We start from the raw sequence: 41,561 nt of genomic DNA, 5'->3' as shown, positions 1-41,561 counted from the left end.
ACCCCATGCCGAACTCAGAAGTGAAACGCCGTAGCGCCGATGGTAGTGTGGGGTCTCCCCATGCGAGAGTAGGACACTGCCAGGCATCAAATAAACGTTATCAGTGTGACGACTGGTAATGCGCAAGTCGCAAAGCGCGATATTGCCGGTATCGAAAGATACAACGTAAAAGAATCGGTGGAGCGGTAGTTCAGTTGGTTAGAATACCTGCCTGTCACGCAGGGGGTCGCGGGTTCGAGCCCCGTCCGTTCCGCCACTTAATTGATAAGCCCTGAGTCTCTGACTCAGGGCTTTTTCATATCTATATTTTGCGCTTTTCAGGCCGGAATTGTCCTTCTTTACCGCCTTATCTCCCGATATTGTTGCCTTTAGATCAAAAGTCTTATGCCGAACCAGGCGTTTTTGATCAATAAAAAAGTTGCCATAATCTTCCTCATACCACATTTACCCGTTAATGAGAGAAAACATTATGAGCATCCCTGCATTTGGTTTAGGTACTTTCCGCCTTCAGGATCAGGTTGTTATCGATTCTGTCAGCACCGCACTTGAGCTGGGCTACCGTACTATCGATACCGCACAGATCTATGAAAACGAAGCGGCTGTTGGCCAGGCTATCGCTGCCAGCGGCGTGAAACGTGAAGATCTGTTCATCACCACCAAGATTTGGATCGCGAACCTGGCGAAAGGCGCGCTGATCCCAAGCCTGCAAGAAAGCCTGAAAAAACTGCAAACGTCCTACGTTGATCTGACGTTGATCCACTGGCCGTCACCCCACGACGAAGTGCCGGTTGCCGAATTTATGGCTGAGCTGCTGGAAGCGAAAAAGCTGGGGCTGACCCGTCAAATTGGCGTATCTAACTTCACCATCGATTTGATGCAGCAAGCGATTGACGCGATTGGCGCCGATGAAATCGCCACCAACCAAATCGAGCTGTCACCGTTCTTGCAGAACCGCAAGGTGGTCGAATTTGCACAGCAGCACGGCATCGCCATCACCTCTTACATGACGTTGGCCTACGGCAAAGCGCTGCAGGATGAAACGATCAAAAGCATCGCTGCTCGTCACAATGCGACCCCAGCACAGGTGGTCCTGGCTTGGGCATTGAAGCTGGGTTATGCGGTGATCCCTTCCTCGACCAAGCGTGAAAACCTGGCGAGCAACCTATTGGCACAGCAACTGACGCTGACCGACGAAGATATGGCGCAGATCGCCGCACTGGAGTGCAACGGCCGTCTGGTTAGTCCGGAAGGCCTGGCGCCAAACTGGGATTAATCATTCCTCGCAGTAGTCAGCATAAGGCGTCCATCGGGGCGCCTTTTTTATCGTTTCAGGTATTCACTCACAAAATCAATAAAGCTGCGCAGACGGTTGCTGACGGCGCTGTCGCTGTAGTAAACCGCGTTGATCGGCATGGCGACCGGCAGTGTCGCTTCCACCAGAATCGGGACCAAATCTCCACGTTTGATATCTTCGTCGCTCATAAAGTCGGACAGGCAGGCGATACCGTTGCCATGCAGACAGAGATGGCGCTGGGTTTCTCCACTATTGGTGGTCAAACCGGGGGTGATTTCCAACTGGCTGCCATCTGAACAAGCCAGTGGCCAACGGTTCAAGCTGGGCAGGTCGTTGAAACCGATACAGCAGTGATGTGCAAGATCTTCTACCGTTAGCGGCGTGCCGTGCTGAGCCAGATAAGCGGGGGAGGCGAGCACATGTCGGTAGCTGGTCATCAGTTTGCGTGCTTTCAGCGTAGAATCGGTCAGCTCGCCTACGCGGATCGCGATATCCACTTTTCGCTCGATCAGATTGATAAAGTTTTCCGAAGACACCAGCGATAACGACATTTCTGGATAACGTTCGCGGAACTCGGCCACTAAAGGCGTCAGCATATGCAGCACCACCGGCGTTGCCGCATCGACGCGCAGCAGGCCTTGCGGGCGCTGGCGGCTTTCCATCAGCGCATTTTCCGCCGCGGCCATGTCGTTCAGTACCTTCTGCACCTGGCGAAAGTAATTCTCTCCTTCCTGAGTCAGGCTGATTTGGCGCGTGGTGCGGTTGAGCAACGTTACGCCCAGTTTGCTTTCCAGTTTTTTCACCGTTCGGCTGACTACGGAGTTCGCTTGTTCCAGGCGTTCGGCCGCCCGGCTGAAGCTGCCGCTTTCTACGACGGTGACAAAGGTGATCAACTCGTCAGAGTTTGCTTTCATTTTTGCTCCGATAGCAAAGTTAATTTGAAATTTTGAGCATTTTTATCATTTAAGCATAGGCCGATAATAGCCGTCATCAACTTGAATGCTATTTTGGAGTAAAAAATGCCACTCGCATTACTTGCCTTAACCATCAGCGCTTTTGCTATCGGCACGACCGAGTTCGTGATTGTCGGGTTGATCCCGACTATCGCGGAGCAGCTTAGGGTGACCGTACCGTCCGCTGGATTGCTGGTGACTATCTATGCCCTCGGCGTGGCCATTGGCGCGCCGGTGCTGACGGCCCTGACCAGCCGCATACCGCGCAAACTGCTGCTGGTTGGCCTGATGGTGCTGTTCACTCTCGGCAACCTGCTGGCCTGGCAGTCACCCAGCTATGAATCGCTGGTAGTGGCTCGGTTGTTGACCGGCCTGGCGCACGGCGTGTTCTTCTCTATCGGCTCCACTATCGCCACTAGCCTGGTGGCGAAAGAGAAGGCGGCCTCCGCCATCGCCATCATGTTTGGTGGCCTGACGGTGGCGTTGGTGACCGGCGTACCGCTGGGGACGTTCATCGGCCAGCAGTTTGGCTGGCGTGAGACCTTCCTGGCCGTTTCTCTGATTGGCGCTGTCGCCACGCTGGCCAGCGTTATTCTGGTACCGAGCAATATCAAGAACCAGGGCAGCGCCGGCGTGCGGGAACAGCTGAAAGTGCTGACTCATCCTCGTCTGCTGCTGATTTACGCGATTACCGCATTGGGATACGGCGGGGTCTTCACGACCTTTACCTTCCTTGCGCCGATGATGCAGGAACTGGCCGGCTTCTCTGCTCCGACCGTGAGCTGGATACTATTGGCTTATGGCGTCGCGGTGGCGGTGGGTAACATCTGGGGAGGCAAGCTGGCCGATCGTCATGGGGCCGTGCGTGCGCTGAGCTTTATCTTTGCCGCGCTGGCCATTTTGTTGCTGGTGTTCCAGTTTACCGCCAGCCACAGTATTGCCGCGTTGCTGACGGTGATTGTGATGGGCGTGTTCGCTTTCGGCAACGTGCCGGGGCTGCAGGTGTATGTGGTGCAGAAAGCCGCGCAATACACGCCAAATGCGGTGGATGTGGCGTCCGGTCTCAACATCGCGGCGTTCAACATCGGCATTGCGCTCGGCTCGGTGATTGGCGGCCAGACCGTTGCCTCACTGGGGCTGGCGCAGACCCCCTGGATTGGCGCGTTGATCGTGGTGGTTGCATTGTTACTGGTTAGCTTCAGCGGTCGCCTGGATAAAAAGTCTCAGCTGCAAACGGCTTAATACGTAAAACTCTTGCTGCCTGGCCCGCATTTTGCGGGCCTTTTCGCATTTTTCACCTATTACCCCTCACCTTTACACAGCTATACCGTCAGAAGATTGAAATCGCTGCAGGCGGCCCCTATAACTGAAAAGGTGATGCCCGCAAAAGCCATGCCCTCTATGCAGGGTAGGCGTATAATCAATTCATCGTTGGCGAGTGTTCATCGCCAGTTTTCATGTTAATGGGTAATAGGCGAATCGCGTGCCGAAACGAACTTATGCAATGAGGTATGTTGCAGGTCAGCCAGTTGAGCGAATCTTTCCTGGTGCCGTTAACCAGCCGTTGCCGCCAGGGGCGGCGCTGCCGACGACCGGCGCCCTGCGCGTCATGGTATGGAATATTTTCAAACAGCAGCGAGCCGACTGGCTTTCGGTGCTGAAGAACCATGGCAAAGACGCGCAGCTGGTATTGTTGCAAGAGGCGCAAACCACGCCAGAGTTGGTGAGCTACGCTACCGCCAACTATCTGGCGGCCGATCAGGTGCCGGCCTTTGTGCTGCCGCAGCACCCTTCCGGCGTGATGACGCTGGCTGCCGCTCATCCTGTTTACTGTTGCCCGCTGCGTGAGCGGGAGCCGCTGCTGCGGCTTTCCAAGTCGGCTCTGATCACCGTTTATCCGCTGTACAACGGCGAGCTGTTGATGGTGGTGAACATCCATGCGGTGAACTTTAGCCTAGGCGTCGACGTCTACAGCAAGCAGTTGGGGCCGATAGGCGAACAGATCGCCAGTCACCGGGGGCCGGTGATTATGGCAGGGGATTTCAACGCCTGGAGCCGCAAGCGCATCAATGCGCTGTATGACTTTGCCGGAGAGATGGCGCTGCGCGAGGTGAGTTTCACCGACGACCATCGCCGCAAGGCCTTCGGTCGTCCACTGGATTTCGTATTTTACCGCAATCTGGGAGTGGTGGAGGCGTCGGTGCTGGTGACCAGCGCGTCGGATCACAACCCGCTGTTGGTGGAGTTTCATCCGGAGAAAGACTCGCCGGTATGGTGAATCGCAGCTAATAAAAAAGCACCCCGAAGGGTGCTTTTTTTGTGCCGAACATTTAAGTATCCGGCGTCATCTTGTTGCCGACAAACAGGGTCAGCTTCAGACCTGGCTGCAGGTTGCCTTTGGCGAGCGTTGAATTCCAACGCATCACGTCGTTAATATCGACGCCGTGACGACGTGCGATACTGGCGAGCGAATCACCTTTACGAACCTGGTAGGTGATACTGCTGTTACTGCCAGTATTGCTGGCCACTTGCAGGGTTTGCCCAACTTTTAAGGCGCTCTTGGCGCGTAAGTTGTTCCAACTCTGCAAATCGCTGGTCTTAACGTTCAGCCGCTTGGCTATGGCCGATAAGGTGTCGCCGGAGCGCACTTTATACGAACTGCCACCGGACAAACCGCTGTTCTTCGCCAACTGCGTCGTTGGCTGAGTCACGGCGATCTGGCCATCGGCCAGCGAGTCTTTCAGCTGATCGGCATGCCCTTTGGGAACCATGATGTAATGGGGCCCGTTGGGTGCCGTAACGCCTTTTTTGTAGCCTGGGTTATACGCTTTCATCTTGGTGACTGAAAGCCCAGCCATCTCAGCCGCCTGAGTCAGCTGGATCTGCTGCCCGACATCGATACGAGCCAGCGCACGGGTTTCATCCGTTTTCGGGAGTTTCACGCCGTACTTCTTGCTGTTCTTGATGATGTCGCTCAGCGCCAGCATTTTCGGGACATAGATTGACGTTTCACGCGGAAGCGACAATGCCCAGAAATTGGTTGGCTTACCCTGGCGTTTGTTTGCCTTCACCGCTTGCATCACGCGGCCTTCACCACTGTTATAGGCGGCTACGGTCAGTAACCAGTCGCCGTTAAACATGCGGTTCAAGCGCTGCATCATGTTAAGCGCAGCGGTTGTCGAGGCGACGACATCGCGTCGACCGTCATACCACTGATTGTTTTTCAAACCATAATTGCGACCCGTTTGCGGCACGATTTGCCATAGCCCTGCGGCGTTGGCACTTGACGTGGCGTGTGGGTCAAAAGCGCTCTCCACTATGGGTAGCAGTACCAGTTCCATCGGCATATTACGTTTCTTAATCTGCCCGACTATCCAGTACATGTACGGCTCTGCCCGTAATGTTACATCGTGGAGATAGCTCTTACTTTTTAAGTACTTTCTTTTCTGATCACGGATCCGGGAATTTTCCGGAACCTCCATCTTCAGCTCGTCGCTAATGAAGTTCCACAGGTCCTGTTGCGCGGCGGGACTGTTGTTATCCAACCACCGCGCCGAGCTCGCTCGGCCATTTCCTGTGTACTCTCCTGCTTCACCATCTTGACCAGCCGAAGACAAACTCTGTGCATGCTGTTCTGGCGCCGGTGCGTCCTGCCTGGACGACTGGCAACCCACTAGCAAGACCGAGGCGAGAAATATCGCTTTAGCCTTCATGTGTGTGTCAATGTAGTTGCTTAAAAGACGAGCAATAATACTTTGCTTCGCCAAATAACACAACTAAAAGCTTAGAAGTTATCTTTCCGCAGGCGTAATTCAGAAAAAACTGAATGAAGGCTTTCCGGTGGTGAATTAAAGCCTAATTTCTTTTGTAAATCAGTGTCATGGCAACGTAAAAACAGGTTAATTTTGCGCTCTAATTGCAACGTGGTCGGCACGCTAGCTTGGCCTTTTGCCCTTAACGCTTCAACATGTTGTTGATATGTTTCAATCTCTCGATCTTCCGGCAAAATAGCCCGCGCAAACTTAAGATTTGAAAGAGTATATTCATGCGCGCAGCAAATTAAGGTGTTATCGGGAAGTTGCGCGAGTTGTTGAAATGAGTCGTACATTTGTTTTGCGGTGCCTTCAAACAGCCTGCCGCAGCCGGCGGAGAAAATGGTGTCGCCGCAGAACAGATAAGGGGCACTATAGAATGCCACATGGCCCAGCGTATGGCCGGGAACGGCGATAGTCCTGTATTGGCGGCCATCGATATCAAAGGTGTCGCCGTCGTGGACGACGTGGTTGGCGCCTTTGCCAGCGGTTTCCTGCGGCCCGTAGACCGCCAGGCCCGGGTATTGTGAGACAATCTGCGCCACGCCACCGACGTGATCGTGGTGGTGGTGGGTCAGCAGGATCGCCGACGGCGCCAGCTGCAGGCGCTGCAGCGCCTCGAGCACCGGCCGCGCTTCACCCGGATCGACGATAATGCAGCGCCCCTGCCGGTCATCCAATAACCAAATGTAATTGTCCTGGAAGGCGGGAATGCTGATAAGATTCATGGTGTACCTCTCGTTGGCAACGGCTTGAAAGAAGATAATAAATCATGAAACCAGCCCATACTCTACAAAAGCTCACCGGCCCGCAGTCCTGGGCTGAGCTGCCGTGGGGGGAGTACTATCGTGAAGCGCTCGAGCGGCAGTTGCAACCCTGGTGGCCCAAGCTGTTCGGTTTCCATCTGCTGAAGATGGGCATGCTCAGCGCCGAGTTGGCCACGGATAAATGCGCAATCTCCCACCAGGTCAACGTAGGGCTGGAGGGGGAAGGGCTGCAGGTGATCGCCGACGCCTATCAACTGCCGTTCGCCGCCAAATCGGTGGATGCCTGCCTGTTGGCGCATACGCTGTCCTACGCGGACGATCCGCATCGCATGCTGCGTGAGGTGGATAGGGTGTTGATCGACGATGGCTGGCTGGTTGTCAGCAGCTTCAATCCGTTCAGCCTGCTGGGATTGGGCAAGCTGGTGCCCGGATTGCGTCATCGTCAGCCCTATGTCAGCCGCATGTTTACCCAGATGCGGTTGTTGGATTGGCTCAGCCTGCTGAATTACGAGGTGTTGCACCAGGCGCGTTTTCACGTGCTGCCGTGGCACCGCAAGGGCGGCAAGTTTTTATGCACCCATTTGCCGGCGCTGGGCTGCATGAGCGTGATTGTGGCGCGCAAGCGCACCTTGCCGCTGACGCCCACGCCGATGAAACTGGGGGCGAGAAAGCCGTCTCTCAGCCGCGCGGTGGGCGCGACCAAGAGTTATCGCAAGCTGCCTTAGGCTTCCGGTTGGTAGCCGACGTCATCTTGCGTCGGTTTACCCGCCGCCTCGCGCGCCAGCTCGTCGCAGCGTTCGTTCTCCGGGTGGCCGGCGTGGCCCTTGACCCACTCCCATTTAACGGTGTGGCGCTGAATGGCCTGATCCAGCCGCTGCCACAGATCGACATTCTTGACCGGTTTTTTGTCGGCGGTTTTCCAACCGCGTTTCTTCCAGTTATGGATCCAGCTGGTAATGCCCTGGCGCACGTACTGGCTGTCGGTGCTGAGCGTCACGGCGCAAGGCACCGTCAGCGCTTCCAGCGCCACGATCGCCGCCATCATTTCCATGCGGTTATTGGTGGTCAGACGAAATCCTTCGCTGAAGGTTTTTTCCGTCTGCTTATAGCGCAGTATCGCGCCGTAACCACCGGGGCCAGGGTTGCCAAGGCAGGAGCCGTCGGTGAAAATTTCTACCTGTTTGAGCATCTCTGGTAGACTCTTCCTATCAGTTTTATAAAAGCCAAGTCTGACATAAACGAGCGCTGTGAGCACTGCAATATGATCTCTACAACCACCAGACAGATTGTCCTCGATACCGAAACCACCGGTATGAACAAGCTTGGGGTGCACTACGAAGGGCACCGCATTATCGAAATCGGTGCGGTGGAAGTGATTAACCGCCGCCTGACCGGGCGCAATTTCCACGTATACATCAAGCCGGATCGGCTGGTGGATCCGGAAGCGTACGGCGTACACGGCATCAGCGACGACTTCCTGGCCGACAAACCGACCTTCGATCAGGTTGCCGACGAATTCCTCGACTTTATCCGCGGCGGCGAGCTGGTGATCCATAACGCGGCGTTCGATATCGGCTTTATGGATCACGAATTCCGCATGCTGCAGCAGGGGATCCCGAAGACCGAGACCTTCTGCACCATCACCGACAGCCTGATGATGGCGCGCCGCCTGTTCCCGGGCAAGCGCAACAACCTCGATGCCTTGTGCAGCCGCTATGAGATAGACAACAGCAAGCGTACGCTGCACGGCGCATTGCTCGATGCCGAGATCCTGGCGGAAGTCTATCTGGCGATGACCGGCGGTCAGACGTCGATAGCGTTCCAAATGGAAGGCGACACCCAGCAAAACGATGCCGCGCAAGAAATACAGCGTATCGTCCGCCCGGCTACGGCGATGAAAGTGGTCTACGCCAGCGACGAAGAAATAAAGGCGCACGAGGCGCGTCTGGATCTGGTGGCGAAGAAGGGCGGCAGCTGCCTGTGGCGCGGGGCGCCGGCGGAATAACGGCGTTTTTGCACGAAAAAAACGCACCGGGCGACCCTTCGTTGAAAAACTGTGCAAACGGTTCATTTGCGGAGAAAAAGGCGTTGACGGAACCGAGAGGCGTCCGTAATATGCGCCTCGTTCCCCCGCAAGAGGGAATGGCGCGGAGCGGTAGTTCAGTTGGTTAGAATACCTGCCTGTCACGCAGGGGGTCGCGGGTTCGAGCCCCGTCCGTTCCGCCACTATTCAGAAGCCCTGAGTTAGCGATAACTCAGGGCTTCGTCGTTTCCGTTCTCGGCAAAACGCTGCGGCCCAGAGAACGGGGCCGGCAGACCGGCCCCTTATCCTCAGAACAACACCGAGTAATTCAAGCCGAAGGTGCGTCCGCGGCCTTTATAGCTGTACAGCTCAGGCGAGCCGTAGGTCGGGCTGTACAGGATCGGCGCGCGTTGGCCCCAAACGGTGGTGTACTCCTTGTCCAACAGGTTTTCCACGCTGAAGCTGACTTTCCCCACCGGCAGGGCATAGCTGCCCAGGAAATCGAGGGTGTTGTAGCCATCTATTTTGCGGCCTTGGGTGGAGTTGGCCTTGGTATAATCGCCGTCGTCCGACACGTCGAAGGTTTGCTGCGACTGCAAGCGCAGATTCCAGTCGCCCGGCGCCCAGCCGACGTAAGCGGTGACTTTCGATGGGCTGGCGGTATCGACCACCAGCTTCTTCCATTCGCCGTTGACCTTGGTTTCAGAACGGATGAAGTTGAAGTTGGTGCCGGCGCTCCAGTCGCTGTCTTCGAAGAAGTAGTCCACCGCACCTTCCAGCCCATAGATGCGCCGCTTGTCCGCATTGACGTTAATGGTCATGTCGGTTTTGTTGATGGCGATGCTCTTGTCGGACAACGAGTAGTAGGCGGCGATTTGCGTGCGCAGGTTATCGCCGGTATAGCGCCAGCCCAGCTCGTAGGCGTTGACCTTGATGCCTTCCAGCTTGGAATCGCCGACGTTGACGCTCTTCAGCAACTGGTAATGGCCGCCGTTCAACGCGTAGGTGCCGTTGCCGTAATATTTGCCCGGATCCGGGATCTCGAAGCCCTGAGAGAAGTTGAACCAGGTTTGCTGACGCTCGGTCAAGTGCGCCAACAGACCGGCGTTGAACAGCGCATTGTTGTAGTCGGTTTTCCCTCCCGGGATGGCGTCGGCGGAGGCGGCGGCGCCGGTGGCGATCGCCTGCTGCTGGTTATAGCCGACGAAGTCGTCGATCTTGTTTTCGGTGTACTGGTAACGCACGCCGCCGCTCAGGGTGAAGATGGGATTGATGTCGTAACTGGCCTGCAGGAACGACGCCAGGTTGCTGGTGGTATAGCTCGGGTAGCGGCCGGTGCCGTAAGCGTTCTCCAGCGTCATGCCGCCGGACTGTTGGGCCTTCGCCAGGTTGAAGAACTGCTGGTTGGCGTTGAAGCTTTCATGCTCGGCGTCGATGCCGTAAGTCAGCGTCAGCGCGTCGACAGGTTTGCTGTTTAACGTCAGTTTGCCGCCGTAAAAATCGGTTTTTTGCTGCGAAGCGCCAATGCTGCTGACGTAATAGTTCGGCGCTTTGCCCGCCAGCGTTGGGAAGGGGTAGAAGGTCAACGTTTCGTCGCGGTAGTAGACCTGCGCCACCAGATCCTGGCCGAGGAAATCGGTGTTGGAATATTGCAGGTTGATCAGGTGGCGCTCGGTGCCGGGGATGCGATCGGAGTTTAAGTTACCGCTGTTGTACGCCTTGGCGTTGCCGGTCACCGCCGCGAAGTTTTCCCCCAGAAACAGGCCGTGATCGCCGTCGGACTGGCTTTTGTAGTATTGGGTGGTCAGCTGCAGCTGTTGATGATCGTCGATGTTGAGGGTGCCGGTGCCCATCACATCGAGGCGATTGGAATACTGCAGGCCGGTTTGAGTATTGTCGATCAGCACCTCGTTGCCTTTGCCGTCGTACCAGCCGCCGTAACGCTGGTAAGAAACGGACAGCCGCCCCGAGGCGTTGTCGTTGCCGCCGCTGACCGCCGCCGCCACGTTCTCGTCGTGATCGTTATGGCCGCCGAAGCCGGTTTTGCCGCCGACCTGCAATTCGACCTGCTGCTCTTTCTGTCCTTTCTTGGTCACGATATTGATCAGGCCGCCGGTGCTGCCGCCGCCGTACAGCGCGGTCGCGCCGGAAATCACCTCAATATGGTCGATATTGAACGGGTCGATCGAATCCAACTGGCGGCTGTCGCTGCGCGACGAGTTCAGGCGTACGCCGTCGATCATCACCATCATCGAACGGCCGCGCATATTCATGCCATAGTTGGTGCGGCCCTGGCCGCTGACGTCCATGCCGGGGATCAGCTGAGCCAACATGTCCTTGATCTCTTTGCCGCCCTGGACCTGCTGTTCGATCTCCTGACTTTCGATCACCCATGTCGTCTGCGCCATTTCCGCCGCGCTGCGGTGCGAACGGCTGGCGGAGACGACCACCTGCTCTTCGCTGCCGTTTTTCTGATCTTCTGCCCAGGCCGCCGGCGCAAGCAACGCCAGCAGACATGGGTTTAATACCCAAAGAGGTTTGCGTTTCATCGTTATTTCCCAGGTGATATTGTCGTTACGTTGTTTTTTGAGAATGCTTCTTTTATCAATAACGTTTCTTGTTATCAATAAAATCATGATATGATTTTTTGCTATGCATTAACGTAATTAATTAGTTTTATTAACATTTATCCGCTGCGCGATCGCGCGGCCACGCCGCCAACACGGCAGCCGATCGGTCATACGTAAAAGCGACAGCCGTTGCCGGAGAGTCGAGAACATGTCCGCCAGCTACAGAATTTTTGATATCACCCTGAAAAGCAAAACGCTGATTTCGCCCTCGCTGCTGCGCTGCGTGTTTGAAGGTGCGGATGTTCATCGCATGAAGCTGGAAGCGCCTGACCAGCGCATCAAACTGCTGTTCCCGGCGGCGGACGGCAAGATCACGCCGTTGGCCAACGGCCCGGACTGGTACGGCGATTACATGGCGCTCCCCAAAGAACAGCGTCCGGTAATGCGCACCTATACGCTGCGTGCGCTGCGCCGCGAGCAGAATCAGATGGACGTCGAGTTCGTGCTGCATGGCGTGAACGGCCCGGCTTCAGCCTGGGCGACCCATGCCGAACCCGGAGACACGATTCAAACGGTCGCCCCCAACGGTGACTTCGACGGCGACAGCGGCGGTTACGAATGGGCGCCGCCGGCGCAGTTGCAACAGGCGTTGCTGATCGCCGATGAGACGGCGGTGCCGGCGGCGATGGCGATTCTGGAACAGCTGGCGCAGCAGGCCAATCCGCCGCGGGTGCAGGCGTTTTTCGAGGTGCCGGTGGCGGCGGATTGCCTGGATTTGGCGCATTTCCCGTTCGCCGACGTTTATTGGCTGCCGCGCGACGTCGGCCGCCAGCTGGCGCACGGCACGCTGCTGGTGGAAGCGGTGCGCCAGCGGGTGGATATCCCCGCATCGGCCTGTGCGCAAGCGCAGTCCCTGGCGGAAAGCAGCCTGAGCGATGAGGTGTTGTGGGAGCGGGCGGCCGGCAGCAACGCTTTCTATGTCTGGGTAGCGGCCGAGTCTTCCGCGGTGAAAACGCTGCGGCGTTACCTGATTGGCGAACGCGATCTGGATCGCTCCACCGTTAACTTCATGGCCTATTGGTGCTGAGTCGGCCGCCGCCGTGCGCCTTCATCATGGGCTCTACCGCCTGGAGGCCTAAGGCGCGTCGAGCAGGCTGACGTGCGCCGCTACGATGCGCCAGCCACAGGGCAGCTTGACCCAGGTTTGCATTTGCCGCCCCCTGCGGTTGCTGCCCGGCCGATGAAATTCCGTGCTGGCCACCGCCATATCTTCACCAAAAGTCGTGATTTGGGTGTTTTCCAACAGCCGCTCCAGTCCGTTGGCCGGGCGCCGTTGACGAAAATCGCGGATTTCGTCGATACCGTAGAGGCTTTCGGTGGCGCCATAGCGCACCGTGCGCGCGTCGTGCCAGAACAACTCGTCCAGCACATCGATGTCATTGCTGATTAACGCCTGCTCATAGCGGTAAAAGGCGGCGTTGACCTCCGCCAGCACCGCCGGCCGATCGATATGTTCACTGTTCATTGATTACTCCTGTTTGCAGACGCAAGTGGCGATGCCGGCGCATTCCAGCGCATAGGCGGCGCGCAGCGCCAAATCTTCGCGCCACGGCGGGGCGATCAGTTGCAGGCCGATCGGCAGACCGGATGCGCTTTTCAAAGGAACCGTCACGACCGGCAGGCCAAGGAAGGAAATCGGCTGCGTCAGCATGCCCATACTGGCGCGGATCGGCAGATCGACGCCGTTGATGCGCATCGTTTCCTGGCCGATCGGCGTGGCGCTGCACGGCGTCGCCGGGGCGATCAAAATGTCCCAGTGCTTGAACAGCGGCGCGGCTTGCCGGCGAAACGCGTGACGAAAGCGCTGTGCCTGCAAATACCAGGTGGCGGGGAGCATGGCGCCGGCCAGCAGTCGTTCTCGCGACAGTGGCTCGAAGCGTTCGGGTTGGCTGCGCAACTGCGGCAGATAGCGATGGCCGCCCTCTGAGGCGCTGAGGATAAAGGCCGCCGATCGGGCCAGCTCGGCCTGCGGCAGCTCGACTTCGGCGCTGGCTGCCAGCGCTTGCGCCACCTGGTTGACTGCGGCTTTGGCGTCATCATTGCACCATTGCAGGAAATAGCCGCCTAACACGGCGCAGCGCAGGTTCTGGCTGCCCTGTGCCAGCAACGCTTCGGTGCGGGAAATCGGCCGATCGCTCTGGAACGGATCCTCGGCGTCGATGCCCTGCATCGCGTCATACACCGTCGCGAGATCGTGCACCCGGCGGGCGAACGGGCCGATGTGATCCAGGCTGTCGACAAACGGCTGGCTGCCGCTGCGCGAAAGACGGCCGAAGGTCGGTTTCAGACCATAAATGCCGCACAGCGAGGCGGGCACGCGTATTGAGCCATTGGTGTCGCTGCCGAGCGAAAAGGTCACCAGGCCGGCTGCCACCGCTGCGGCCGAGCCGCCCGAAGAGCCGCCGGCGATGCGCCCGAGGTCATGTGGGTTTCGGGTAGCGCCGTAATGGCTGTTCTCGGTGGTGAAACCGTAGGCGTAGGCGTCCATGTTCAACATGCCGCAAAGCAACGCGCCTTGATCCGCCAGCCGGGAGACGCCCCAGGCGTCGCGGCCGGCCGGTGGCCGATCGCTGAACAGGCGGGCGCCGGCCAGCGTGTTTTCACCGGCGACGTCGAACAGATTTTTTACCGCATAGGGAATGCCGGCCAAAGCGGGCAGCGTTTGCCCAAGCGCGCGCGAACGGTCAAGGCGATCGGCTTCTTTTTGCATGCGTTCCCGGGTGATGTGCGTAAAGGCGTTCAGCGCGGGATTCTGACGGTCGATGTGATCGAGCGTATGCCGGACGATCTCGCGCGCCGAGAGCGCGCCGCGTTCAAGGGCCGTACGGATCTCGGCGAGCGACAGGGCGCTTAAGGGATTCATGGGCGATATACCCCCGCGATTTCCTGGCGCGGATCCAGCGGGAAGGCCATCAGCGGTTCGGCCAGCGCGGCGATGCGTTCGATCTGTTTCAACAGTTCCCGGCGGCGGACATCGTCCAGTTCCACGGCCAGCACGGTTTCCATCTGGTGGATATAGGCCGCCCAATCGGCGGCGTGTTGATTGTTCATAAGCGATCCCGATAAATAAGAGAGTCAGAAGCCGGCGGCGCTGCCGTTGCTTCGCGGATCGAAAGCGCCTTCGAACATGCCGTTGGTGTGGCGTACGACGGCGCCGGCATGGCCGACCGTTTCGCTGAACGCCGGCAGCAGTTCAACGGCGTGGCCGCGCTGTCGCAGATAGTCGAGGGTCGCCGCGTTAAAGCGCCCCTCAAGCTTCAACGAGTCCGAACTTTCGCCCCAGGTTCGCCCCAGCAGCCAGCGCGGCGCGCTGATCGCCTGTTGCAGCGGCAGCCCTTGCACCACGTGCCGCACGAACAACGCCGCTTGAGTCTGCGGCTGGCCGTCACCGCCCATCGAGCCGTAGATCAGCGTGCGTCCGTCATACAGCCGGGCGGCGGCCGGGTTCAGCGTATGGAACGGCTGCTTGCCCGGCGCCAGCGCCAGCAGATGATCGGCGTCCAGGCTGAAAGAGGCGCCGCGGTTTTGCCACAGGACGCCGCTGTTCGGCAGTACCATGCCGCTGCCGAATTCGTGGTAGATGCTCTGAATGAAGGAGACCGCCAGCCCGCTGCTGTCCATCACCCCCATCCAGACCGTATCGCCGGGTCCTTTGCCCTGGCCCCAGTCGGCCGCTTTTTGGCCGTCGATGCGCCCGGCCAGCCTATCCAAATGGTCGGCCGCCAGCAGCGCCTGCGGATCCTGCGTCATGTGGCGCGGATCGGTGATGAAACGGTCGCGCAGATCGAACGCCAGCTTGGTGGCCTCGACCACGGCGTGCACCACGGCGCCTTCGCTCTGTCCGACCAGCGGCAGACGGTCGGTCAGCCCGAGGATGGCAAGCGACACCAGCCCTTGGGTCGGGGGAGCCAGATTGAATATTTCACCTTTTTGGTGTTCCAGGCGCAGCGGAGGACGGCGGCATGGCCGATAACTCGCCAGATCATGAGCGGTGAGCGGCATGCCCAACATCGCCATGTCCGCCGCCATGCTCTCAGCCAGCGGCCCGCGATAAAAACTGTCGAGCCCGTCCTCACTCAGTGCGATCAGCGTATCGGCCAGCTGCGGTTGGCAGAATCGTTGGCCGGCAAGCGGGATCTTTCCCTGCGGCAGGTAAATGCGGGCGAAGGGGGCGAACTCCTCCAGCTCGTGGCGTTTGCTGCGCGTCGCCGCCTCTTGGGAGGCGGTGACCGGAATGCCGTCGGCGGCGTAGCGTATGGCGTCGGCGAGCAACCGCGACAGCGGCAGCGGCGTTTCGCCCAGTTCGGCCGAATAGGCCAACGCCTCCTGCCAGCCGCCGACGGTGCCGGCCACGGTCAACGCCGCTTTTGGGCCGCGCTGCGGGATGCGGCTTTCTCCGGCGTACAGCGCCGGCGTCGCCAGCGAGCCGGCGGCGCCGCTGGCGTCGATGGTCAGCGGCTCGCCCTGCGGCGGCACGATCAGCCAGAAACCGTCACCGCCGATGCCGTTCATGTGCGGATAGACCACGGCGATGGTCGCGGCGGCGGCCACCATCGCCTCAATGGCGTTGCCGCCTTCGCGCAGCACCGCCAGCGCGCTTTCGCTGGCGAGATGGTGTGGCGTGACCGCCATGCCCTGTGGCGCGGTATTGCTGTTAATCATGTTTGTGCCCTTGTCTGAGGTGAGCGTTCGGGTAACAGAAGCAAGAGGCGTTCCACTTTTAATCAGGACGATTAATTGCTTGTCAGAGAGGGGCCGGGGCGTGCTATGTTCCGGTGAAACAAAAGTTACAGCGAGAGTGATGATGCAGCCCTTCGATGAACGCCTGCGCAACGAATATCCACAATTGGCGCCGCAGGAACAGCGCGTCGCCGACTTTATCCTCGATCATTTCGATGACCTGATCAGTTACAACAGCGCCGAGCTGGCGCGCTTGAGCGGGGTTTCTAAAGCCACGGTCAGCAGGCTGTTCAAGCGGTTGGGGTATCGCAGCTACAAGGACATGCGCGCTGAGCTGCGCACCCTGCGCCAGAGCGGCATGCCGGTGACCGACGAGAGGCATGCGGTGCAGGGTAATACGCTGCTGGCGCGGCATTACAAGCAGGAAATGGCTAACCTCTCGCACTGGGTGAGCCATCTCGATGTGGAGCAATTCGGTGCGGTGATCGCTGCGCTGGCGCGGGCGCGGCGGGTCGCGCTGCTGGGGTTTCGCAACAGCTATCCGATAGCCATGCATCTGCGTCAGCAGCTGATGCAGGTGCGGGAGCGGGTGCTGCTGATGCCGCAGCCCGGCCAGACGCTGGCGGAGGAGCTGGTCGAGCTCGCGCCGCAGGATATGGCGGTGGTGGTGGCGTTTCGGCGCCGGCCGCGTCAGCTCAAGGCGATACTGACACAGCTGCAAACTCGCCGGGTGCCGACGCTGTTGATCTGCGAACCGCAGGCGCAGTCGCTGATCCCGCTGGCGGACTGGCATTTGGCCGCTTCGCTGGACAGCGTCTCCGCCTTCGACAGCTATTCAGCCGCCATGAGCTTATGTAACCTGCTCAGTAACGCCCTGCTGCATGAGATGTTGGAGCAGGGGCGATCGCGTATTCATCATATTGCCGGTCTGTATCAGGATTTGGACGAACTGGAACCGCGCTAACCGGCGCTTTTTTGGTGCTGATGCACATTTTCGGTGCATCTCTGGCCTGCCTGCTTTCCCTTTCTCCGTCGCCGGCCCGCTGAGGTCGGCAGGTTTTTTCTCGTTAATTAGCGCCAGTTAAGGCATGGGTTCGAAATATTTTCGATTGGCACATTAGTTGCAGAGTCTGTGGTGTAAGAATCTTTTGTTTCATCTTTTCACCATCGGGGATACGCTATGAACATCAAAAAAACGCTGTGGACGGTTTTCACTGGGATCGCCTTGCTGGCGCAGGCCGCGCCGACCATGGCGGATCAATTGCAAGAGATCCGGCAGCGCGGCGTCCTGCGCGTGGCGGTGCCGCAGGATTTCCCGCCATTCGGCTCGGTGGGCACCGATCTGCAGCCCCAGGGTTATGACATCGATATGGCGCGTTATCTGGCCGATAAGATGAAACTTAAGTTGCAGTTGGTGCCGGTCACCAGCGCCAACCGGGTGCCTTATCTGCAGACCAATAAAGTGGATCTGGTGATCTCCAGCCTGGGCAAAAATCCGGAGCGTGAAAAGACCATCGCCTTCAGCCGCGCCTATGCGCCGTTCTTCCTGGGGGTCTTTGGTCCTAAAGACGGCGCGTTGGCGGACATGGCGCAGCTCGATGGCAAGACCGTCGGCGTCACGCGCGGTGCGGTGGAGGATATGGTGCTGAGCGACGGCGCGCCTAAAGGGGCGCAGATCAAGCGTTATGAGGATAACAACACGACGCTGTCGGCCTATCTCTCCGGGCAGGTGCAGTACATCGCCACCGGTAACATGGTGGTGAGCGCCCTGGCGCGCCAGAATCCGGGCAAGGCGCCGGCCGCCAAGTTCATGTTGAAAGATTCGCCGTGCTTCGTGGGGTTGCGCCAGGGAGAACCGGCCTTGAAAGCGGCGGTGGATGCGCTGATTGGACAGGCGCTGGCGGACAAGACGCTGAATGGCCTATCGGAGAAATGGTTGAAGGCGCCGCTGCCCGATGGTTTTGGCGCATAACGGGAGCGGCGGATGACCTATCAGCTGAATTTCTCCGCGCTCTGGCCCTACATGCCTGAGCTGTTAGCGGGGTTACTGACGACGATGGCGCTGACGGCGCTGGCGACGTTGATGGGGGTTGCGCTGGGCATTTGCGGCGCGGCGATCCGCAGCGGCCGGGCCGGCGCGCTGAGCCGCCTTTGGGGCGTTTACGTCGAAGTGGTGCGCAACACGCCGTTCGTCGTGCAGTTGTTCTTCATCGTGTTCGGCCTGCCGAGCCTGGGCTGGAAACTGACGGCCGGGCAGGCGGCGCTGCTGGCGATGGTGATCAACCTTGGCGCCTACAGCACCGAAATTATTCGCGCCGGCATTCAGGTCACGCCGAAGGGGCAGTGGGAAGCGGGACGCGTGTTGGGCCTCAGCCGCAGCCAGACCTTTTTACGCATCGTACTGCCGCCGTCGCTGCAGCGTATTTATCCGGCGTTGGTGAGCCAGTGCATCATCGTGATGCTGGGATCTTCGGTGGTGTCGCAGGTCTCGTTCGAAGAGCTGACCTTCGCCGCCAACCTGATCCAGTCGCGCACCTTCCTCAGCTTTGAAGTCTATCTGGTGACGGCGCTGCTTTATCTGTTGTTGTCGCTGTTGATGCGTCAACTGTTGCTGGCCGCCGGGCGGCGTTTTTTAGGGAGCCGGAACTGATGCTGACGTTTACCGATTGGGACATCGTGCGCAATCTGCTGTTGGCGGCTCGCTGGACGCTGCTGCTGTCGTTGACGGCGTTCTTCGGCGGCACGCTGGTGGCGCTGCCGCTGGTGTTGATGCGCCTGAGCAAGCGCCGCTGGGCAATGCGTTTTGTCCGCGTTTACGCTGAACTGTTTCAGGGCACGCCGCTGCTGATGCAGCTGTTTTTGGCGTTTTTCGGTCTGGCGCTGTTCGGCGTCGACGTCAGCCCATGGACCGCGGCCGCGCTGGCGCTGACGCTATTCACCAGTGCTTTTCTGGTGGATATCTGGTCCGGCAGCATCGCCGCCTTGCCGAAAGGTCAGTGGGAGGCAGCCCGTTGTCTCGGGCTGAGTTTCACGCAGACGCTGATGCGCGTCATCACGCCGCAGGCGGTGCGTATCGCCATTGCGCCGACCGTCGGTTTCTCGGTTCAGGTGATCAAGGGCACCGCCTTGGCGTCGATCATTGGCTTCGTCGAGCTGACCAAGGCCGGCACCATGCTGAACAATGTGACTTATCAGCCCTTCAAGGTGTTTGGTCTGGTCGCATTGGGCTATTTCCTGATGTGCTATCCCTTGTCGCGTTACAGCCATTATCTGGAGAAGAAATGCCATGCCGATCATCACCATTAATCAGGTTCAAAAATATTACGGTCAGAATCATGTGTTGAAGGGCGTGGATCTGGATATCGACATGGGGCAGGTGGTCTCGATCATCGGCCGCAGCGGGTCTGGTAAAAGCACGCTATTGCGCTGCATCAACGGGCTGGAGGGGTATCAGGAAGGGAGCATCAAACTGGGCGGCATGACCATCACCGATCGCGATTCGCAGGCGCGTGAAATCAGCCGCTCGATTGGCATGGTGTTTCAGAACTTCAACCTGTTCCCGCATATGACGGCGCTGGAAAACGTGATGCTGGCGCCGCGCCGGGTGCTGAAAAAAAGTGCTGCCGAGTGCCGCGAGTTGGCCGAACAGATGCTGAACAAGGTGGGGTTGGGTGAGCGCATGCATTACGCGCCGGCCAACCTTTCCGGCGGGCAACAGCAGCGGGTGGCGATCGCCCGGGCGCTGGCGATGAAACCGAAGGTGTTGCTGTGCGATGAGATCACCTCGGCGCTGGATCCCGAGCTGGTGGGTGAAGTCCTGAAGGTGCTGGAACAGTTGGCGCGAGAGGGCATGACGCTGATTCTGGTCACTCATGAAATGAGCTTCGCCCGCGAGGTGGGCGACCGGGTGGTATTTATGCACCAGGGCAAGGTGTGGGAGCAGGGAAATAGCCGCACGCTGTTCGCCAATCCGCAAACGCAGGAATTGAAACAGTTTATCGCTTCTGTGCGCGGGTTGTCAGAAGCCTGATTTCGGCAAATAAAATGACAAGTTATTAAGCTGGTAAGGAAATAACATGCTAACTACTCCGCAGTTCGAACAGATTAACCCGCCGGCGCGCCTGCTGATGGGGCCGGGGCCGATCAACGCCGATCCGCGCGTGCTGCGCGCCATGTCGAGCCAACTGATCGGCCAGTACGATCCGGCAATGACCGGTTACATGAATCAGGTCATGGCGCTGTATCGCGCGCTGTTCCGCACCGAAAACCGCTGGACGATGCTGGTGGACGGCACCTCGCGCGCCGGCATCGAGGCGCTGCTGGTTTCTGCCATTCGTCCGGGCGATAAGGTGCTGGTGCCGGTATTCGGCCGCTTCGGACATCTGCTGTGCGAAATTGCCCGCCGTTGTCGCGCCGAGGTACACACGATAGACGCGCCGTGGGGCGAGGTGTTCAGCGCCGATCGCATCGAAGACGCGATTAAGCGGGTGCGCCCGCGCCTGCTGCTGACGGTGCAGGGCGATACGTCCACCACCATGCTGCAGCCGCTGCATGAGCTGGGCGATATCTGCCGCCGCCACGGCGTGCTGTTCTATACCGATGCGACGGCGTCCTTTGGCGGGAACCCGCTGGAGACCGACGCCTGGGGGCTGGATGCGGTCTCCGCCGGGCTGCAGAAGTGCCTGGGCGGCCCTTCCGGCAGTTCGCCGGTCACCCTCAGCCCGCAGTTTGAAGAGATCGTGCGCCGTCGCAAATGCGTGGAGGAGGGGATCCGCACCGCCGAACATGCCGACGGCGACGACGAGATGATCTACTCCAACTATTTCGACCTCGGCATGATCATGGATTATTGGGGGCCGGAACGCCTGAATCACCATACCGAAGCCACCAGCATGTTGTTCGCGGCACGAGAATGCGCGCGGGTGATCCTCGAGGAAGGGCTGGATCAGGCCATTGCCCGCCACCGGCTGCACGGCGCGGCGATGCTGGCGGGCATCCAAGGCATGGGGCTGGCGGTGTTCGGCGATCTCGAGCACCGCATGAATAACGTGCTCGGCGTGATGATCCCGCCGCAGGTGCACGGCGAGCAGGTGCGGCAGATGATGCTGAACGATTTCGCTATCGAAATCGGCACCTCGTTCGGCCCGCTGCAGGGCAAGATCTGGCGCATCGGCACCATGGGCTACAACGCGCGCAAAGATTGCGTGCTGCAAACGCTGGCGGCGCTGGAGGCGGTGTTGAACCGGTTGGGCTTCGCCACGCAACAGGGGGAGGCCCTCCAGGCGGCCTGGAACCTGTACGATGCAGGACGGCCAGAATGACGCCGCAGGAGGCGCAGCAGGCCGCCGCGCGGGTGATGGCGCGCTGTGACGAGCTGGCGGCGATCAGCGCGGAGCCCGGTAAACTGACGCGTCTTTATCTGTCTGCGGAACATCGGCGCGCCAACGTTCTGGTGGGCGAATGGATGCGCGAGAGCGGCATGCGGGTGTGGCAAGACAGCGTCGGCAATATCTGTGGCCGTTATGAAGGGCTAACGCCCGGCGCCCCCGCGCTGCTGCTCGGTTCGCATCTGGACACGGTGCGCAACGCCGGGCGCTATGACGGCATGCTCGGCGTGCTCACGGCGCTGGAAACGGTGGCGCAATACCACCGCCAGGGGCGCCGTTTGCCGCTGGCGCTGGAGGTGATCGGCTTTGCCGACGAAGAAGGCGCTCGCTTCGGCGTGACGTTGCTGGGCAGCCGCGGCTTGACCGGCCAATGGCCTCAGGAATGGCTGGCGCAGACTGATGCGGACGGGGTGAGCATCGCGCAGGCCATGCGCGACTTTGGGCTGGAGCCGACGGCGATCGCGCAGGCGCGCCGCGCGCCGCAGGAAATCCGCGCTTATCTGGAATTGCATATCGAACAGGGCCCATGTCTGGAGGCGGCCGACCTGGCGCTGGGGGTGGTGACGGCGATCAACGGCGCGCGTCGGCTTAACTGCGTCTTTAGCGGGGAGGCGGGCCATGCCGGTACGGTGCCGATGGGGCAGCGCAAAGACGCGCTGGCGGCCGCGGCGGAATGGATAACGGCGGTTGAAACGTTGACCCTCGCCGCCGATCCGCATCTGGTGGCCACCGTCGGCTGCATCGAGAGCCTGCCGGGCGCGGCCAACGTGATCCCGGGCGAAGTGCGATTGACGCTCGACGTGCGCGGCCCGCAGGATGCGCCGCTGGCGGCGCTGTTGGCGACGTTGCTGGCGCAGGCGCAGACGATCTGCGCACGCCGCGGAGCGCGCTTCGCCAGCGAGGAGTTTTACCGCATTGACGCCACCGCCTGCGATAGCGATCTGCAGCGCCGCTGGCAGGCGGCCGTCGAGCAGGTACAGGGGCAGAGTCTGGCGCTGCCGAGCGGCGCTGGTCATGACGCCATCGCCGTGGCGGCGCAATGGCCGGTCGGCATGCTGTTCGTGCGTTGCGCCGGCGGCGTCAGCCATCATCCGGCTGAAGCGGTGCGGCAGGCTGACGTAGCGCTGGCGATCCAGGCCTATTGCCTGACGATCGCCGGCTGGGATCGCGTTTAATCAGTCAAGACGCAGAAAGCTGTCGGCATCGCGCCAGGCCGGGAAGGCGCTGCGGTAACTCTGCAGGGTTTCCAGCGACAGCTCGGCGTCCAGCCGCGCGGCTGCGCCGGGCTCGGCATCCGCCAGGATCTCGCCCTGCGGGCTGATGATCAGGCTGTCTCCGCTGTAGTTCAGGCCGTTCGGATCATCGCCCACCCGGTTGCAGCCCGCCACATACACCTGATTTTCAATCGCCCGCGCCGCCAGCAGCGTTTGCCAATGGCGGCTGCGCGGCGCCGGCCAGTTGGCGACGTACAGCGCCAGATCGTAATCCTGCTGATAGCGCGCCCAGACCGGGAAACGCAGGTCGTAGCAGATCTGCGGCAGAATGCGCCAGCCGCGCCACTCGACGATTTCGCGCCGGTTGCCGGCCTGATAGTGCAGGTGTTCGCCGGCCATGCGGAACAGATGGCGTTTATCATAGGCATGCACCTGGCCGCCCGGCTCCACCAGCAGGAAGCGATTGACCGCGCCTTCGGCGGTTTTCAGCGCCACGCTGCCGCCGATCAACGCGTGGCTTTTCACCGCCCAGCCGTGCAGCCAGTCGATCACCTGCTGTTCGGGCAGGGCGCTCTCGCCGGCATCCATGGCAAAACCGGTGGTGAACATTTCCGGCAAGACGATGAGATCGCGCCCGACGATCGGCGCCAGCAACGCGTCGAAGGCGGCCAGGTTAGCGAGGCCGTCGCGCCAGACCAGAGGTTGCTGCAACAGGGTAATTTTTAAAGTCGACATAACCGCTCCGCAGCTGCATCCAGCGTGGCGTCCTGTTTAGCGAAGCACAGCCGGATCAATTTATGGGGGAAAGGATCGGCACAGAAGACCGACAGCGGAATGGCCGCCACGCCCACGTGCTCGGTTAACCAATGGCAGAACGCCACATCGTCCAGATCGGAGATGGCGCTGTAGTCCGCCAGCAAGAAGTATGTACCGGCGCAGGGTAAAATTTCCAGTCGGCTGCTCGCCAGCGCTTGCACGAAGCGGTCGCGCTTGGCGCGGTAGAATGCCGGCAACTGTCGCCAGTGCTCCGGCTCGGCGCGCAGGCTATCCGCCAGCGCCAGCTGCGCCGGGGTGTTGACCGAGAAGGTCAGGTATTGATGCACCTTGCGCACCTCGGCGCTCAGCGCGGCGGGCGCCACGCAGTAACCCACTTTCCAGCCGGTCATGTGGAAGGTTTTACCGAAGGAGGACACCGCGATCGCCCGTTGGCGCAATTGTGGGTGGGCCAACACGCTGGCGTGCCCGCCTTTGGCGAAGCAGATGTGTTCGTAGACTTCGTCGCTGAGCACGTAGATCTCGCGCTCGGCGATGGCGTGCCACAGCTGCTGCATGTCTTCCGCCTGCCAGGCGGTGGCGGACGGGTTGTGCGGCGTATTGACGATCACCAGACGGGTGCGCGGCGACAGCGCGGCGGCGAACCGTTGCCAATCCACGGCAAATGCGGGCGGCTGCAGGGCGAGGCGTTTGAGTACGCCGCCGGCCAGCGTCACCGCCGGCGCGTAGCTGTCGTAGCTCGGATCGAAACAGACCACCTCATCGCCGGGGCGCACCAGCGCGGTGATGGCGGCGAACAGCGCTTCGGTGGCACCGGCGGTGACGGTCACTTCGCTGCCGGCATCCGGCTGCCAGCCATACAGCTCGGCGGTTTTGTCGGCGATGGCTTCGCGCAGCGCCGCCACGCCGGTCATTGGCGCATATTGGTTGGCGCCCTGGGCGACGTGCCAGGCCAGGCGTGCTTTCAGGTAGTCCGGCCCGTCAAAATCAGGGAAGCCCTGCGACAGGTTGATCGCCTGATGCTGCTGCGCCAGCGCGCTCATCTGGGTGAAGATGGTGGTGCCCAGGGCAGGCAGTTTACTGTCGGGAATCAATGCGGAAGTGCTCATAGCAGGTGAATACTCCAGGCGCTTATATTGCCGTCAATATAACACGATGCTAGTATTTGGCAATCAAGACGCTTAGATGGCTAAATGCGAAAAAGTGCTTAGCCTGTCGCGCAGCCGGCTAAGCCTCACCTGCTGACCGCTATACCGAACGGGAAACGATAACAATGACGGAGAATCCGCAACTTACCGCATTACTGGCGGCCTGCCACTGGATTGGCGACAAAGGCTGGTGTCCGGCGACCGGCGGCAACATGTCGCTGCGCCTCGACGAACGCCAGTGCCTGGTCACCGAGTCCGGCAAAGACAAAGGGAGTCTGAGCGCCGCCGATTTTCTGCGGGTGGATATCGCTGACAATCACGTGCCGAGCGGCCGTACGCCGTCGGCGGAAACCGGGCTGCATACGCTGCTCTATCGCTTGTACCCGCACTTTGGCGCGGTGTTGCATACCCATTCCGTCAACGCCACCGTGTTGTCGCGGGTGGAACGCGGCGATGCGTTGGTGCTGCAGGGGTACGAAATGCAAAAGTCGCTCGCCGGTCAGCGCAGCCACCTGGACAGCGTGGCGATCCCCATTTTCGATAACGATCAGGACATTCCCCGGCTGGCGTCGCGCGTCGCGGCCTATGCCGAGGTCACGCCGCTGCAGTACGGTTTTCTGGTGCGCGGCCACGGTCTCTATTGCTGGGGAGGTCAGGTGGCGGAAGCCCGCCGCCATCTCGAAGGGCTGGAATTCCTGTTCCAGTGTGAACTGCAACGTCGCTTGCTGGAGGCGAAATGATCCGCGCTATCGTGACCGATATTGAAGGCACCACCAGCGATATTCGCTTCGTGCATCAGGTGCTGTTTCCCTATGCCCGCGAGCGGCTGGCGGATTTTGTACGCCGTCACGCCACGGAGAGCGAAGTCGCCGCGCCGTTGGCGGCGCTGCGCGCTGAAATTGACCAGCCGCAGGCGGATCTCGATGCGCTGATCGCCGCGCTGTATCGCTTTATGGATGAAGATCGCAAATCCACCGCGCTCAAGGCGCTGCAGGGCATCATCTGGCGCAGCGGCTATCGCGAGGGCGACTTCCGCGGACATCTTTATCCGGAGGTCGCCGGGCAGTTGGCTGCCTGGCAGCGCCAGGGGCTGAAGCTTTACGTTTATTCCTCCGGTTCGGTGGAGGCGCAGAAGCTGCTGTTCGGCCACAGCGACGCCGGCGATCTGCAGCCGCTGTTCAGCGGCTATTTCGACACCCGCGTCGGCGCCAAGCGTGAAACCGCGTCGTACCGCAACATCGCGCAGGCTATCGGCATCGCGCCCGACGAACTGCTGTTCCTGTCCGATATTCACCAGGAGCTGGACGCCGCGCAGGCCGCCGGCTGGCATACCTGCCAGCTGATCCGCGATGAGGCGGACGCACAGAGCCGGCATCCGCAGGTCAGCCGTTTTGATCACATCGATTTAGGGGAGTTTGTCTCATGAGTGGATTGACCATTTTCAGTGATACAGCACCGCAGCAGCCGCTGTGGCAGAGCCGCGACGCGCAGGAAATCCAGCGCCAGCTGGCGCAGATCGGCGTGCGCTTTGAGCGTTGGCAGGCGGATCGCGAGTTGGGCGACAACCCGCAGCCGGAGGCGGTGATCGCCGCCTACCAGCATGAGATCGACCGGCTGGTGGCGGAAAAGGGCTACCAGAGTTGGGACGTGATCAGCATGCGGCCGGACCACGAGCAGCGTCAGGCGCTGCGCGAAAAATTCCTGTCCGAACACACGCACGGCGAGGATGAAGTGCGCTTTTTCGTTGAAGGGGCGGGGCTGTTTTGCCTGCATCTGGACGGCAAGATCTTCCAGATCCTGTGCGAAAAGAACGATCTGATCTCAGTGCCGGCCAACACCCGTCACTGGTTCGATATGGGCTCGGCGCCGCACTTTACCGCGATCCGGGTATTTGACAACCCGGAAGGCTGGGTGGCGCATTTCACCGGCGACACGATCGCCGATGCCTATCCGCGTCTGGACTGATCGTCAACCGGCGGGCGTTAACCCAGCGCCCGCTGGAAAATCCCCGCTTCAACCTGCTGCGGCGTGATCACGCCGCTGTCGAACACCCACCCGCTGATAAGCTTGGCCGGCGTGACGTCGAACGCCGGATTGCAGACCGGCGCATCGGCCGGCGCCCACTGGCAGGCGCCGAAACTGCCTGAAACGCCGGTGACTTCGGCCGCCGCGCGTTGCTCGATCGGGATGGCGGCGCCGTCCGGACAGTGCGGATCGTGGGTGGTATGCGGGGCAGCCACATAGAATGGAATGCTATGGTAGTGCGCCAGCACCGCCAGGCTGTAGGTGCCAATCTTGTTGGCGACGTCGCCGTTGGCGGCGATGCGATCCGCGCCGACCCACACCGCATCGACCTGGCCCTGCGCCATCAGGCTGGCGGCCATCGAATCGCAGATCAGACGATAGGGAATGCCCAGCTCGCCCAGTTCCCAGGCGGTCAGACGGCCGCCCTGCAGCAGCGGCCGGGTTTCATCAACCCATACCTGTTGCACTTTGCCCTGCTGGTGGGCGTGCAGCAGCACGCCGATGGCGGTGCCGACGCCGGCGGTGGCCAACCCGCCGGTATTGCAGTGGGTCAGCAGGCGGCTGCCGGGCTTGACCAGCCCAGCGCCGTGATCGGCGATGCGATCGCACAGCCGGCGATCTTCCTCCACCAGCCGCAGCGCTTCGTTCACCATCGCCGGCGCCCAGTCCGGCTCCGCCAGCGCCAGCTTCATGCAATCCAGATTGTTCATCAGGTTAACCGCCGTCGGGCGGGCGGCGCGTAGCGTGTGCAGCGCCTGTTCCAGCTCGGCGCGTGGCACACCGCGTTCCGCCAGCAGCGCCAACAGCAGGCTGGCGGACAGCCCGATCAGCGGCGCGCCGCGCACCCGCAGGCTGTGAATGTGCCCGACCAACTCCTCCACGCTGTCGCAGGCGCGCCACCGCTTTTCCTGCGGCAGGGCTTGCTGATCGAGGATCCAAAGGCGGTTGTCCCGCAGGGTCAAACTGGTGGTGTTAAGCGCTTGCATCGGCGGTTAATTCCTTGTTGCGAGGTTATTGCATCTGAAACGCTATTCTGCCAACATGACTTCCAGATGTATAGACGTCCAAATGCTTTTACGTCTAAATAAACAGAATCGCTGGGGGCAGCGAGAGAGAACAGAGGGGTTGGGGAATGTCGCTTTATCGTACGTTTACGGCTGCCGATGCCGTTGAATATGCCCGCCAATACGGGCAGGTGGCCGATCCGCAAGCGCTGGTGAGCGCCGACGAGATCGGCGACGGCAACCTGAACCTGGTGTTCAAGATCCGCGATCGCGAAGGCGTGAGCCGGGTGATCGTCAAACAGGCGTTGCCGTACGTGCGCTGCGTGGGCGAATCCTGGCCGCTGACGCTGGATCGGGCGCGCATCGAAGCGGAAACGCTGTTGATCCACGGCGGTTTCTGCCCGCGACATACGGTAAAAGTCCTGCACCACGATCCCGAGTTGGCGGTGATGGTGCAAGAAGATCTCTCCGACCATCGCATCTGGCGCAGCGAACTGGTGCAGGGGAACTATCATCCGCTGGCGGCCGGTCAGCTGGCGGAATACCTGGCGCAAACGCTGTTCCACACCTCCGATTTTTATCAGTCGGCGCAGCAGAAAAAAGCGGAAGTCAGCCGCTTCACCAACCCCGAACTGTGCCAGATCACCGAAGATCTGTTCTTTACCGATCCCTATATCGACCATGAGCGCAATCAGTTCGAGGCGGCGCTGTTGCCGCAGGTGCAGGCGTTGCGTGAGGATGTGCCGCTGAAGCTGGCGGTGGCCGGCCTGAAACACCGCTTTCTCAGCAAGGCGGAGGCGTTGTTGCACGGGGATATCCACAGCGGTTCAATTTTCGTGGCGGAAGGACGATTGAAAGCGATCGACGCTGAATTCGGTTTCTACGGCCCGATCGGTTTTGATGTCGGCACTGCGTTAGGCAATCTGCTGCTCAACTATTGCGGCCAGCCTGGGCTGTACGGGCCGCGCGACGCCGCCGCCGGGCGCGAGCAGCGTCTGCAGGATGTGCGCGAGCTGTGGCTGATCTTTGCCGATCGTTTCCTGGCGCTGTGCCATCAGCAAAGCCGCGATGCGGCGCTGGCGACGCCGGGTTACGCCGAGCAGTTCCTGCAGCAGGTCTGGACTGATGCGGTAGGGTACTGCGGCACAGAGCTGATTCGGCGCACTATCGGCCTGGCGCACGTCGCCGATCTGGACAGCATCGCCGACGCCGACATGCGCCTCGACTGTCAGCGTCATGCGCTGGGTTTGGGGCGCACGCTGATCGTCAATGCGCCGCAGATCGAGCATATCGACGCGCTGTTGGCGCGCATTCGTCAGCAAGGCTGAAGAGCCCGACAGTAATGAGGCAAACCCGGCTGCGGCCGGGTTTTTTTTTAATAACTTATTGGCATCAGTAACAGAATAGATAAATTGTTTTTAACTAAAAAGGTATTTTCACTCGCGTCTTATTTGTAAATTTAATTATATTTTATGACCGTTGGTTACATGTCTTTAATATTAACGCCATCCATAAGGACAGTGCTTATTTATCTGGCTTTCATGACGGTGATTAAAATAAAAAAAACGCCATTCGTTCTTTTTTTGATCGTTTTATTGTGGGGGTGGGAAGATGAAAAAAGACTTTTTATCGATAAAAACTATCACGTCGCCGTTACTTTTTTAAGAAATGGGATAACTCATGCTTGGGTTTGAATAAAGCAGCGGGTTGATTATCTCAATATTACCCCCTAGATTATTCGAGTGTCGGGCAATCGTAAATAAATAACGCAAGGTTATTAACTATAAGTAACCTTTGGCCTCACTTTGTCTGATTATTTCTATCGAGATCGGAGTGCTCCATGCAATTAACGCCAAGAGAAATCGAAAAGCTGATGGTCTATACCCTGGCTGACGTCGCATTAAAACGAAAATCCAGAGGGATAAAGCTTAATTATCCCGAGGCGGTGGCCATTATTACCACCGCGGCGCTGGAGGGCGCCCGCGAGGGAAAAACGCTGGAAGAAGTCATGAACGACACGCGGCAGGTTTTGAGCCGCGATGACGTCATGGACGGCGTGGCGGACTTGATCCCGCATGTGCAGGTCGAGGCGATATTCAGCGACGGCAGCCGCCTGGTGACGGTGCACGATCCTATTCAATAAGCGCCGATGGCCTTCCTGAATCCCATGGACGAATCTTATCAGCACAGGTATTTCGATGAAAAAGCATGACAAAGAAAAGCACGTGCCGCCAGGCGGCTATATCCTGTCCGAAAGTCCCATCACCTTCAATGAAGATCGCGAGACGGTTATTTTAACGGTGCGCAATACCGGCGACAGGCCTATTCAGGTCGGCTCACACTTTCATTTCTTCGAAGCCAACAAAGCGCTGCAGTTCGATCGCGCTGCCGCCTTTGGCAAACGGTTAAATATCACCGCCACGACGGCGATCCGTTTTGAGCCCGGCGATGAAATCGAGGTGGCGCTTATTGCCATCGGCGGCAAGCAAACGGTTTATGGTTTTAATAATCTGGTGGACGGTTGGGCGGGCGACAGCCCGGTAGCCGCCGGTGAAAGAGTAAAGAAAACTATAGATGTAAAGCGAGCTATTGAGCTGGGTTATAAAAACCGCGATCAGGCGCCCATCAAGACGGACGAGGAATAAAGCATGCCAACGATCTCCAGGCAGGAATATGCCGGGCTGTTCGGCCCGACCACCGGCGATAAAATTCGCTTGGGCGATACGCAACTGTTTATTGAAATAGAAAAAGATCTGCGCGGTTACGGTGAGGAATCGGTCTACGGCGGCGGTAAGTCGCTGCGCGACGGCATGGGCGCCGATAACCGATTAACCAGCGACAATGTGTTGGATCTGGTCATTACCAATGTGACCATTCTGGACGCCCGGCAAGGGGTGATCAAGGCGGACGTCGGCATTAAAAACGGCCTGATCGCCGGCATTGGCAAAAGCGGCAACCCGGCGATGATGAACGGCGTCACGCCCGGCATGGTGGTGGGGGTCAGCACCGACGCCATCTCGGGCGAACACCTGATCCTGACCGCCGCCGGCATCGATACGCACATTCATTTCATTTCGCCGCATCAGGCCGCACATGCGCTCTCCAACGGCGTGACGACCTTCTTCGGCGGCGGCGTCGGGCCGACCGACGGTTCCAACGGCACCACGGTGACCGCCGGGCCTTGGCATATCCACCGCATGCTGCGCGCCTTCGAGAACATGCCGGTCAACGTGGGAATGCTCGGCAAGGGGCACGCTTCGCACGCTGCGCCGCTGGTCGAACAAATCGCCGCCGGCGTGGCCGGGCTGAAGGTGCATGAGGACTGGGGCGCCACCAACTCCGCGCTGCGCCACGCGCTGCGGGTGGCCGACGACATGGATATTCAGGTGGCGGTGCATACCGACAGTCTGAACGAGGGCGGCTACGTCGAGGACACCATCGACGCCTTCGAAGGGCGCACTATCCACACCTTCCACACCGAAGGCGCCGGCGGCGGGCACTCGCCGGATATCATCAAGGTCGCCGCGCAGATGAACGTCTTGCCGAGCTCCACCAACCCCACGCTGCCGTTCGGCATCAACAGTCAGGCCGAACTGTTCGACATGATCATGGTGTGCCACAACCTCAACCCCAATGTGCCGGCCGACGTGGCGTTTTCCGAAAGCCGGGTGCGGCCGGAAACCATCGCCGCGGAAAACGTGCTGCACGACATGGGCGTGCTGTCGATGTTTTCCAGCGACTCCCAGGCGATGGGGCGGGTTGGCGAAAACTGGCTGCGGGTGATGCAGACGGCACACGCGATGAAAGCCGCGCGCGGCAAGCTGCCGGAAGATGCGGCGGAACACGATAACTTCCGCGTGCTGCGCTACGTGGCGAAGATCACCATCAACCCGGCGATCGCGCAGGGCATCAGCCACGTGCTGGGTTCGGTCGAGGTCGGCAAGATGGCCGATCTGGTGCTGTGGGAGCCGCGCTTCTTCGGTGCCAAGCCGAAGCTGGTGATCAAGGGCGGGATGATTAACTGGGCGGTGATGGGCGATCCCAACGCGTCGTTGCCGACGCCGCAGCCCACGTTCTACCGACCGATGTTCGGCGCCATGGGCAAATCGCTGCAGGAAACCTGCGTCACCTTCGTCTCCGGCGCGGCATTGCACGACGGCATCAAAGAGAAACTGGGGCTGGAGCGGCAGGTGATGGCAGTGCATAACTGCCGCGCGATCTCCAAGCAGGACATGGTGCGCAATGCGGAAACGCCGCACATCGAGGTGGATCCCGAAACCTTCGCCGTCAAGGTCAACGGCGAACACGCCACGGTGAAACCGATCGCCACCGCCGTGCTTAATCAACGCTACTTCTTCAGCTAGGAACCGCCGCTCATGATCGTGATTGAAAAGATACTCGGCAATATCAAACGGGATGCCGACTGGCGTGAGCGCTTGCAACACGCCTCGCTGGACGTGCTGGCGCTTTCGCAGTGGGAGGCGCAGAAAAGCCGGTGCCGCAAAACCACCCGCGATGGTCAGGATCTCGGCATTTCCCTCGATCGTCACCAGGTGCTGGCCGACGGCGATGTGCTGCTTTGGGACGAAGCGAACCACAGCGCGGTGGTGGTGCAGATGAACCTGCGCGATGTGATGGTAATCCATCTTGAGTCGCTGCTGGCGACCGATATGGCTACGGTGCTGAAGACCGCGTTCGAATTGGGGCATGCGCTGGGCAATCAGCACTGGAAGTCAGTCATCAAGGGCGATCGCATCTTTATTCCGCTGACGGTGGCGACCAAGGTGATGGATTCGGTGATGAAAACCCACGGCTTTCATGCGCTGCCTTATTCGTTCGTGAAGGGTGAAAGCATTTTGCCGCATCTGACCCAGCCCGAAGCGCGCCTGCTGTTCGGCGGCGCGGAGGATTCCGCCACCCATGTGCATGTTGACAGCCCATTCCTCGGTCAGCATGTGATCAAATTGAAATGAACGCTGTTCAGCTGATTCGCATCCTGCAGTTTGCCGACTCGGTGCTGCCGGTGGGGGCGTTTGCCTTTTCCAATGGCGTCGAGTCGGCGATCCAGGCCGGCATCGTGCGCGATGTCGACACGCTGAAATCGTTCACCCGCACCGCTTTGCAACAGGCGGCGGGCGGCGACGGCCGGGCGGTCGCGGCGGCCTGCCGGGCGCTGCAGGGGGGCGATCGCGAGGCGGTTATCGGGCACGACTGGGCGCTGTTCAACCGCAAGCTGAATGAAGAAGGCCGCAGCATGGTGGTGAGGATGGGAAAGAAGCTGGCGGAAATGACGGCGGCCATCTGTGATGAGCCCCAGGTGGTCTGGTGGCTTGAGCAGATCAAAACCGGCCGCGCCGCCGGCACCTATCCGGTGACGCAGGCGGTAGTGATGACGGCGCTGGGCGCGGGGCCGCGCGAGGTGGCGGTGATGCATCAGTACGGCGTGGCGATGACCATTCTCAGCGCCGCCATGCGCCTGATGCGCGTCACCCATATCGACACCCAACGCATCCTGTTTCAACTCAACCGGGACATCGACGTTTTTTGTGACGAAGCCGAACGCGGCGGCGTTGAACAAATGGCCTCTTACGCGCCGGTGACCGACGTCCTGGCCGCGCTGCACGTCGGCGCATTTACCCGACTGTTCAGCAACTAATGATAAAGGAACGAGCAGAGTGAAGAAAATTACCCGCATTGGCATCGGCGGCCCGGTAGGCTCGGGCAAGACCGCGATTATCGAAGTCATTACGCCGCGCCTGATCGAACGGGGCATCAGCCCGTTAATCATCACCAACGACATCGTCACTACCGAAGACGCCAAACAGGTCAAGCGCACGCTCAAGGGGATCCTCGACGAGGAGAAAATTCTGGGCGTGGAAACCGGCGCCTGCCCGCATACCGCGGTGCGCGAGGATCCGAGCATGAATATCGCCGCGGTGGAGGAGATGGAGGCCCGTTTCCCGGACAGCGACGTGGTGATGATCGAGAGCGGCGGCGATAACCTGACGTTGACCTTCAGCCCGGCGCTGGCGGACTTTTACATCTACGTTATCGACGTCGCCGAAGGGGAAAAGATCCCGCGCAAAAATGGCCCGGGCCTGGTTCAGGCCGACATCCTGGTGATCAACAAAATCGATTTGGCGCCGTACGTCGGCGCCAGCCTGGCGGTGATGGAACACGATACGCGCGTGGTGCGCGGCGAGCGGCCTTATATCCTCACCAACTGCAAAACTGGCGAAGGCATCGACGAACTGGTGGACATGATCATGCGTGATTTCCTGTTCACCCACGCGCCGTCGGCGGCGTTATGACGGCCGTCAGCGAAGCGGCGAGGCGCGTGGCGCAACTCGGCGCCGACGCGCCGGAGTTGGCCGCCTACCAGGACGAACCGCCGCAGATGGCCAGCGGCGGCGTGGGCAAAACCGGCTATCTGCGGCTGGGGTTCGCGCTGAACGGGCATCGTAGCGTGCTGCGGCAAATGGAGCGGCGCGTGCCATTTCTGGTGCAGCGGGCGCTGTATTGGGACGAGGCGCTGCCGCAGATGCCGTGCGTATTCGTCATCTCCACCTCGGGCTGCATCTTGCAGGGCGATCGCCTGACGCTCGAGGTGCAGGTCGCCCCCCGGGCCTGCGGGCATGTCACCACTCAATCGGCGACCAAGATCCACGCCATGGAAAATAACTACGCGGCGCAGATGCAGACGCTGACGCTCGAAGAGGGCAGCTATCTGGAGATGATGCCCGATCCGGTGATCCCTCACTGCGGCTCGCGCTTCATTACCGATACCCGCATTACGCTGCACCCCACGGCGACGCTGCTCTATGGCGAGATCCTGATGTCGGGACGCAAACACCATCAGGCGGATCGCGGTTTCAGATTCGACGTTTACTCTTCGCGCATCAGCGCCTGTCGCCCCGAGGGCAACACGCTGTTTGTCGAGCGCTATGTGCTGGAACCGCATAAACATCCGCTGAATGGGGTCGGCGTGATGGGGCCGTTCGATGTGTTCGGCAATGTGATCCTGCTGACGCCGCCCGAGCATCATCAGCGGATCCTCGATCGCATCGCGCCCCGCTATGACGAGGCTGAGGGGATCGCCAGCGGCGTCAGCCGGTTGCCCAATGAGTGCGGGCTGATCTTTAAGGCTTTGGGCAAAGAGGCGCGCCAGGTGAAGGCGGCGATTCGCGCTTTCTGGCGCGTCGCCCGGGAGGAAATCCTGGGCGTGACGCTGCCCGAGCCTTTTATCTGGCGCTAGTCTGCAGCGGGAAGCGGTCATGACGACAAAGTGGAGTTGGGCGGCGTTGTGCGCCCGCAGCCGAATAGCGGCGGTGACGGATGCGGTGCTGCGCGGCTGTTCGCAGGTGATGTTTCAAAATAACCCTTTGACCGGATTATTGTTTTTCATCGCCATTTTCGTGGGCGCCTGGGAAGAGGGGCTGCCGCAGGTGGCCTTCGGCTGCCTGCTGGGTACGGCGGCGGCGACGCTCAGCGCGGCGTGGTTGGTGGACGATCGCGCAGCGTTGCGCACCGGTCTCTATGGCTACAACGGCTGCCTGGTCGGCGCCGCGCTGCCGACTTTTTTGCTGCCCTCTGTCTGGCTGTGGATCGGCGTGATCTTCAGCAGCGCGATCTCGGTGATCGTCACCGTCGGCCTCAATCGGCTGCTGCGTACCTGGAAGATCGCGGCGCTGACCGCGCCTTTCGTGCTGACCACCTGGACGGTGCTGCTGGCCAGCTACCCGTTCAGCCATCTGCGGCATGTGCGGTTGCCGCCGGCGGCCATCCCGGCCGACGGCGCGGTGTTCAACCCGCATCCCGACCTGGCGGAGGTGTTGAGCGGTGCGTTGCACGGCGTCTCCCAGGTCTTTTTGTGCAGCAGCGTGAGCGGCGGCGTGCTGCTGTTGCTCGGGCTGGCGGTTTCGTCGCCGCACGCGATGGCGCTGGGTTTTTTCGGCGCCTTGCTGGCGGTGATCACCGCGCTGGCGATCGGCGCCGATCCGCAGGCGGTCTTCGCCGGGCTATATGCTTTCAGCGCGGTGCTGACGGCGGTGGCGCTGGGTTCCGTCTTCAACCCGCCCGGCCGGCGGGTGCTGATCTATACGCTGCTCGGCGTGATTTTCACGGTGCTGGCGCAGGGGGCTTTCAATACCTTGCTGGCTCCGCTGGGGATGCCGTCGTTGACCATGCCGTTCGTGATCGCGTCCTGGGTGTTTTTGAGCGCCAATCCGGCGGTGATCGCGGCGCGGCGCTAATCCATTGATTTCAACATAACGAGAATACGGGAGTGTGGGTATGGCGGTAATTTCCGAAGGATTGCATGGCGCGGCCCGGCGTCGGGCGGTATCCTTGCTGCTGGGGCTGGTGGCGGTCAACGTCGTTGTCTGGCTGCTGGCGCTGGCGGTGTTCAAAGACAATGCGGCGCTGATGGGTACCGCCTTGCTGGCCTACAGTTTTGGTCTGCGTCATGCGGTGGATGCCGATCACATCGCCGCGATCGACAACGTGACCCGCAAGCTGATGCAACAGGGCAAAACGCCGGTGGCGGTCGGCACCTTCTTCTCGCTCGGCCACTCGACCATCGTGGTGCTGGCCTCGGCCGCCATTGCCGCCACGGCGATGATGTTCAGCCGACAGATGGGCTGGTTTCACGAAACCGGCGGTTTGATCGGCACGCTGGTGTCCGCGCTGTTTCTGCTGACGGTGGCCTTTATCAACCTGCTGGTGCTGATCTCCGTGTGGCGCGCTTTCCGGCAGGTGAAGGCGGGCGAGCTGCCTGCGCATCAATCGCTGGATCTGTTGATGAGCGGCGGCGGTGCGCTGGCGCGCTGCTTCCGCCCGCTGTTCAGGCTGGTGAATCAGAGCTGGCACATGTACCTGGTGGGCTTCTTGTTTGGCCTGGGCTTCGACACCGCCACCGAGGTCGGGTTGCTGGGGATTTCGGCTGCCGGTGCCGGCCACGGCATGAACCTGTGGAGCATCATGCTGTTCCCGGCGCTGTTCGCCGCCGGCATGGCGCTGATCGACTCCATCGACAACTTCGTGATGATTGGCGCTTACGGCTGGGCGTTCTCCAAACCGATCCGCAAACTGTACTACAACATGACCATCACGGCGGCGTCGGTGATCATCGCGGTGTTTATCGGCGGCATCGAAGCGCTCGGACTTATCGCCGACAAGCTGGCGCTGTCCGGCCCGCTGTGGGACGCCGTGGCGCGGCTCAACGATCATCTGGGGGAGATGGGCTATTGGGTGATCGCCGTGTTCATTTTCTGCTGGCTGGTGTCGGTGGTGAATTACCGCCTGCGCGGTTATGACAAGCTGACGGTCAGCGGCTGAAAAGGCGGGTGCTCGTGGATCCTGCCTGACACCATCAGCCAACGGGCGGGGCGAACCCCGCCGTTGGGTTGCCTTACCGTTCGGATTCGTAAGCCAAAGTGGCCGCAACCTCCGAGTCTCCCAACCTGATGCGCAGTTCGCACAGCGAACCGCGGGTTAGCCAGATGAACGCGATCAGCGTCATACAGACGATCACCAGCTTAAGCACGACCCGTTTTTGCTGCATTTTTGACCTCCCTATCCTTGCCTTGCGGCGGGTAAGAGGCTAACCTGATGTTGCTTGGCATCAGAGTGGCCTCGGGTTGATAATATCGACTCGGGGCCTTTCTCTTTCTCTCCTTTGCCAAGGCTCCGGACAGAAAGATCCAGAGCACCCGCTGCGCAGTCTACCCGAACTTCCTTCCCGTGAAATCCGCCGTTGCGCCAACCTGCGGCGCGGTGCGCAGTTCGTGATGCAAGAAAAGAAAAAGGGGCGATGATGATCGCCCCTTGGATGCGTGGAGTAGGAATTGGCGTTAAGCCGCTTCGGTCTGCTGTTGGCGCTTAGACTGCGCCGCCGGCTTTTCCGGCTTGGCGGCCGCCAGCGCATCCGGCGCAAAGTCGTCCACGTTGATGGAGCGCAGGCGGCTCTCTTCGGCTTTCACCAGGATCTTCGCTTCGTCGGCGCTGATCTTGCCTTCTTCCAGCGCGCGCTCCGCCAAACGATCCAGACGGGTGAACGGCAGGTTTTTGCCGGCCGCCTTGCACAGACGTTCGTGAATCGGCTCGGCGGCCATCACGTCGGCCAGCGCCGCTTCCAGCAGGCCTATTGGGTTATGCTCGCTCGGCGTCAGGTACTGGCCGCGTCCCAGACGGCTGCGGGTGGCGGAAGGCACCTGCAGGATCTTGGCCAGCTGATGATCCAGGCGATCGGACGGAGCGGTATGCACGCGGCCGAACGGGAAGACCACGAAGCGCAGCGTGCCGGCGATAAAGCGGTTCGGGAAGTTGCGCAGCAGATCATCCAGCGCCTGTTCGGCTTTATGCAGGCTGTCTTGCACGCCCCAATGTACCAGCGGCAGATCTTCTTTCTGACGGCCTTCGTCGTCAAAGCGTTTCAGCACGGCGGAAGCCAGGTACATCTGGCTGAGGATATCCCCCAGGCGAGCGGAGATGCGCTCGCGGCGCTTCAGGCTGCCGCCCAGCACGCCCATGGAAACGTCCGACAGCAACGCCAGGTTGGCGCTCAGGCGGTTCAACTGCTGATAGTAACGACGGGTCGCGTCCTTGGTCGGCGTGGCGCTGGTGCGGCCGTTGGTCAGGCCCAGCCAGAAGCTGCGTACCTTGTTGCTGCCGACGTGGCCCAGGTGGCCGAACAGCGATTTATCGAAGGCGTTCAGATCGTTGTTCTGCGCCGCCGCCATTTCATCCAGCACATAAGGATGGCAGCGGATCGCGCCCTGACCGAAGATCATCATGGTGCGGGTCAGGATGTTCGCGCCTTCCACCGTGATGGCGATCGGTGCGCCCTGATAAGCGCGAGCCAGGAAGTTGGATTCGCCCAGCATAATGCCTTTACCGCCGGCGATGTCCATGGCGTCAACGATCGACTGCTGGCCGCGGTGCGTACAGTGGTATTTGACGATGGCCGACAGCACGGCCGGTTTCTCGCCCTGCACCAGCGCGTAGGTGATCAGCGAAGCGGCGGCGTCCATCACATAGGTGTTGCCGGCGATGCGCGCCAACGGCTCTTCGATCCCTTCCATTTTACCGATGGAGATCTTGAACTGACGGCGAATGTGCGCGTAGGCGCCGGTCGCCAGGGCGATGGATTTCAGGCTGCCGGTGGAGTTGGACGGCAGGGTGATGCCGCGACCGACCGACAGGCATTCAACCAGCATGCGCCAGCCCTGGCCGGCCATTTTCGGGCCGCCGATGATGTAATCGATCGGCACGAACACGTCGGTGCCGCGGGTCGGGCCGTTCTGGAACGGCACGTTCAGCGGGAAGTGGCGGTTGCCGATTTCCACGCCCGGCGTGCTGGTCGGGATCAGCGCACAGGTGATGCCCGGGGATTCGTTGTCGCTCAGCAGGCGGTTCGGGTCATGCAGTTTGAATGCTAAACCCAGTACGGTGGCGACCGGCGCCAGCGTGATGTAGCGCTTGTTCCAGGTCAGGCGCATGCCCAGCACCTGCTTGCCTTGCCATTCGCCCATGCACACGGTGCCCACGTCTGGAATGGCACCGGCATCGGAACCCGCTTCCGGGCTGGTCAGCGCGAAGCAAGGGATCTCGTCGCCGCGCGCCAGGCCCGGCAGATAGTGGTTTTTCTGTTCTTCGGTACCGTAATGCTGCAGCAGTTCGCCTGGGCCGAGGGAGTTCGGCACGCCGACGGTGATCGCCAGGATGCCGGAAACGCCGGCCAGTTTTTGCAGCACCATCGCCTGAGCGTATGGGGAGAATTCCAGACCGCCGTACTCTTTCTTGATGATCATCGCGAAGAAACGGTGTTCTTTCAGGTACGCCCAGAGTTCAGGCGGCAGATCGGCCAGTTCGTGAGTGATCTGGAAGTCGTTGGCCATGCGGCAGGCTTCTTCCACCGGGCCGTCGATAAACGCCTGCTCTTCTTCCGTCAGGCGCGGTTTCGGGTAGCTGTGCAGCTTGTTCCAGTCCGGCGCGCCGCGGAACAGATCGCCTTCCCACCAGGTGGTGCCCGCGTCGATCGCTTCCTTCTCGGTGGTGGACATCGGCGGCATCACCTTGCGGAAGGCGCGCAGCGCCGGCGCGGAGAGCAGAGAGCGACGCACAGAGGAAAGGTTCAGCGGCAGCAGCACGATCGCCAGCGGCAGCAACAGCCAGAAGCTCCACAGGCCGATCGCGCCCATGGCGGCGGTGTACGCCACCAGGATCAGGCTGCTGAGGGTAAGGTTCACTCGGTGGTAGAACACCACGCCGAGGAGAGCCAGTAAAACGACAATACTAAGAACCATCATAAGAAGCTCCGAAGTAGTAAGAGGTCTGACCTGTTGTGTGTATGTAATAGGTTTTAGTACAAGCCAGAATTTTTATCAATGCGTTTACAGTTTAATTACAACTCAGGTCACAAACTGACAGCACCAATCATCAAAAACCTCTCCGCTTCCTTAACCGGCGCGCTGTTTGGCTGAGAATGCTTCTCGCTGTTTCCGCGATCCGGTACACTGCGGAGCGGAAGATTTGACGATAACAAGAGGTTCCTCATGTACCACGACCTTATTCGCAGTGAACTGAACGAAGCGGCTGATACCCTGGCGAAATTTATCAATGACGACGCCAACATCGACGCCATCCAACGCGCGGCGGTGCTGCTGGCGGACTCCTTCAAAGCCGGCGGTAAAGTGATCTCCTGCGGCAACGGCGGTTCCCATTGCGACGCGATGCATTTCGCCGAAGAGCTGACCGGCCGCTACCGTGAAAACCGCCCGGGCTACCCGGCGATTGCCATCTCGGACGTGAGCCATCTGTCCTGCGTCAGCAACGACTTCGGCTATGAGTATGTGTTCTCCCGCTATGTGGAAGCGGTGGGCCGCGAAGGCGACGTGCTGCTGGGTATTTCCACCTCCGGCAACTCCGGCAACATCATCAAGGCCATCGACGCGGCGCGCGCCAAGGGGATGAAAGTGATCACCCTGACCGGCAAGGACGGCGGCAAAATGGCGGGTTCCGCCGATGTGGAAATCCGTGTGCCGCACTTCGGCTACGCCGATCGCATTCAGGAAATCCACATCAAAGCGATTCACATCTTGATTCAGCTGATCGAAAAAGAGATGGTTAAGGCTTGATAGCCTTCGGGGGGCTGCGGCTCCCCCAGGAATAAGACAGCGGGCGCCGCATGCATGCCGCGCCCGCACAGCGTATGTCAGTGTGGTTAAGGAGTGCTGGCGATGTGTGAACTGCTCGGGATGAGCGCAAACGTACCGACCGATATCTGCTTCAGCTTTACCGGCCTGGTACAGCGCGGCGGCCGCACCGGGCCGCATAAGGATGGCTGGGGCATTACCTTCTATGAAGGGAACGGCTGCCGCACATTCAAGGATCCGCAGCCGAGCTTCAACTCGCCGATCGCCCGCCTGGTGCAGGACTATCCGATCAAGTCTTGCGCGGTGGTGTCCCATATTCGCCAGGCCAACCGCGGCGAAGTGGCGCTGGAAAACACCCATCCGTTCACCCGCGAACTGTGGGGCCGCAACTGGACCTACGCGCACAACGGCCAATTGAAAGGCTATCGCCAGCTGGATACCGGCACGTTTCGCCCGGTCGGCCAGACCGACAGCGAATACGCGTTTTGCTGGCTGCTGCATCAGCTGGCGTTGAAATACCCGCGCACCCCGAGCCAGTGGCCGGCGGTGTTCCGCTATATCGGCCTGTTGGCGAGCCAGCTGCGCAAGAAAGGGGTATTTAACATGCTGTTGTCGGACGGGCGCTTCGTGATGGCCTATTGCTCCACCAACCTGTATTGGATCACGCGCCGCGCGCCGTTCGGCAAGGCGACGCTA

Annotated in this window: 42 protein-coding genes, 2 tRNA genes and 1 rRNA gene (1 of these 45 running past the window's edge); 31 read left to right on the top strand and 14 right to left on the bottom strand. The window is 60.3% G+C overall.

What is annotated here, in order from left to right; genetic code table 11:
* From rrf to dkgB, 3 genes are all read left to right on the top strand, one after another.
* A 5S ribosomal RNA gene (rrf, locus tag HWW83_RS25860) occupies window positions 1-85 on the top strand; the annotation flags it as partial.
* A 94-nt stretch (window positions 86-179) separates the two neighbouring features.
* Window positions 180-256, top strand: a tRNA-Asp gene (locus HWW83_RS16795).
* Window positions 257-469: 213 nt separating this feature from the next.
* Window positions 470-1,273: a 2,5-didehydrogluconate reductase DkgB gene (gene dkgB / locus HWW83_RS16790; protein ID WP_033650993.1), complete on the top strand. Its 804-nt coding sequence runs from the start codon at window positions 470-472 to the stop codon at window positions 1,271-1,273.
* Between the two features lie 47 nt (window positions 1,274-1,320).
* Here the strand turns inward: dkgB and yafC are convergent, their stop codons facing one another.
* On the bottom strand, window positions 1,321-2,208 hold the full coding sequence (gene yafC / locus HWW83_RS16785; protein ID WP_004930183.1) for a DNA-binding transcriptional regulator YafC: 888 nt from the start codon (window positions 2,206-2,208) through the stop codon (window positions 1,321-1,323).
* A gap of 105 nt (window positions 2,209-2,313) precedes the next feature.
* On the opposite strand from yafC, the gene HWW83_RS16780 reads away from it, so the two are divergent.
* Window positions 2,314-3,489, top strand: coding sequence for an MFS transporter (locus tag HWW83_RS16780; RefSeq protein ID WP_176589439.1), 1,176 nt, complete (start codon window positions 2,314-2,316; stop codon window positions 3,487-3,489).
* A gap of 241 nt (window positions 3,490-3,730) precedes the next feature.
* Window positions 3,731-4,525: an endonuclease/exonuclease/phosphatase family protein gene (locus HWW83_RS16775; RefSeq protein WP_025160092.1), complete on the top strand. Its 795-nt coding sequence runs from the start codon at window positions 3,731-3,733 to the stop codon at window positions 4,523-4,525.
* Between the two features lie 52 nt (window positions 4,526-4,577).
* Here the strand turns inward: HWW83_RS16775 and mltD are convergent, their stop codons facing one another.
* Complete coding sequence (gene mltD, locus HWW83_RS16770) at window positions 4,578-5,960, bottom strand: murein transglycosylase D (RefSeq protein ID WP_033650995.1); 1,383 nt, start codon at window positions 5,958-5,960, stop codon at window positions 4,578-4,580.
* Window positions 5,961-6,031: 71 nt separating this feature from the next.
* On the bottom strand, window positions 6,032-6,787 hold the full coding sequence (gene gloB / locus HWW83_RS16765; protein WP_046688269.1) for a hydroxyacylglutathione hydrolase: 756 nt from the start codon (window positions 6,785-6,787) through the stop codon (window positions 6,032-6,034).
* Between the two features lie 44 nt (window positions 6,788-6,831).
* Between gloB and HWW83_RS16760 the strand changes: the two genes are divergently transcribed.
* Window positions 6,832-7,551 (top strand): class I SAM-dependent methyltransferase, encoded by a 720-nt coding sequence (locus tag HWW83_RS16760; RefSeq protein ID WP_033641943.1) that lies wholly within the window; start codon window positions 6,832-6,834, stop codon window positions 7,549-7,551.
* Here the strand turns inward: HWW83_RS16760 and rnhA are convergent.
* Window positions 7,548-8,015 (bottom strand): ribonuclease HI, encoded by a 468-nt coding sequence (rnhA, locus tag HWW83_RS16755; protein WP_033641944.1) that lies wholly within the window; start codon window positions 8,013-8,015, stop codon window positions 7,548-7,550. The genes HWW83_RS16760 and rnhA overlap by 4 nt on opposite strands.
* Before the next feature lie 72 nt (window positions 8,016-8,087).
* Here rnhA and dnaQ point away from each other — a divergent pair, with 72 nt between their 5' ends.
* Window positions 8,088-8,831, top strand: a complete 744-nt coding sequence (gene dnaQ / locus HWW83_RS16750; protein ID WP_033641945.1) for a DNA polymerase III subunit epsilon — start codon at window positions 8,088-8,090, stop codon at window positions 8,829-8,831.
* Window positions 8,832-8,975: 144 nt separating this feature from the next.
* A tRNA-Asp gene (locus HWW83_RS16745) sits at window positions 8,976-9,052 on the top strand.
* A gap of 105 nt (window positions 9,053-9,157) precedes the next feature.
* Here HWW83_RS16745 and HWW83_RS16740 read toward each other — a convergent pair.
* Window positions 9,158-11,398 carry a TonB-dependent siderophore receptor gene (locus HWW83_RS16740; RefSeq protein WP_042785643.1) on the bottom strand — a complete coding sequence of 747 codons (2,241 nt, stop codon included), beginning with the start codon at window positions 11,396-11,398 and terminating at the stop codon, window positions 9,158-9,160.
* A 229-nt stretch (window positions 11,399-11,627) separates the two neighbouring features.
* Between HWW83_RS16740 and HWW83_RS16735 the strand changes: the two genes are divergently transcribed.
* Complete coding sequence (locus HWW83_RS16735; protein WP_060659927.1) at window positions 11,628-12,506, top strand: siderophore-interacting protein; 879 nt, start codon at window positions 11,628-11,630, stop codon at window positions 12,504-12,506.
* 48 nt (window positions 12,507-12,554) lie between these two features.
* Here the strand turns inward: HWW83_RS16735 and hpxZ are convergent, their stop codons facing one another.
* Genes hpxZ through HWW83_RS16715 form a run of 4 tightly spaced genes read right to left on the bottom strand, consistent with a single transcriptional unit; the run spans window position 12,555 to window position 16,141 of the window.
* Window positions 12,555-12,944, bottom strand: a complete 390-nt coding sequence (hpxZ, locus tag HWW83_RS16730) for an oxalurate catabolism protein HpxZ (RefSeq protein ID WP_033641948.1) — start codon at window positions 12,942-12,944, stop codon at window positions 12,555-12,557.
* Window positions 12,945-12,947: 3 nt separating this feature from the next.
* Window positions 12,948-14,342 carry an AtzE family amidohydrolase gene (locus HWW83_RS16725; protein WP_033650999.1) on the bottom strand — a complete coding sequence of 465 codons (1,395 nt, stop codon included), beginning with the start codon at window positions 14,340-14,342 and terminating at the stop codon, window positions 12,948-12,950.
* A complete protein-coding gene (gene hpxX / locus HWW83_RS16720) occupies window positions 14,339-14,530 on the bottom strand; it encodes an oxalurate catabolism protein HpxX (protein WP_033651000.1) in 192 nt (63 codons plus the stop codon). The genes HWW83_RS16725 and hpxX overlap by 4 nt, the downstream gene beginning before the upstream one ends.
* A 24-nt stretch (window positions 14,531-14,554) precedes the next feature.
* The gene (locus HWW83_RS16715; RefSeq protein ID WP_149542533.1) at window positions 14,555-16,141 is read right to left on the bottom strand and encodes a gamma-glutamyltransferase family protein; all 1,587 of its coding nucleotides are present in this window, start codon (window positions 16,139-16,141) and stop codon (window positions 14,555-14,557) included.
* Window positions 16,142-16,283: 142 nt separating this feature from the next.
* Here HWW83_RS16715 and HWW83_RS16710 point away from each other — a divergent pair, with 142 nt between their 5' ends.
* From HWW83_RS16710 to hpxK, 7 genes are all read left to right on the top strand, one after another.
* The gene (locus HWW83_RS16710; protein WP_033651179.1) at window positions 16,284-17,123 is read left to right on the top strand and encodes a MurR/RpiR family transcriptional regulator; all 840 of its coding nucleotides are present in this window, start codon (window positions 16,284-16,286) and stop codon (window positions 17,121-17,123) included.
* Window positions 17,124-17,339: 216 nt separating this feature from the next.
* Complete coding sequence (locus HWW83_RS16705; protein WP_033641952.1) at window positions 17,340-18,131, top strand: transporter substrate-binding domain-containing protein; 792 nt, start codon at window positions 17,340-17,342, stop codon at window positions 18,129-18,131.
* A gap of 12 nt (window positions 18,132-18,143) precedes the next feature.
* Complete coding sequence (locus HWW83_RS16700) at window positions 18,144-18,809, top strand: amino acid ABC transporter permease (protein WP_033634112.1); 666 nt, start codon at window positions 18,144-18,146, stop codon at window positions 18,807-18,809.
* A complete protein-coding gene (locus HWW83_RS16695; protein WP_033641953.1) occupies window positions 18,809-19,465 on the top strand; it encodes an amino acid ABC transporter permease in 657 nt (218 codons plus the stop codon). Before HWW83_RS16700 ends, HWW83_RS16695 begins: the two co-directional genes overlap by 1 nt.
* The gene (locus HWW83_RS16690; RefSeq protein ID WP_033641954.1) at window positions 19,446-20,189 is read left to right on the top strand and encodes an amino acid ABC transporter ATP-binding protein; all 744 of its coding nucleotides are present in this window, start codon (window positions 19,446-19,448) and stop codon (window positions 20,187-20,189) included. The genes HWW83_RS16695 and HWW83_RS16690 overlap by 20 nt, the downstream gene beginning before the upstream one ends.
* Before the next feature lie 46 nt (window positions 20,190-20,235).
* Window positions 20,236-21,480, top strand: coding sequence for a pyridoxal-phosphate-dependent aminotransferase family protein (locus HWW83_RS16685; RefSeq protein ID WP_033641955.1), 1,245 nt, complete (start codon window positions 20,236-20,238; stop codon window positions 21,478-21,480).
* Window positions 21,477-22,721 carry an allantoate amidohydrolase gene (hpxK, locus tag HWW83_RS16680; RefSeq protein ID WP_089196612.1) on the top strand — a complete coding sequence of 415 codons (1,245 nt, stop codon included), beginning with the start codon at window positions 21,477-21,479 and terminating at the stop codon, window positions 22,719-22,721. The genes HWW83_RS16685 and hpxK overlap by 4 nt, the downstream gene beginning before the upstream one ends.
* Here the strand turns inward: hpxK and HWW83_RS16675 are convergent, their stop codons facing one another.
* Both HWW83_RS16675 and HWW83_RS16670 read right to left on the bottom strand, forming a co-directional pair.
* Entirely contained in the window at window positions 22,722-23,495 is a 774-nt protein-coding gene (locus tag HWW83_RS16675) for an amidohydrolase (protein WP_033641957.1), read from the bottom strand.
* Window positions 23,483-24,643 carry a pyridoxal phosphate-dependent aminotransferase gene (locus tag HWW83_RS16670; RefSeq protein ID WP_033641958.1) on the bottom strand — a complete coding sequence of 387 codons (1,161 nt, stop codon included), beginning with the start codon at window positions 24,641-24,643 and terminating at the stop codon, window positions 23,483-23,485. The genes HWW83_RS16675 and HWW83_RS16670 overlap by 13 nt, the downstream gene beginning before the upstream one ends.
* Before the next feature lie 164 nt (window positions 24,644-24,807).
* On the opposite strand from HWW83_RS16670, the gene HWW83_RS16665 reads away from it, so the two are divergent.
* From HWW83_RS16665 to HWW83_RS16655, 3 genes are read left to right on the top strand one after another with little or no spacing between them, the layout of a single operon-like run.
* Complete coding sequence (locus tag HWW83_RS16665) at window positions 24,808-25,422, top strand: methylthioribulose 1-phosphate dehydratase (RefSeq protein WP_176589438.1); 615 nt, start codon at window positions 24,808-24,810, stop codon at window positions 25,420-25,422.
* A complete protein-coding gene (gene mtnC, locus HWW83_RS16660; protein WP_046688277.1) occupies window positions 25,419-26,108 on the top strand; it encodes an acireductone synthase in 690 nt (229 codons plus the stop codon). Before HWW83_RS16665 ends, mtnC begins: the two co-directional genes overlap by 4 nt.
* Window positions 26,105-26,647, top strand: coding sequence for a 1,2-dihydroxy-3-keto-5-methylthiopentene dioxygenase (locus tag HWW83_RS16655; protein WP_033641961.1), 543 nt, complete (start codon window positions 26,105-26,107; stop codon window positions 26,645-26,647). The genes mtnC and HWW83_RS16655 overlap by 4 nt, the downstream gene beginning before the upstream one ends.
* 17 nt (window positions 26,648-26,664) lie before the next feature.
* Here the strand turns inward: HWW83_RS16655 and mtnA are convergent, their stop codons facing one another.
* Window positions 26,665-27,693 (bottom strand): S-methyl-5-thioribose-1-phosphate isomerase, encoded by a 1,029-nt coding sequence (gene mtnA, locus HWW83_RS16650; RefSeq protein WP_176589437.1) that lies wholly within the window; start codon window positions 27,691-27,693, stop codon window positions 26,665-26,667.
* A gap of 146 nt (window positions 27,694-27,839) precedes the next feature.
* Between mtnA and mtnK the strand changes: the two genes are divergently transcribed.
* From mtnK to HWW83_RS16600, 10 genes are all read left to right on the top strand, one after another.
* Window positions 27,840-29,039, top strand: coding sequence for an S-methyl-5-thioribose kinase (mtnK, locus tag HWW83_RS16645; protein ID WP_176589436.1), 1,200 nt, complete (start codon window positions 27,840-27,842; stop codon window positions 29,037-29,039).
* Between the two features lie 512 nt (window positions 29,040-29,551).
* Window positions 29,552-29,854, top strand: a complete 303-nt coding sequence (locus HWW83_RS16640; protein ID WP_025160087.1) for an urease subunit gamma — start codon at window positions 29,552-29,554, stop codon at window positions 29,852-29,854.
* Between the two features lie 55 nt (window positions 29,855-29,909).
* Window positions 29,910-30,356, top strand: coding sequence for an urease subunit beta (locus tag HWW83_RS16635; protein WP_033641965.1), 447 nt, complete (start codon window positions 29,910-29,912; stop codon window positions 30,354-30,356).
* A gap of 3 nt (window positions 30,357-30,359) precedes the next feature.
* A complete protein-coding gene (locus tag HWW83_RS16630) occupies window positions 30,360-32,075 on the top strand; it encodes an urease subunit alpha (protein ID WP_176589435.1) in 1,716 nt (571 codons plus the stop codon).
* 12 nt (window positions 32,076-32,087) lie between these two features.
* Window positions 32,088-32,684, top strand: a complete 597-nt coding sequence (locus HWW83_RS16625) for an urease accessory protein UreE (protein WP_176589434.1) — start codon at window positions 32,088-32,090, stop codon at window positions 32,682-32,684.
* Window positions 32,681-33,367, top strand: a complete 687-nt coding sequence (locus HWW83_RS16620) for an urease accessory protein UreF (RefSeq protein ID WP_042783734.1) — start codon at window positions 32,681-32,683, stop codon at window positions 33,365-33,367. The genes HWW83_RS16625 and HWW83_RS16620 overlap by 4 nt, the downstream gene beginning before the upstream one ends.
* Before the next feature lie 19 nt (window positions 33,368-33,386).
* A complete protein-coding gene (gene ureG / locus HWW83_RS16615; RefSeq protein WP_033651013.1) occupies window positions 33,387-34,022 on the top strand; it encodes an urease accessory protein UreG in 636 nt (211 codons plus the stop codon).
* A complete protein-coding gene (locus HWW83_RS16610; RefSeq protein ID WP_033651014.1) occupies window positions 34,019-34,966 on the top strand; it encodes an urease accessory protein UreD in 948 nt (315 codons plus the stop codon). Before ureG ends, HWW83_RS16610 begins: the two co-directional genes overlap by 4 nt.
* A gap of 19 nt (window positions 34,967-34,985) precedes the next feature.
* Window positions 34,986-35,963, top strand: coding sequence for an urea transporter (gene yut, locus HWW83_RS16605; RefSeq protein ID WP_176589433.1), 978 nt, complete (start codon window positions 34,986-34,988; stop codon window positions 35,961-35,963).
* A 40-nt stretch (window positions 35,964-36,003) separates the two neighbouring features.
* A complete protein-coding gene (locus HWW83_RS16600) occupies window positions 36,004-37,047 on the top strand; it encodes a HoxN/HupN/NixA family nickel/cobalt transporter (protein ID WP_046688284.1) in 1,044 nt (347 codons plus the stop codon).
* Window positions 37,048-37,120: 73 nt separating this feature from the next.
* On the opposite strand, the gene HWW83_RS16595 is transcribed toward HWW83_RS16600, so the two are convergent.
* Entirely contained in the window at window positions 37,121-37,273 is a 153-nt protein-coding gene (locus tag HWW83_RS16595) for a Hok/Gef family protein (protein ID WP_004930217.1), read from the bottom strand.
* 289 nt (window positions 37,274-37,562) lie between these two features.
* Window positions 37,563-40,019, bottom strand: a complete 2,457-nt coding sequence (fadE, locus tag HWW83_RS16590) for an acyl-CoA dehydrogenase FadE (RefSeq protein WP_176589432.1) — start codon at window positions 40,017-40,019, stop codon at window positions 37,563-37,565.
* 246 nt (window positions 40,020-40,265) lie between these two features.
* Here fadE and lpcA point away from each other — a divergent pair, with 246 nt between their 5' ends.
* Together lpcA and HWW83_RS16580 are read left to right on the top strand one after the other, a co-directional pair.
* On the top strand, window positions 40,266-40,847 hold the full coding sequence (gene lpcA, locus HWW83_RS16585; protein WP_004930220.1) for a D-sedoheptulose 7-phosphate isomerase: 582 nt from the start codon (window positions 40,266-40,268) through the stop codon (window positions 40,845-40,847).
* Between the two features lie 102 nt (window positions 40,848-40,949).
* Window positions 40,950-41,561: the 5' portion of a class II glutamine amidotransferase gene (locus HWW83_RS16580; RefSeq protein ID WP_019454310.1), read on the top strand. 192 nt of this gene lie beyond the right edge of the window; the window shows 612 of its 804 coding nt (coding positions 1-612); its start codon is at window positions 40,950-40,952; its stop codon lies off the right edge, out of view.

Origin of the sequence: Serratia ureilytica (genome assembly GCF_013375155.1) — a bacterium.
GTDB lineage: Bacteria > Pseudomonadota > Gammaproteobacteria > Enterobacterales > Enterobacteriaceae > Serratia > Serratia ureilytica.
The sequence above is the reverse complement of the archived record's forward strand: the minus strand, read 5'-3'. Positions and strand labels throughout refer to the sequence as shown.

What these genes read in the sequence shown, in the direction of transcription:
- HWW83_RS16630 (WP_176589435.1), top strand. Translation starts at nt 30,360, where the DNA reads ATGCCAACGATCTCCAGGCAGGAATATGCCGGGCTGTTCGGCCCGACC.
- lpcA (WP_004930220.1), top strand. Translation starts at nt 40,266, where the DNA reads ATGTACCACGACCTTATTCGCAGTGAACTGAACGAAGCGGCTGATACC.
- HWW83_RS16695 (WP_033641953.1), top strand. Translation starts at nt 18,809, where the DNA reads ATGCTGACGTTTACCGATTGGGACATCGTGCGCAATCTGCTGTTGGCG.
- HWW83_RS16690 (WP_033641954.1), top strand. Translation starts at nt 19,446, where the DNA reads ATGCCGATCATCACCATTAATCAGGTTCAAAAATATTACGGTCAGAAT.
- HWW83_RS16600 (WP_046688284.1), top strand. Translation starts at nt 36,004, where the DNA reads ATGGCGGTAATTTCCGAAGGATTGCATGGCGCGGCCCGGCGTCGGGCG.
- HWW83_RS16740 (WP_042785643.1), bottom strand. Translation starts at nt 11,398, where the DNA reads ATGAAACGCAAACCTCTTTGGGTATTAAACCCATGTCTGCTGGCGTTG.
- HWW83_RS16665 (WP_176589438.1), top strand. Translation starts at nt 24,808, where the DNA reads ATGACGGAGAATCCGCAACTTACCGCATTACTGGCGGCCTGCCACTGG.
- HWW83_RS16685 (WP_033641955.1), top strand. Translation starts at nt 20,236, where the DNA reads ATGCTAACTACTCCGCAGTTCGAACAGATTAACCCGCCGGCGCGCCTG.
- HWW83_RS16735 (WP_060659927.1), top strand. Translation starts at nt 11,628, where the DNA reads ATGTCCGCCAGCTACAGAATTTTTGATATCACCCTGAAAAGCAAAACG.
- HWW83_RS16670 (WP_033641958.1), bottom strand. Translation starts at nt 24,643, where the DNA reads ATGAGCACTTCCGCATTGATTCCCGACAGTAAACTGCCTGCCCTGGGC.
- HWW83_RS16780 (WP_176589439.1), top strand. Translation starts at nt 2,314, where the DNA reads ATGCCACTCGCATTACTTGCCTTAACCATCAGCGCTTTTGCTATCGGC.
- dkgB (WP_033650993.1), top strand. Translation starts at nt 470, where the DNA reads ATGAGCATCCCTGCATTTGGTTTAGGTACTTTCCGCCTTCAGGATCAG.
- HWW83_RS16595 (WP_004930217.1), bottom strand. Translation starts at nt 37,273, where the DNA reads ATGCAGCAAAAACGGGTCGTGCTTAAGCTGGTGATCGTCTGTATGACG.
- yut (WP_176589433.1), top strand. Translation starts at nt 34,986, where the DNA reads ATGACGACAAAGTGGAGTTGGGCGGCGTTGTGCGCCCGCAGCCGAATA.
- HWW83_RS16655 (WP_033641961.1), top strand. Translation starts at nt 26,105, where the DNA reads ATGAGTGGATTGACCATTTTCAGTGATACAGCACCGCAGCAGCCGCTG.
- dnaQ (WP_033641945.1), top strand. Translation starts at nt 8,088, where the DNA reads ATGATCTCTACAACCACCAGACAGATTGTCCTCGATACCGAAACCACC.
- mltD (WP_033650995.1), bottom strand. Translation starts at nt 5,960, where the DNA reads ATGAAGGCTAAAGCGATATTTCTCGCCTCGGTCTTGCTAGTGGGTTGC.
- hpxX (WP_033651000.1), bottom strand. Translation starts at nt 14,530, where the DNA reads ATGAACAATCAACACGCCGCCGATTGGGCGGCCTATATCCACCAGATG.
- HWW83_RS16625 (WP_176589434.1), top strand. Translation starts at nt 32,088, where the DNA reads ATGATCGTGATTGAAAAGATACTCGGCAATATCAAACGGGATGCCGAC.
- HWW83_RS16725 (WP_033650999.1), bottom strand. Translation starts at nt 14,342, where the DNA reads ATGAATCCCTTAAGCGCCCTGTCGCTCGCCGAGATCCGTACGGCCCTT.
- mtnA (WP_176589437.1), bottom strand. Translation starts at nt 27,693, where the DNA reads ATGCAAGCGCTTAACACCACCAGTTTGACCCTGCGGGACAACCGCCTT.
- HWW83_RS16760 (WP_033641943.1), top strand. Translation starts at nt 6,832, where the DNA reads ATGAAACCAGCCCATACTCTACAAAAGCTCACCGGCCCGCAGTCCTGG.
- HWW83_RS16635 (WP_033641965.1), top strand. Translation starts at nt 29,910, where the DNA reads ATGAAAAAGCATGACAAAGAAAAGCACGTGCCGCCAGGCGGCTATATC.
- fadE (WP_176589432.1), bottom strand. Translation starts at nt 40,019, where the DNA reads ATGATGGTTCTTAGTATTGTCGTTTTACTGGCTCTCCTCGGCGTGGTG.
- HWW83_RS16620 (WP_042783734.1), top strand. Translation starts at nt 32,681, where the DNA reads ATGAACGCTGTTCAGCTGATTCGCATCCTGCAGTTTGCCGACTCGGTG.
- mtnC (WP_046688277.1), top strand. Translation starts at nt 25,419, where the DNA reads ATGATCCGCGCTATCGTGACCGATATTGAAGGCACCACCAGCGATATT.
- yafC (WP_004930183.1), bottom strand. Translation starts at nt 2,208, where the DNA reads ATGAAAGCAAACTCTGACGAGTTGATCACCTTTGTCACCGTCGTAGAA.
- HWW83_RS16715 (WP_149542533.1), bottom strand. Translation starts at nt 16,141, where the DNA reads ATGATTAACAGCAATACCGCGCCACAGGGCATGGCGGTCACGCCACAC.
- hpxK (WP_089196612.1), top strand. Translation starts at nt 21,477, where the DNA reads ATGACGCCGCAGGAGGCGCAGCAGGCCGCCGCGCGGGTGATGGCGCGC.
- HWW83_RS16700 (WP_033634112.1), top strand. Translation starts at nt 18,144, where the DNA reads ATGACCTATCAGCTGAATTTCTCCGCGCTCTGGCCCTACATGCCTGAG.
- HWW83_RS16675 (WP_033641957.1), bottom strand. Translation starts at nt 23,495, where the DNA reads ATGTCGACTTTAAAAATTACCCTGTTGCAGCAACCTCTGGTCTGGCGC.
- HWW83_RS16710 (WP_033651179.1), top strand. Translation starts at nt 16,284, where the DNA reads ATGCAGCCCTTCGATGAACGCCTGCGCAACGAATATCCACAATTGGCG.
- gloB (WP_046688269.1), bottom strand. Translation starts at nt 6,787, where the DNA reads ATGAATCTTATCAGCATTCCCGCCTTCCAGGACAATTACATTTGGTTA.
- hpxZ (WP_033641948.1), bottom strand. Translation starts at nt 12,944, where the DNA reads ATGAACAGTGAACATATCGATCGGCCGGCGGTGCTGGCGGAGGTCAAC.
- HWW83_RS16610 (WP_033651014.1), top strand. Translation starts at nt 34,019, where the DNA reads ATGACGGCCGTCAGCGAAGCGGCGAGGCGCGTGGCGCAACTCGGCGCC.
- HWW83_RS16705 (WP_033641952.1), top strand. Translation starts at nt 17,340, where the DNA reads ATGAACATCAAAAAAACGCTGTGGACGGTTTTCACTGGGATCGCCTTG.
- mtnK (WP_176589436.1), top strand. Translation starts at nt 27,840, where the DNA reads ATGTCGCTTTATCGTACGTTTACGGCTGCCGATGCCGTTGAATATGCC.
- HWW83_RS16640 (WP_025160087.1), top strand. Translation starts at nt 29,552, where the DNA reads ATGCAATTAACGCCAAGAGAAATCGAAAAGCTGATGGTCTATACCCTG.
- rnhA (WP_033641944.1), bottom strand. Translation starts at nt 8,015, where the DNA reads ATGCTCAAACAGGTAGAAATTTTCACCGACGGCTCCTGCCTTGGCAAC.